Source organism: Streptomyces sp. NPDC044002 (assembly GCF_056434525.1).
This window is the reverse complement of sequence record NZ_JBWKEZ010000056.1, coordinates 1-55,426: the sequence shown is the minus strand read 5'-3', so window position 1 is coordinate 55,426 and position 55,426 is coordinate 1. Positions and strand designations below refer to the sequence as shown.

The window sequence follows — 55,426 nt, the reverse complement described above, 5'->3', positions numbered from 1 at the left end:
CCGGCGTTTGAGGCGCGGGGGTCTGGGGGCGGAGCCCCCAGGGGGTCCGGGCGCAGCCCGGGGAACGGTGGAAGGGCGGGTAGGGGACCGCTCCGCGCAGCGGCCCCCCCGTCCTGCTACTTGGCCGCCGCCCGCTTGGCCGGCTTGCCCGCCGGCTTCGCCGAGGAGCCCTTGCCGTCCGCCCCGGCGTCGCCGCCGGCACTCGCAGCGGCGCCGGCCTTGGCCCCGGCAGCGTCGCCGGCGGCCTGGGCCCCGGCGTCCGCACCGGCGTCAGCCTCGGCACCGGCGTCAGCCCCGGCACCGGCACCGGCACCGGCGCCAGCCGAGGCACCCGCACCCGCCCCGCCGCCGCCCTTCGGCTTCGCCTCGTCGGCCGCCGCCGCCAGGCGGGTGACGCCGAACTTCAGGGACGCCTCGTACGTGTTGTCCGGGTCCAGCCGGCGCAGTTCCTCCGCCAGCAGTTCCGCCGTGTCGCGGCGCTTGAGCGCCACCGCGCGGTCCGGCTGTCCCGGCATGCACAGCGTCGCCAGCGCGCCGTCCGCGCGGTCCAGGACGATCACGCCGTCCTTGGTCTCCAGGCGTACGGCGGTCAGCCCCGGCCCGTCCGACAGGGTCCGCTTGACCGGGACCCCGAGGCGGTCCGCCAGCCACATGGCCAGCAGCTCGCAGCTCGGGTTCTCGTCCTCGCCCTCGACGGTCGCGGAGACCACCGAGACCGTCTGCTGGTCGAGCGCGGCGGCCAGCATGGAGCGCCACGGGGTGATCCGGGTCCACGACAGGTCGGTGTCACCCGGCGCGTACGCCTCCGCCCGCAGGCCGAGGGCCCCGATGGGCTCCTCCGAGGAGTACGTGTCCGTGATCCGGCGCTGCCCCAGCGCGCCCAGCGGGTCGCCCGCCAGGTCCGCCGGAGCGCCCTCCGGCCACCAGACGACCACGGGGGCGTCCGGCAGGAGCAGCGGCAGCACGACCGACTGGGCGTGGTTGACCAGTTCACCGTGCAGTCGCAGGACGACCGTCTCCCCGGTGCCGGAGTCCGCGCCGACGCGGATCTCCGCGTCGAGGCGGGCGTCGCGGCGGCTGCGCGGGGAGCGGCTGACCCGCTTGACCACGACGACGATCCGCGAGGGGTGTTCGTGGGACGCGTCGTTCGCCGACTTGAGCGCGTCGTACGCGTTCTCTTCGTCGGTCACGATCACCAGCGTGAGGACCATGCCGATGGCCGGCGTGCCGATGTCCCGGCGCGCCTGCACCAACGCGGCGTTGATCTTGCTGGAGGTGGTCTCCGTGAGGTCGATCTTCATGGCCGGCGCCAGCTCCGTCCGTCTCGTGCGAGCATCTCGTCCGCCTCGACCGGCCCCCACGTGCCCGCCGCGTACTGCGCGGGCTTGCCGTGCTTGTCCCAGTACTCCTCGATCGGGTCGAGGATGTTCCAGGACAGCTCGACTTCCTGGTGACGCGGGAAGAGGTTCGCGTCGCCGAGGAGGACGTCGAGGATGAGCCGCTCGTAGGCCTCGGGGCTGGACTCCGTGAAGGACTCGCCGTAGGCGAAGTCCATCGTGACGTCCCGGACCTCCATGGAGGTGCCCGGCACCTTCGAGCCGAAGCGGACCGTCACGCCCTCGTCCGGCTGGACCCGGATGACCAGGGCGTTCTGCCCCAGCTCCTCGGTCGCGCCCGACTCGAAGGGCAGGTACGGGGCCCGCTTGAAGACCACCGCGATCTCGGTCACCCGGCGGCCCAGGCGCTTGCCCGTGCGCAGGTAGAACGGGACGCCCGCCCAGCGGCGGTTGTTGATCTCCAGGCGGATGGCCGCGTAGGTGTCGGTCTTCGACGCGGGGTCGATGCCGTCCTCTTCGAGGTACCCGACGACCTTCTCGCCGCCCTGCCACGCCGCCGAGTACTGGCCGCGCACGGTGTGCTTGCCGAGGTCCTCGGGGATCTCGACGGCGCTGAGCACCTTCAGCTTCTCCGCCACCAGGGCCTTGGGGTGGAAGGAGCCGGGCTCCTCCATCGCCGTCAGCGCCAGCAGCTGGAGCAGGTGGTTCTGGATGACGTCGCGGGCCGCGCCGATGCCGTCGTAGTAGCCGGCCCGGCCGCCGATGCCGATGTCCTCGGCCATGGTGATCTGGACGTGGTCGACGTACGACCGGTTCCAGATCGGCTCGAACATCGTGTTGGCGAAGCGGAGCGCCAGGATGTTCTGGACGGTCTCCTTGCCGAGGTAGTGGTCGATCCGGAAGACCTCGTCGCGCGGGAAGACCTCGTGGACGACCTGGTTGAGCTCTTCCGCGCTCTTCAGGTCGTGGCCGAAGGGCTTCTCGATGACGGCACGCCGCCAGGAGCCCTCCTTCTGCGCCAGCCCGTGGTTCTTGAGCTGCTGGACCACCTTGGGGAAGAACTTCGGCGGGACCGACAGGTAGAAGGCGAAGTTGCCGCCCGTGCCCTGGGCCTTGTCGAGTTCTTCTATGGTCGACTTGAGCGTCTCGAAGGCCGCGTCGTCGTCGAACTCGCCCTGGACGAACCGGCAGCCCTGCACCAGCTGCTGCCAGACCTCCTCACGGAAGGGGGTGCGCGAGTGCTCCTTGACGGCCTCGTACACCTCCTGGGCGAAGTCCTCGTCCTGCCACTCACGGCGGGCGAAACCGATCAGCGAGAAGCCCGGGGGCAGCAGGCCGCGGTTGGCGAGGTCGTAGACGGCGGGCATGAGCTTCTTGCGCGACAGGTCACCCGTAACGCCGAAAATGACCAGGCCGGACGGCCCCGCGATGCGCGGGAGCCGCCGGTCCTGTGCGTCACGAAGCGGGTTCGCTCCGTTTACCGACAAAATACTCAGTCCTCCGCGGGGGCGAGGCGCTTCAGCTCCGCCTCGGTCGACTTCAGCAGGTCGTTCCACGACGCCTCGAACTTCTCGACGCCTTCGTCTTCGAGCAGCTGCACCACATCGTCGTACGAGATGCCCAGCTTCGCGACCGCGTCCAGCTCGGCGCGCGCCTGCTCGTAGGTGCCGCGGATGGTGTCGCCGGAGACCTCGCCGTGGTCGGCGGTGGCCTCCAGGGTGGCCTCGGGCATGGTGTTGACGGTGCCCGGGGCGACCAGGTCCACCACGTAGAGGGTGTCCTTGTACGCCGGGTCCTTGACGCCGGTCGAGGCCCACAGCGGGCGCTGCTTGTTGGCCTGCGCCTTGTCCAGGGCCGCCCAGCGGTCGGAGGAGAAGACCTCCTCGTACGCCTCGTAGGCCAGACGGGCGTTGGCGAGGGCCGCCTTGCCCTTGAGGGCCTTGGCCTCGTCGGTGCCCACGCCGTCGAGGCGCTTGTCGATCTCGCTGTCCACGCGGGACACGAAGAAGGAGGCGACCGAGTGGATCTTGGAGAGGTCCAGGCCGGCGGCCTTCGCCTTCTCCAGGCCCGCCAGGTACGCGTCCATGACCGCGCGGTAGCGCTCCAGCGAGAAGATCAGCGTGACGTTGACGCTGATGCCCCTGCCGATGACCTCGGTGATCGCCGGCAGGCCGGCCTTGGTCGCCGGGATCTTGATGAGCGTGTTCGGGCGGTCCACCAGCCAGGCGAGCTGCTTGGCCTCGGCGATCGTCGCCACCGTGTCGTGCGCGAGGCGCGGGTCGACCTCGATGGACACGCGGCCGTCCTGGCCCTCGGTCGAGTCGAAGACCGGGCGCAGGATGTCGGCGGCGTCCCTGACATCCGCCGTCGTGATCATGCGGATGGCCTCGTCGACGGTGACCTTGCGGGCGGCGAGGTCGGCGAGCTGCTGCTCGTAGCCGTCACCGCTGCTGATGGCCTTCTGGAAGATCGACGGGTTGGTGGTGACACCGACCACGTGCTGCTGGTCGATGAGCTCGGCGAGGTTGCCGGACGTGATGCGCTTGCGGGACAGGTCGTCCAGCCAGATCGCCACGCCCTCGTCGGAGAGGCGCTTGAGTGCGTCTGCCATGGGAATTACATCTCCTACTGGTTCAGGTACCGGTCTTCAGCGCGCGGCGGCGATGGAGGCCTTGGCGGCTGCGGTCACGGCTTCGGCGGTCAGGCCGAACTCGCGGAACAGGACGGCGCCGTCGGCCGAGGCACCGAAGTGCTCCAGCGAGACGATCCGGCCCGCGTCCCCGACGTAACGGTGCCAGGTCAGGCCGATGCCGGCCTCGACCGCGACTCGCGCCTTCACCGACGGCGGCAGGACGCTGTCCTTGTACTCCTGGGTCTGCTCCTCGAACCACTCGACGGAGGGCATCGAGACCACGCGCGCCGGGACGCCCTCGGCCTGCAGCGCCTCGCGCGCGGCGACGGCGAGCTGCACCTCGGAGCCGGTGCCGATGAGGACGACCTGGGCGGGACCGCCCTCGGCCTCGAACAGCACGTAGCCGCCCTTGGCCGCGTTCTCGTTGCGCTCGTACGTGGGAACGCCCTGGCGGGTGAGGGCCAGGCCGTGCGGTGCGCCCTTGCCGTACACCTTGGTGTGGCGCTTGAGGATCTCGCGCCAGGCGACGGCGGTCTCGTTCGCGTCCGCCGGGCGGACGACGTTCAGACCCGGGATGGCGCGCAGCGAGGCGACGTGCTCGACCGGCTGGTGGGTCGGGCCGTCCTCGCCGAGGCCGATGGAGTCGTGCGTCCACACGTACGTCACCGGCAGGTGCATCAGCGCGGACAGGCGGACGGCGTTGCGCATGTAGTCGGAGAACACCAGGAAGGTGCCGCCGTAGATGCGGGTGTGGCCGTGCAGGGCGATGCCGTTCATCACGGCGGCCATCGCGTGCTCGCGGATGCCGTAGTGGATGGTGCGGCCGTACGGGTCGGCCTCCGGCAGCGGGTTGCCCACCGGCAGGAACGAGGAGTTCTTGTCGATGGTCGTGTTGTTGGAGCCGGCCAGGTCGGCCGAGCCGCCCCACAGCTCCGGGATGACCGCGCCGAGGGCTTCGAGGACCTTGCCGGAGGCGGCGCGGGTGGCGACGCCCTTGCCGGTCTCGAAGACGGGGAGCTTGTCCTCCCAGCCCTCGGGCAGCTCGTTGGCCTCGATGCGGTCGAAGGCGGCGGCGCGCTCGGGGTTGGCGGTGCGCCAGGCGGAGAAGTCCTTCTCCCAGGCGGCGCGGGCGTCACGGCCCCGGTCGAGCAGGCCGCGGGTGTGGCCGAGGACCGCGTCGGAGACCTCGAAGGTCTGCTCCGGGTCGAAGCCGAGCACGCGCTTGGTCGCGGCGACCTCGTCGTTGCCGAGGGCCGAGCCGTGGGAGGCCTCGGTGCCCTGGGCGTGCGGGGCGGGCCAGGCGATGATCGAGCGGGCCGCGATGAAGGACGGGCGGCCGGTCTCGGCCTTGGCGGCCTGGAGGGCGGCGAACAGGGCCTTCGGGTCGAGGTCGCCGTTCTCCTGCTGCTCGACGCGCTGGACGTGCCAGCCGTACGCCTCGTAGCGCTTCATGGTGTCCTCGGAGACGGCCGTCTCCGTGTCACCCTCGATGGAGATGTGGTTGTCGTCCCACAGCAGCACCAGGTTGCCGAGCTTCTGGTGGCCGGCCAGCGCGGACGCCTCGTGGGAGATGCCCTCCTGGAGGCAGCCGTCACCCGCGATCGCGTAGACCATGTGGTCGAACGGGGACGCGCCCTCGGCGGCCTCCGGGTCGAACAGGCCGCGCTCGTAGCGGGCGGCCATGGCCATGCCCACCGCGTTGGCGATGCCCTGGCCCAGCGGGCCGGTGGTGGTCTCCACGGCGGCCGTGTGGCCGTACTCCGGGTGGCCGGGGGTCTTGGAGCCCCAGGTGCGGAAGGCCTTGAGGTCCTCCAGCTCCAGGCCGAACCCGCCGAGGTAGAGCTGGGTGTAGAGCGTCAGGGACGAGTGCCCCGCGGAGAGCACGAAACGGTCACGCCCGACCCACTGCGGGTCCGAGGGGTCGTGCCGCATGACCTTCTGGAAAAGCGTGTACGCGGCGGGGGCCAGGCTCATCGCCGTACCGGGGTGTCCGTTCCCGACCTTCTGGACCGCGTCGGCGGCCAGGATGCGGGCGGTGTCGACGGCCCGCTGGTCCAGTTCGGTCCACTCGAGCTCTGGGGTGGTCGGCTTGGTGCTCACCGTTGGTCAGGGCTCCTCTCCACATGTTGTTTTGCCGGTGACGAACGGTGACACCGGCGCGATTCCGAGCCTACCCCCGCCAGGGCGTGCGGCTATTCGAGTGCACGCAGTGCGTCGCCGTCCCGGTGTCCGCCGTTCACCTGGGATCCGCCGTCGGTGATCTTGTCATCGGTCCGATCGGCTCAACACGAGGCGACCCCCGCGCGGGGCGAGGTAAGAGCTACGTCTACAGTGGCGTGGTACGCGCAAGCCTTTACCGAGCCTTCATTTACTGGAGGCATCGCTTCGGAAGCTTGCTGGATTCTCTCTCAGGGGTGTGCGTGACGGCCGTCGAATCCCGTCCAGCGGGGGTGCTCGGGACGAGCCCCGGTCACCGGCCGTTCGGGGCCCGGGTCATGGCTTTCGTGGCTTTGACCAAGCCGCGGATCATCGAACTTCTGCTGATCACCACAGTGCCGGTGATGTTCCTCGCGGAGCAGGGCGTGCCGTCGCTGTGGCTGGTGCTCGCCACCTGCTTCGGCGGCTACCTGTCCGCGGGCGGCGCCAACGCGCTGAACATGTACATCGACCGCGACATCGACGCGCTGATGGACCGCACGTCCCAGCGCCCGCTGGTGACCGGCATGGTGAGCCCGACCGAGTGCCTGGTCTTCGGCATCTCGCTCGGCGTCGTCTCGACGCTGTTCTTCGGGCTGCTGATCAACTGGCTCTCGGCCGCCCTCGCGCTCGGCGCGCTCCTCTTCTACGTGGTCATCTACACGATGCTGCTGAAGCGGCGCACCGCGCAGAACATCGTCTGGGGCGGGATCGCCGGCTGCATGCCGGTGCTCATCGGCTGGTCGGCGGTGAAGAACGAGGTCTCCTGGGCCGCCGTCATCCTCTTCCTGGTCATCTTCTTCTGGACGCCGCCGCACTACTGGCCGCTGTCCATGAAGGTCAAGGACGACTACGCGCGGGTCGGCGTGCCGATGCTGCCGGTGGTGGCGGGCAACAAGGCCGTGGCGCGCCAGATCGTCCTCTACAGCTGGGTGATGGTGGCGGTCTCGCTGCTGCTGACCCCGCTGGGGTACACGGGCTGGTTCTACACCTCGGTCGCGCTGCTGGCCGGCGGCTGGTGGCTGTGGGAGGCACACGCGCTGAGCGCCCGGGCCAAGGCCGGGGTGACGGGCGCGAAGCTCAAGGAGATGCGGCTGTTCCACTGGTCGATCACCTATGTGTCGCTCCTCTTCGTCGCCGTGGCCGTGGATCCCTTCCTCCGCTGATTACTCGCCGGTAGCATGCCGTCCATGGCAGAGACCGCAGACACCGCAGACACCCCCGGGGCCGCAGCGCCCGCGGACAAGAAGCACAGCCGCACGGCCGCGAAGCTGGCCCGGCAGATCGGCGCGTTCGCCAAGCAGCACGGCGGCGCCGAGGGCCAGCTCGCGCACATCGGCCAGGCCGGCACCCGGATCGTGCTCGTGGGCACCGACGGCGGCTGGGGCGACCTGGTGGCCCCGACGTACGCCGTGGCCCAGCTCGCCGCCGAACAGGCCGGGCTGACGCTCCACGAGGAGTTCGACGGGGAGTTCGCCGCCCGGGTGAAGACCGGCCCGTACGAGTGGACCCGGATGGCCGGTATCCAGATCGGCGGCCCCGCCAACCCGGCCGCCTGAACCCCCGGCCGCCCGGACCCCCGACCGCCCGGGTCCTCGAACGCCGGGTCCTCGAACGCCGGGGTCGGTCAACAGAGCGGGCAATACTTCACACCCCGCTCACCCGTTAGGACGTGTGGAAGCCGCTTCCCCACGTCCGCAACGGGATGACCGGATGATCGAAACGCCGCCGCTGGTGGACCAGCGCTGCCGCGGAGTGCTCCGCGCGGAGCTGGGCATCGCCACGTTCGAGGCCGAGCTGATCCGCTCGGCCGGCCCGCCCGCCCCGGGCACCACCTTCTTCGACACCCAGACCGGCTTCGCCGTGCGCCGCTGGTGCCCGCCCCTGCTCGGCCTGGAGCCGCACTGCCCGGCCGCCCGGTACCTGGCCCGGCGTCGCGAGCTCGGCACCGCGGAGAGCACCAGACGGCTGCTGCGGGGCTCGGGCACGGGCACGCACCTCGTCGACACCGGAGCCCCCGGGGACCTCACCGGGCCCAAGGAGCTGGCCCTCGCCGGGGACGCGGAGGCCTTCGAGGTGGCCCGGCTGGAGTTACTGGCCGAGCAGGCCGCCGACACCTCCGGGACCGTCGCCGCCTTCCTCGCCAACCTCGCCGGGGCCGTCCACCACGCAGCCGCCGGAGCCGTCGGCTTCGCCTGCGGGGCCCGCACCGGCTGTGCGGCCGCCCTGGCCGCCGCCCCGGAACCGCCCGGCCCCGGCGAGGTCCGGGCGGCGGCCGGACGATGGCTGGCCGGGCGCACCAGGGGAGGGGAACTGCGGGACCCCGTGCTCCTGCGGCACCTCGTGTGGAGCGCGGTGGCCTCCGGGCTGCCGCTCCAGCTGCACACCGGCGGGGCCGACCCGGAGCCGCTGGGCGGGTTCGCACGGGCCACGGCGGGGCTGGGCGCGCGGCTGGTGCTGGGCGGCGGATACCCGTACCACCGGCAGACGGCCCGCCTGGCCGCGGAGCACCCGCACGTCCACGCCGACCTCGGCCCGGCCCTCGCACGCACGGGGGCGCGGGCCGCAGCCGTACTGGCGGAGCTGCTGGAGGCCGCACCGTTCGGCAAGCTGCTCTACTCCAGCGGCGGGCGGAACCTGCCCGAGCTGCACGCGGTCGGCGCCCTGGTGTTCCGCGAGGCGCTCGGCCGGGTCCTGGGCGGCTGGGTCGCCGAGGGCGCCTGGTCCTGGCAGGACGCGCAGCGCGTCGCGGGAATGCTCGCGGCCGGCAACGCCCGGCGCGTCTACCGGCTCGACGAGCGCGGCTGACGGCGCCGGCCGTCACCGGCCGGGGGCGGTGCGTCAGACCGCCGAGAGCTGCTCCTCGTCCCGCGCCGGCGCCGCCGGCCGGTCCTCGGAGCGCTCGCGCAGGCTCAGGGTCAGCCGCAGCACCGAGATCCACACCAGGCAGGAGCCCAGCATGTGCACGGCGACCAGCACCTCGGGCAGCTTCGTGAAGAACTGGACGTAGCCGATCGCGCCCTGGGCGAGCAGCACGACCAGCAGGTCACGGGCGCGCGCCCGGGTGTCGACGGGGGCGTCGACCACGCGCAGCACCAGCCACATCGCGACGGCGAGCGCGCAGACCAGCCAGGCGGCGATCGCGTGCACGTGGGCGGTGGCCGCCCAGTCGAACGGCATGCGCGGGACCTCGCTGTTGTCGCCGGCGTGCGGCCCGGAGCCGGTCACGACGGTACCCGCCGCGATCAGCACGAGGGTGGCGGCGGTCATCGCCGAGGAGAGCTTGCGCACCGGCCCGGGCACCCGCGGCCTGGGCGCGTCATCGCCCTCGCGGGCCCGCTGCCAGGTGAGCGTGGTGACGGTGATCAGTGCGGTGGCCAGGAGGAAGTGCCCGGCCACGCTCCACGGGTTGAGCTTGGTGTGGACGGTGATCCCGCCGAGGACGGCGTTGCCGCAGACGATCCAGAACTGCGCCCAGCCGAGCCGCGTCAGCGACCGGCGCCACGGCTTGGCGCAGCGGGCGGCCAGGATGCACCAGCCGACGGCGGCGCTGACCACGTACGTCAGCATGCGGTTGCCGAATTCGACGGCGCCGTGGAAGCCCTGTGCCTGAGTGGCGATCAGGCTGTCGTCGGTGCACTTCGGCCAGGTGTCGCAGCCGAGTCCGGATCCGGTCAGCCGCACCGCACCGCCGGTGACGACGATGACGACGGTCATGATGAGCGCGGCGAGTGCGGCCCGCTGGACGATCCGGGGTGACGGGGTCCAGCGCGCGGCGAGGTAGGCGAAGGGGTTCAACACGGCGCCTATCGTATGCGGCGCCTTGTGCAAAGTTTCACGAGGGGGTACCGGCGGGAGCGTCGGGCCCGAGCGTCGAGCGGAACCTGGCCCCCGCCGGGTCCCCCTCCTCGTGCCACCACACCAGCACCCGCCACAGGCCGCCCTCGCCGGGGTGCAGCGGCGAGGCGGCGAACCCCCGCACCAGGTCGGCCCCCACCTCCTCGGCGGTCAGCCCCCGCACCTGCGCCGACCCCTGCCAGGGGTCCGGCTGCACGGTCCACAGCCCGTCGGCGCCCCGCACCTCGACCCGCCACACCGCGAGCCACGGGGTCACCTCCAGCATCGTGGCCACCTGCTCGGCGTCCAGCCCCAGCCGGCCCCCGATCACCGCCTCGGGCACGCCCTGGATCAGGGCCGCCACCACCGCCTGCGGCAGCAGCCGCTCGGGCAGCAGCCCGTCGGCCCGGAGCCCCGCCAGCGAGTCGAAGTCCAGGAAGCGCAGCCGCAGCTCCAGCTGGCGGCCGATGTGGTCCAGGGCCTCCCCGGCCTCCTGCGCCGCCTCGGGCCCGGGGTCCGCGAGCAGCAGCCGGCGGAACCCGGCCTCGGCGTCCACCGCCCAGGCGACCGCCTGGGCCGAGGAGCCCAGCTCCGCGAGCCGGTCCGCGAGGAACACCTTGGCCTGCGCGAGGCCCCGCCGGTTGACCGGGTCCTCCTGGTCCAGCCCGGCCCAGACCTCGACGGCGGCCCGCGTCACGTCACGGGCGCGCTCGCCGGCCGCCCGTTCCATCGGACCCGGGCCGCTCTCGCCGCCCGCGCCCAGCGGGTGCCGGGGGAGGCGGGCCCCGTCGCTCAGCGGCCACGCCAGCCAGACCCCCTGGTTGATGAGCCCCCGGGCGTACCAGCGGGCGTACTCCGGCGCGTGCGGCGCGGCCCGGCGCGCGTGGCCGAGCCCTTCCTCGACGGCGGCCAGTGCCCCGGCCCGGTCCCCGCCCCCGAACCGGCGTGCCGCGAGGTCGCCCAGGCGCAGCCCGAGCCGGGCGGCGCACTCGGGGTCGCGCTGCGCGGGCCCGCGCAGCGCGCCGATCAGCTCGCGCAGCAGCCGCTCGCTCTCGGCGGGCCCGGCCGGCTCGGCCCCCGACCGGATCCGCGCCCACTGTCCGTCCAGCCGCAGCGCGGCCTCCCGCTGCTCCATGCCGTGCCCCCCGGCGTTCCGATGTGCGGGAGGCTGGTCATCCTCCCGCGGGGCCAACGTCCAGGAGGGCCGATTCACTCCCGGCGCGGCGGCCCGCACGGGGTGGGCCGGATCACTCCCGCGGGCGCACGCCCGCGCTCACTCCCACGCTCATTCCCAGCGGAACCACTTCGCGGCGGCGCCGAGCCCCAGGACCGCCCAGACGCCCAGTACGGCCGCGTCGCCCCACGGCAGCGCGGCCCCGTCGCGGAGCACCTCGCGCAGCCCGTCGGACAGCGCCGAGATCGGCAGCAGGCCGAGCACGGACCGCACCGCTTCGGGGAACTTCTCCAGCGGCACGATCACCCCGCCGCCGACCAGCAGCAGCAGGAACACCAGGTTGGCCGCGGCCAGGGTCACCTCGGCCTTGAGGGTGCCCGCCATCAGGAGCCCGAGCCCGGAGAACGCGGCCGTGCCGAGCAGCAGCAGCACCGCGACGGACAGCGGGTTCCCGTGCGGGGACCAGCCCAGCGCGAGGGCGATCACCGTCAGCAGGGCCACCTGGAGCACCTCGGTGACCAGCACCGAGAGGGTCTTGGCGGCCATCAGGGCCCGGCGCGGCAGCGGGGAGGCCCCGAGCCGCTTGAGCACCCCGTAGCGGCGGTCGAAGCCGGTGGCGATGGCCTGGCCGGTGAAGGCGGTGGACATCACGGCGAGCGCGAGGACGCCCGGCGCCAGGAAGTCGACGGACTTCCCTTCTCCCGTGTCGACGATGTCGACGGCGGAGAAGAGGGTCAGCAGCAGCGCCGGGATGATCACGGTCAGCAGCAGCTGCTCGCCGTTGCGCAGCAGCATCCGGGTCTCCAGCGCGGTCTGCGCCCAGATCATCCGGGACACCGGCGCGGCCCCCGGCCGGGGGGTGAACGTACCGGCGCTCATGCGCGCAGCTCCTTACCGGTCAGTTCCAGGCTGTGCCTTCCCGGGGGGCAACCCCCGGACCCCCGGCAGGGGGCGGTCGTGGTGATCGGCGTCATGCGCGCAGCTCCCTACCGGTCAGCTCCAGAAAAACGTCTTCGAGGGTGTGCCGCTCCACGGAGAGGCTGTCGGGCATGACCCCGTGCTGGGCGCACCAGGAGGTGACGGTGGCCAGCAGCTGCGGGTCCACGTCGCCGGTGACCCGGTAGGCGCCGGGGGTGAGCTCGGCGGCCTGGGTGCCGTCGGGCAGGGCCTTGAGCAGGGAGGCGAGGTCGAGGGAGGGGCGGCCGGTGAAGCGCAGGGTGTTCTCGGCGCCGCCGCGGCACAGCTGCTCGGGGCTGCCGTGCGCGATGACCTTGCCGGCGTCCACGATGGCGACCTCGTCGGAGAGCTGTTCGGCCTCGTCCATGTGGTGGGTGGTGAGGACGACGGTGACGCCGTCGGCGCGCAGTTCGCGTACGAGGTCCCAGGTCGCGCGGCGGGCCTGCGGGTCGAGGCCGGCGGTGGGCTCGTCCAGGAAGACCAGCTCGGGGCGGCCGACGACGGCCATGGCCAGGGCGAGCCGCTGCTGCTGGCCGCCGGAGAGCCGGCGGTAGGCGGTGCGGCCGCAGCCGCCGAGGCCGAGGCGTTCCACGAGGGTGTCGACGTCGAGGGGGTCGGCGTACAGCTTCGCCATGTGCCGCAGCATCTCCACGGCGCGGGCGCCGGAGTAGACGCCGCCGGACTGGAGCATCACGCCGATGCGCGGGCGCAGCGGCCCGGCCTGGGCGACCGGGTCGAGGCCGAGGACGCGGACGGTGCCGGCGTCGGGGCGGTGGTAGCCCTCGCAGGTCTCCACCGTGGTGGTCTTGCCCGCGCCGTTGGGGCCGAGGACCGCGGTGACGGAGCCGCGCGGGACGGTGAGGTCCAGGCCGTCCACCGCCGTTTTGGGGCCGTACCGCTTCACCAGTCCGCGGATTTCCACGGCGGGGTCGTTGCTCATGGTGACTGAGTCTACGGAGCCGGGGAAGAGGGCCCGGGCCCCGGGGTGGACGGGGTGGGAAAGGCGGAATTGATTCGAACACCGTCCGGCGGGCACGGCTTCTTCCGGAGGAAATGGAAACGGAATTCCATCTACCGATTAACTCTCCGTAGACAAATAAGGTAACCCTTAGTGATGGACGCCACCGGGCGTGGCGTCCGTCACGGCTTGTCGGGGCTCGCTTAATTACGCAACAATGGCGTTGTGAAAAACGGCGAACGGATGAGCGAGGCCCCCCAGGGGGAACTCGCGACCGGGGAGCGGTCAACCCGCAACCGGGTCGCGAGGTCCATCCTGGACCACGGCCCCTCCACCGTCGCCGACCTCGCGCAGCGCCTAGGCCTCACCCAGGCCGCCGTCCGCCGCCACCTCGACACGCTCGTCGCCGACGACGTGGTCGCACCCCGTGAGCAGCGTGTGTACGGCACGCGCACCCGGGGCCGGCCCGCCAAGGTCTTCGCGCTGACCGACTGCGGCCGGGACGCCTTCGACCAGTCCTACGACACCCTCGCCGCGGACGCCCTGCGCTGGATCGCGCAGTCCGTCGGAGGGGGCGAGGAGGGCGAGGCGGCCGTGGCCGCCTTCGCGAGGGCGCGGATGGAGACGCAGGCGCGGAGCTACCGGGAAGCCGTGGAGGCGGCCGCCCCCGCGGCCCGCACCGAGGCCCTGGCCAAGGCGTTGACCGCGGACGGGTACGCTGCTACGGCGAAGAGCGCTCCCGGTCCGCACAGCGGTGAACAGCTCTGTCAGCACCACTGCCCGGTCGCACATGTCGCCGAGCAGTTCCCGCAGCTCTGCGAGGCGGAGACCGAGGTCTTCTCCCGCCTGCTCGGGACGCATGTGCAGCGCCTCGCCACGATCGCCCACGGCGACGGGGTGTGCACCACGTTCATCCCGCGAAGCGCCACACAGACCGACACATCAGCATCTGCAAGTACGGCCGGGAGGAACCCCGCATGACCACGGAGACTGCTCACCCTGAGCTCGAGGGTCTGGGCAACTACGAGTACGGCTGGGCCGACTCCGACGCGGCCGGTGCCGCTGCCAAGCGGGGTCTGTCCGAGGACGTCGTCCGCGACATCTCGGCGAAGAAGTCCGAGCCGGAGTGGATGCTGAACCTCCGCCTCAAGGGCCTCAAGCTGTTCGACAAGAAGCCCATGCCGATGTGGGGTTCCGACCTCTCCGGCATCGACTTCGACAACATCAAGTACTTCGTGCGTTCCACCGAGAAGCAGGCCGCTTCCTGGGAGGAACTGCCCGAGGACATCAAGAACACGTACGACAAGCTCGGCATCCCGGAGGCGGAGAAGCAGCGCCTCGTCGCCGGTGTCGCGGCCCAGTACGAGTCCGAGGTCGTCTACCACCAGATCCGCGAGGACCTGGAGGAGCAGGGCGTCATCTTCCTCGACACGGACACCGCGCTCAAGGAGCACCCGGAGCTCTTCCAGGAGTACTTCGGCACGGTCATCCCGGTCGGTGACAACAAGTTCGCCTCGCTGAACACCGCCGTGTGGTCGGGCGGCTCCTTCATCTACGTCCCCAAGGGTGTCCACGTGGACATCCCGCTCCAGGCCTACTTCCGCATCAACACGGAGAACATGGGCCAGTTCGAGCGGACGCTGATCATCGTCGACGAGGACGCCTACGTCCACTACGTCGAGGGCTGCACCGCCCCGATCTACTCCTCGGACTCGCTGCACAGCGCCGTCGTCGAGATCATCGTGAAGAAGGGCGGCCGCTGCCGCTACACGACCATCCAGAACTGGTCGAACAACGTCTACAACCTGGTCACCAAGCGCGCCGTGGCGTACGAGGGCGCGACCATGGAGTGGATCGACGGCAACATCGGTTCCAAGGTCACCATGAAGTACCCGGCCGTCTACCTGATGGGCGAGCACGCCAAGGGCGAGACCCTGTCCATCGCCTTCGCCGGCGAGGGCCAGCACCAGGACGCCGGTTCCAAGATGGTCCACATGGCGCCGAACACCTCCTCCAACATCGTCTCCAAGTCGGTGGCGCGAGGCGGCGGCCGCACCTCCTACCGCGGTCTGGTCGAGATCGGCGAGGGCGCCGCGGGCTCCAAGTCCAACGTGCTGTGCGACGCGCTCCTCGTCGACACCATCTCCCGCTCGGACACCTACCCCTACGTGGACGTCCGCGAGGACGACGTGACGATGGGCCACGAGGCCACCGTCTCCAAGGTCTCCGACGACCAGCTCTTCTACCTGATGCAGCGCGGGCTCACCGAGTTCGAGGCCATGGCCATGATCGTGCGCGGCTTCGTCGAGCCGATCGCGAAGGAGCTGCCGATGGAGTACGCGCTGGAGCTCAACCGGCTCATCGAGCTGCAGATGGAGGGCTCGGTCGGCTAGTCCCGACGGCGGCCGGCTCACCCCGGCCGCCCCCGCCCCGCAGCACATTCGTCACACGTATGGAAGAGAGCAAGACGACAGCCATGGCTGAGGCTCAGAACATTCCGGCGGGCTCCACCACCGCCGGCGCGATCGCGGTGGCCGCCGAGTCCACCGTCGCCACCCGGATGAGCGCGCCCCCGTCCTTCGACGTGGCCGACTTCCCCGTTCCGCACGGCCGCGAGGAGGAGTGGCGGTTCACCCCGCTGGCCCGCCTCAAGGGCCTGCACGACGGCACCGCGGTCGCCAACGGCACCATGAAGGCCCAGATCGACGCCCCCGAGGGCGTGACGGTCGAGTCCGTCGAGCGCGACGACGAGCGGATCGGCAAGGCCGGCACCCCCGTCGACCGCGTCGCCGCCCAGGCCTTCTCCTCGTTCGCCAAGGCCACGGTCGTCACCGTGCCCAAGGAGACCGTGCTCGCCGAGCCCATCCGGGTCGCGCTCCACGGTGAGGGCGGCACGACCTTCGGGCACACCGTCTTCGACATCAAGCCCTTCGCCGAGGCGATCATCGTGATCGACCACACCGGCGACGGCGTCCGCGCCGCCAACGTCGACATCCTCGTCGGCGACGGCGCCAAGGTGACCTTCGTGTCCGTCCAGGACTGGGACGACACCGCGGTCCACACCTCGCAGCACAACGCCCTCATCGGCCGCGACGCCAGCTTCAAGTCCGTCGTCGTGACCTTCGGCGGCGACCTGGTCCGCCTGCACCCGCGCGTCAGCTACGCGGGCCCCGGCGGCGAGGCCGAGATGCTCGGCGTCTACTTCACGGACGCGGGCCAGCACCAGGAGCACCGCCTCCTGGTCACCCACGACGCCCCGCACTGCAAGTCCAACGTGGTCTACAAGGGCGCGCTCCAGGGCCAGGACGCCCACGCCGTCTGGATCGGTGACGTGCTCATCGAGAAGACCGCCGAGGGCACCGACACCTACGAGATGAACCGCAACCTCGTCCTCACGGACGGCGCGCGCGTCGACTCGGTGCCGAACCTGGAGATCGAGACCGGCGAGATCGTCGGCGCCGGCCACGCCTCCGCGACCGGCCGCTTCGACGACGAGCAGCTCTTCTACCTCCAGGCCCGCGGCATCCCGGCCGACGAGGCCCGCCGCCTGGTCGTGCGCGGCTTCTTCGCCGAGCTCGTCCAGCAGATCGGTGTCGCGGACATCGAGGAGCGCCTCATCGCGAAGATCGAGGCCGAGCTGGCGGCGGCCGTCTGATGACGTACGTCAAGGCCTGTGCGCTGAGCGAGCTGGAGGAGAACACCCCCAAGCGGGTGGAACTCGACGGCACGCCGGTGTCCATCGTCTCCACCGAGGGGGAGGTGTTCGCGATCAACGACATCTGCTCGCACGCGAACGTCTCGCTCTCGGAGGGTGAGGTCGAGGACTGCATGATCGAGTGCTGGCTGCACGGGTCGGCCTTCGACCTGCGCACCGGCAAGCCCTCCGGTCTGCCCGCGACGCGCCCCGTCCCCGTTTACCCCGTCAAGATCGAAGGGGACGACGTGCTCGTCTCCCTCACCCAGGAGTCCTGAGGTACCCATGGCAACGCTTGAAATCCACGACCTGCACGTCTCCGTCGAGGCCGAGAACGGCGCCCGCGAGATCCTCAAGGGTGTCGACCTGACGGTCAAGCAGGGTGAGACGCACGCCATCATGGGCCCCAACGGCTCCGGCAAGTCCACCCTGGCGTACTCCCTCGCCGGTCACCCGAAGTACACCATCACCGGTGGCACCGTGACCCTCGACGGCGAAGACGTCCTGGAGATGTCCGTCGACGAGCGCGCCCGCGCCGGCGTCTTCCTCGCCATGCAGTACCCGGTCGAGGTCCCCGGCGTCTCGGTCTCCAACTTCCTGCGCACCTCCGCCACCGCCATCCGCGGCGAGGCCCCCAAGCTGCGCACCTGGGTGAAGGAGGTCAAGTCCGCGATGGAGCAGCTCCAGATGGACCCGGCCTTCGCCGAGCGCAACGTCAACGAGGGCTTCTCCGGCGGTGAGAAGAAGCGCCACGAGATCCTCCAGCTGGAGCTCCTCAAGCCGAAGATCGCGATCCTCGACGAGACCGACTCCGGCCTCGACGTCGACGCCCTGCGCATCGTCTCCGAGGGCGTCAACCGCGTCCGCGAGACCGGTGAGGTCGGCACCCTGCTGATCACCCACTACACGCGCATCCTGCGCTACATCAAGCCCGACTTCGTGCACGTGTTCGCGAACGGCCGCATCGCCGAGTCCGGCGGCGCCGAGCTCGCCGACCAGCTGGAGAACGAGGGCTACGACAAGTACGTGAAGGGTGGCGCGACCGCGTGACACAGCTGCCTGGCCTCCTCGACATCGAGGCGATCCGCAAGGACTTCCCCCTGCTGGATCGTGTGGTCCACGACGGGAAGAAGATCGTCTACCTGGACAACGCTGCGACCTCGCAGAAGCCGCGCCAGGTGCTCGACGCGCTGAACGCGTACTACGAGCGGCACAACGCCAACGTCCACCGCGGCGTGCACGTGCTCGCCGAGGAGGCCACGGCACTGTACGAGGGCGCCCGCGACAAGGTCGCCGCCTTCATCAACGCGCCGAGCCGCGACGAGGTGATCTTCACGAAGAACGCCTCGGAGTCGCTCAACCTGGTCGCGAACATGCTCGGCTGGGCCGACGAGCCCTACCGGGTCGACCGCGACACCGAGATCGCCATCACGGAGATGGAGCACCACTCCAACATCGTCCCGTGGCAGCTGCTCTCGCAGCGCACCGGCGCGAAGCTGAAGTGGTTCGGCCTCACCGACGACGGCCGCCTCGACCTGTCCAACATCGAAGAGGTCATCACGGAGAAGACGAAGATCGTCTCCTTCACGCTGGTCTCCAACATCCTGGGCACCGTCAACCCGGTCGAGGCGATCGTCCGCCGCGCCCAGGAGGTCGGCGCGCTGGTGCTGATCGACGCCTCGCAGGCCGCTCCGCACATGCCGCTGGACGTCCAGGCCCTCGGCGCCGACTTCGTGGCCTTCACCGGCCACAAGATGTGCGGCCCGACCGGCATCGGCGTCCTGTGGGGCCGCCAGGAGCTCCTGGAGGACCTGCCCCCGTTCCTCGGTGGCGGCGAGATGATCGAGACCGTCTCGATGCACTCCTCCACCTACGCCCCGGCGCCCCACAAGTTCGAGGCCGGCACGCCCCCGATCGCCCAGGCCGTCGGCCTCGGCGCGGCCGTGGACTACCTGACCTCGATCGGCATGGAGAACATCGCCGCGCACGAGCACGCGATCACCGAGTACGCGGTCAAGCGCCTCCTGGAGGTGCCCGACCTGCGGATCATCGGCCCGACCACGGCCGAGGACCGCGGCGCGGCGATCTCCTTCACGCTCGGCGACATCCACCCGCACGACGTGGGCCAGGTGCTGGACGAGCAGGGCATCGCGGTCCGCGTGGGACACCACTGCGCGCGCCCCGTGTGCCTCCGGTACGGAATTCCCGCGACCACGCGAGCGTCTTTCTACCTGTACTCCTCTCCCGCCGAGGTCGACGCGCTGATCGACGGGCTGGAGCACGTACGGAACTTCTTCGGCTGACGAAGGCGACGAGGACGAGGCTGTGAAGCTGGATTCGATGTACCAGGAACTGATCCTGGACCACTACAAGCACCCGCACGGGCGCGGCCTGCGCGACGGCGACGCCGAGGTGCACCACGTCAACCCGACGTGCGGCGACGAGATCACGCTCCGCGTGAAGTACGACGGGCAGACGCTCACCGACGTCTCCTACGAGGGCCAGGGCTGCTCCATCAGCCAGGCCAGCGCGTCCGTGCTGAACGAGCTGCTGGTCGGCAAGGAACTCTCCGAGGCGCAGAAGATCCAGGGCGTGTTCCTGGAGCTGATGCAGTCCAAGGGCAAGCTGGAGCCGGACGAGGAGATGGAGGAGGTGCTGGAGGACGCGGTCGCGTTCGCCGGCGTCTCCAAGTATCCGGCGCGCGTGAAGTGTGCTCTGCTGAGCTGGATGGCGTGGAAGGACGCGACCGCCCAGGTGCTGGGCGACGCGGAGAGGAAGACGGCATGACCGAGAACGCGACGCCCGAGGCGTCGATCAAGCCGGCCACCGAGGAGGAGGTCCGCGAGGCCCTCTACGACGTGGTCGACCCCGAGCTGGGCATCGACGTCGTCAACCTGGGCCTGATCTACGGCATCCACATCGACGACGCGAACATCGCCACCCTCGACATGACCCTGACCTCGGCGGCCTGCCCGCTGACGGACGTCATCGAGGACCAGGCGAAGTCGGCGACCGAGGGCATCGTCAACGAACTCCGGATCAACTGGGTCTGGATGCCCCCGTGGGGCCCGGACAAGATCACGGACGACGGCCGTGAGCAGCTGCGCGCGCTCGGCTTCAACGTCTGAGCGGCGCCTGCGCCTGAGGGCCCCCGGCACGGTCGTGCCGGGGGCCCTCCCTGTTCTCGGGGGTTGTCCGGGGTTCTCCGGGCCGACGCGTGACGTGCACCGGGAGTTGGCCGCCATGGCCGAATCTTCTCGACGGCCGTCACAGCGTGACGCCGTGAAGGAGAGGACGTCACCTTGAAGAAGCAGCTCGGCATCGCGGGCGCCGCGGGCACCGCCGCACTGATCACCGCCGCGACGGTCATGCCCGCGCACGCGGTCACGTACGGGACCCCGACCATCTCGCTGTCCGCCGGCTACCTGTCCGGCTCCGTGAACGGGGTCGGCGACCAGACCGTCGACGTGACCGTCGGGCAGAGCGGCGCCGACGTCTCCGCGCTGACCGTCAGCGCCTCCGCCTCCAGCAAGGCCTCCGTCGCCGGCACCGGGGACGTCACCGTCACCGGTGCCGGGGCCGTGCGGCAGCTCGCCGTCACCGCGCGCGGCCGCGGTTACACCAGCCTGACGATCAAGGTCACCGGGCTCGGCGGCAAGACCGCCACCAAGACCCTCTCCTACGCCGCGTCCGCCGCCGTCCAGAACCCGGCCGACGCCCGCTACTTCAGCGGCGCCTCCGACTCCTCGGCCGCCGTCGACGTCGGCGGCGGCTACACCGTCGTCGCCGACGACGAGAACAACGTGCTGCGCCTGTACGACCGTTCCCGCTCCGCCGCCCCCGTGCGCACCTGGGACTTCAGCTCCCAGCTCGGCGTCACCAAGGAGGTGGACATCGAGGGCGCCACCCGGATCGGGAACACCATCTACTGGACCGGCTCCCTCGGCAACAACAAGGACGGCGAGTACAAGGCGCCCCGCAACACGGTGTTCACCACCACGGTCAGCGGCTCCGGCCCGGGTACGCAGCTCGCGTACGGGCGCTCGTACAAGAAGCTCCGCGACGACCTCGTCGCCTGGGACACCGCGAACGGCAACCGGTACGGCTTCGCGGCGGGCACGGCGGCCGGCGAGGCGCCGAAGCAGATCGACGGGTTCAACGTGGAGGGCCTGGAGTTCGCGCCCGGCTCCACCACCACCGCCTACCTCGGCTTCCGCGCGCCGCTCGCCCCGGCCGTGCCGGGCGGCAAGGCCCTGCTCGTGCCGGTCACCAACTTCGACCAGGTGCTGGCGAGCGGTGCCAAGGCCGTCTTCGGCCCCGGCGTCGAGCTCGACCTCGGCGGGCTGTCGGTGCGGGACGTCAAGAAGAACGCCGCGGGCCAGTACCTGATCCTGGCGGGCTCCTGGGCGGCCGACGACAATTCCGACCCGTACGCCCTCTACCAGTGGGACGGCGTCCCGGGCCACGCCCCCGTCAAGCGGGCCGACCTGCCCACCACCGACCCCGGCGGCTGGGAGGCCATCGTGGAGGTGCCGGACCTGACCGCGCCCGGCGCCCGGGTCCAGGTCGTCACCGACAGCGGCTCCGCCGACCTGTACGGCGACGGCACCGAGGCCAAGGACCTCACGCACCCGGAGTGGAAGAAGGCCCGCGCGGCCTGGTTCACCCTGAACTGAACGCCCCGGCGCCGGGGTCCGTCGCGAGCGCCTCGGCGAGGTGCTCGCGGCGGATCAGCCGGTCCACGTAGAGCAGCCCGGCGGGCAGCTGCGGGAAGGCCGGCAGCAGCACCAGCGCCGACAGCGCCCCCGCCAGGCCGAACCAGGCCTGGAGCGCCCACCCGGCCGCGCAGGTGAACGCCACCGCCGGAGCCGTCACCCCGAGGGTCCGCCACCAGGCGCCCCGCACCAGGCGCGCCGAACGCCGCAGCGCGGCCACCGGCCGCAGCCCCTCGTACCCGGCGGCGGTGGGCGCCAGGGCGAACAGCACCCCGAGCCAGAGGGCCACCGGGAGCAGCGGCAGCAGTGCGAGCGCCGGCAGCCCGGCCGCCCCGGCCGCCACGACCGGGGCCGCCGCGGCGAGCAGCGCCAGCAGCTGAGCCCCGAGGACGGCCGGGGTCCGGGTGAGCGCCGCCCGCAGCAGCCCCGGCACGGTCACGGCACGGCCGAGCACCGCCGGGCGCAGCAGCACCGCGATCAGGGCGGTGGCCAGGGCGCAGGTGAACAGCAGGAACAGGGCCGCCGCCGGGAACAGGGTCCAGACGAAGACCCGGCTGCCGGAGCTGCGGCTGAGGGAGGCCAGGGTGGCCGCCCCGGCCGCCGCGGCGACCAGCAGGGCCCCCGCGAGCTGGCCGAGGAGCAGTGCGCCGCACAGCGTTCCGCCGTACCGGCGCAGGGTGGTGGCGGCACCGCCGAGGATCTCCCCGGGCCCCAGGGGCCGCAGCGGCACCACACCGGGCCGGGGCCGTCGCGGGGGCAGCCAGCCGCCGCCCGCATGGGTCCAATGCTGTGCCATGAGCGGCCCCCGTCCCCTGAGGGGGCCACCGTAGCTCCGATGGGCCCGGCTGTGACCGCCCGTGCGCGTGTACATGTGTACGCATCGATGTGTACTGTTGTACACATGCCTTACGTGCTGCTCGCCATGGCCATAGCCGCGGAGGTCGCCGGGACCACCGCCATGAAGTACAGCGACGGATTCACCCGGCTGTGGCCCTCGCTGGGCACCCTGCTGGGGTACGCCATCGCCTTCACCCTGCTCGCCCGGACGCTGAAGTCGATGTCGGTGGGCACGGCGTACGCGATCTGGGCCGGGGTCGGCACCGCCGCCATCGCCGCCATAGGGATGGTGTTCCTGGGGGAGACCGCCTCCGCCGCGAAGATCGCCGGGATCACGCTGGTCATCGGCGGCGTGGTGCTGCTGAACCTGGGCGGGGCGGCGCACTGATGGCCGCCGGAGCGCGCCGCCACGACCCCGGCCGCCGGCAGCGGATCATCGACGCCGCGATCCGGGTGGTGGGGGCCAAGGGGATCGCGGGGCTCAGCCACCGCAGCGCGGCGGCGGAGGCGGACGTGCCGCTGGGCTCGACGACGTACCACTTCAAGACCCTGGACGACCTGCTGATCGCCGCGCTGCGGCAGGCCAACGAGGCGTGGGCGCCCGTGCTGGAGGTGCGCGGGGGCGAGGACCTCGCCGGTGCGCTGGCGCGGCTGCTGGGGGAGGTCCTGGAGGCGGACCGGGGGCGGGCGGAGCTGGAGTACGAGCTCTACCTGGCCGCCCTGCGCCGGCCGGCGCTGCGGCCGGTCGCCGCGGAATGGTGCGAGGCGGTGACGGTGGCCCTGGCGGAGCACACGGACCCGCTCACGGCGCGGGCCCTGGTGGCCGTGATGGACGGCATCAGCCTCCAGGTCCTGCTGACGGGCACCCCGTACGAGGAGGGCTACGCCCGCGAGATCCTCGGCCGCGTCCTGCCGTAGCCTCCCGGCGGGGTCCTGGTGGGCTCGCCCCTCCCCGACCTTCGCCCGTTCCCCGGGGCTGCGCCCCGGACCCCCGCGCCTCAAACGCCGGCGGGGCTGGAAGAGCCGGGCGCTGCGCGCCCGGTGCGCTCAAACTCCCCCAGCTACCGCTGGGAGGTGCCCCCAGCGCGGGCTGGAATTTCGCTGCGCGAAATCCAGCCCCGCCGGCGCTCTCCGGCCCCAGCCGGCACATTCCAGCCTCGCCGGCGTTTGAGGCGCGGGGGTCCGGGGCGCAGCCCCCAGGGGGTCCGGGGCGCAGCCCGGGGAACGGTGGAAGGGCGGGTAGGGGAACCGGCCCCGCGCAGCGGCCACCTGCGCCGCCCCGGGCCCGCACCTGCGCCGCCCCGGGCCCGCACCCGCGCCGCCCCGCACCCGCTAACCCGCGGAACGTACCGACGCCAGCGCCGCCGCCACGCTCGCCTCGATGTCGGTCACCGGGTAGAACACCTCCCGCACCACCCGCTCCCGGTCCACGACCAGCGTCAGCCGCTTGATCCGGCTCACCCCCGCCGCGCGGAACGTCGGCAGCCGGAGCGCCGTCACCAGGTCCAGCCCGGCGTCCGACAGCAGCGGGAAGCGCAGCCGCTCCTGCTCGGCGAACTCCCGCTGCTCGTCCGGCCGCTGGGTGGAGACGCCGTGCACGGTGGCGCCGGCGGCGGTGAACTCCGCCAACTGGTCGCGGAACGTGCACGATTCGAGCGTGCAGCCCTTCGCGCCCGGGATCCCGGCCCACCCGGGCGGGTAGGACTCGGCCCGGGCGTAGGCGCCGGGGAAGCAGTACAGGACGGTGAACGGGGTGTCCGCCACGGGGTCGCGGAGCTCGCCGAAACGGTCCGGCAGCAGCAGCTCCGGCAGCCGGGTGCCGCGCAGCGCGTGGACGCGTACGGCTTCCTTCGAGGACTCTTCGGTCGTCGCCGTCATCTCTCCCTCTCCCAGGACCCAGGTGTCTCCCCAGTCCTGGAGGGCCACCAGGACCGGCAGCAGCCCCCGCCCGCGCGGGGTCAGCCGGTACTCGTGCCGCACCGGGCGTTCCTGGTACGGCTCGCGCGTCAGCACCCCGGCCTCGACCAGCAGCTTCAGCCGCTCGGCGAGCACCTTCCGGGACACCCCCAGCTCGCGCTGGAGCTCGTCGAAGCGGTACAGGCCGCGCGCGGTGTCCCGCACGATCAGCAGCGTCCACCAGTCGCCCACGACGTCGAGGGCCTGGGCGATGGAGCAGTCCGCGTCGCCGAGGTGCGTGCGCTGGGCCATGGGAACTCCTTTGTCCGTTGACCCAAGGCTGTCATGCTGACATAGTCCGTTCCCAAAAGGAACTCACTACGGCGGATACGGGGGACACGGCGTGCTGCAGGGTGTGCAGGGGTTCAAGGACGTACCGAGGGTCGTGTGGCTGCTGGCTGCGGGGGTCTTCGTCAACGCCGTCGTCAGCTTCACCTTCGTCTTCGTCTTCCTCTACCTGACCGGCCCCCGCGGCCTCGGCGCCGCCCAGGCGGGCCTGGCCACCGGCATCGGCGGCATCGGACTCGTCGCCGGCAACTTCACGGGCGGCTGGTACGGCGACCGCTTCGGCCACCGCCGGGTGCTGCTCGCCGCCTCCGCCCTCGGCGGGCTCGCCCTGATGTCCTTCCCGGTGCTGCCCACCCCCCTGCTGTACGCCGCCCTGACGGTGGCCCAGTACGCCTCGGGCGTCGTCCGCGCGGCGAACTCCGCCCTGGTCGCCGTCACCGTCCCCGAGGGGGCCCGCCGCCAGGCCTTCGCCGTCGTCCGCTGCGTCTCCAACGGCGGCTTCACCCTCGGCCCGCCGCTGGGCGCCCTGCTCGCCTCCGGGCTCTCGTACGACTGGCTCTTCCTCGCCGACGGCCTCGGCACCCTCTTCTTCGCCGCCTGGACCGCCCGCGTCGTCCCGGCGCGCGGCGCCGCCCGCACACCCTCCGCGGCCCCGGACGGGGGTCTGGGCCGCGGCGGGGTGTGGGCCGCCCTGCGGGCGCGGCCCGGCGTGCTGGTGCTGCTCGGCGCGATCCTCGTCGTGGACGTGGTCTACCGCCAGCAGTACTCCCTCTTCCCCGTCTACCTCGCCGACCACGGCCTCGACGTACGGGCCTTCGGGCTGATCGTCGCCCTCAACGGCGCCGTCATCCTGCTGCTGGAACTGCCCGCCGCCGTCGCCCTGCGCGACCGGCCGCCGCTGGCGGTCATCGGAAGCGGACTGGTACTGGTCGGCGCCGGGTACGCGGCGCTGCTCCTCGGCGCCGGCGTGGCGACCGCCGTCACCATGATGGTGCTGCTCAGCCTCGGCGAGATCCTCTACAAGACCACCGCCACCGCCTACGTCGCCGACCAGGCGCCCGAGCACGCCGTCGGCCGCTTCCAGAGCCTGTACGCCGGGGTCTCGGTCAGCGGGACCGTCCTCGCCCCGCCCGCCGGCGGAGCCCTGTACGCGGCCGCCCCCGGCCTGCTGTGGCCGCTGTGCGCGGCCCTGGCGGCGGGCGCCGGCGCGGTCGTCCTGGCCCGGCACCGCACCGAGGCGCGCGCCGCCCGGCGGCGCGCGGAGCGACACGCCGCACGCCCGGCACATGAGACCGGTTCGCGACCGCGGCCCGTCGCCGGTTAGGTTTCTGGCATGACTGCTACGCGTACCACCGGCGCCGTCGCCGCCGGACTTGCCACCATCACCGCCGACGGCACCGTCCTCGACACCTGGTTCCCCGCCCCCGAGCTGGCCGACGCGCCCGGCCCGGCCGGCACCGAGCGCCTCACCGCCGAGCAGGCCGTGGAGCTCCTCGGCGCCGCCGCGGCCAAGGCCGTCCGCTCGGACGCGGTCCGCGGGGTCGAGGTCGTAGCCGTCCGCACCGTCATCGCCTCCCTGGAGGACAAGCCGCTGGACGCGCACGACGCGTACCTGCGCCTGCACCTGCTGAGCCACCGCCTGGTCAAGCCGCACGGCCAGAACCTGGACGGCGTCTTCGGCCTGCTCACCAACGTCGCCTGGACCTCGCTCGGCCCCGTCGCCGTCGACCAGGTCGAGACCGTCCGGCTGAACGCGCGCGCCGAGGGCCTGCACCTCCAGGTCACCTCGATCGACAAGTTCCCGCGCATGACCGACTACGTCGCCCCCAAGGGCGTGCGCATCGCCGACGCCGACCGCGTCCGCCTCGGCGCGCACCTCGCCGAGGGCACCACCGTCATGCACGAGGGCTTCGTCAACTTCAACGCCGGCACCCTGGGCACCTCCATGGTCGAGGGCCGCATCTCCGCGGGCGTCGTCGTCGGCGACGGCTCCGACATCGGCGGCGGCGCCTCCACCATGGGCACCCTCTCGGGCGGCGGCAAGCAGATCATCTCGATCGGCGAGCGCACCCTGGTCGGCGCCGAGGCGGGCATCGGCATCGCGCTCGGCAACGAGTGCGTCGTCGAGGCCGGCCTCTACGTCACCGCGGGCACCCGGGTGACCCTGCCGGACGGCCAGATCGTCAAGGCCCTGGAGCTCTCCGGCGCCGACAACATCCTCTTCCGCCGCAACTCGGTCACCGGCGCCGTCGAGGCCCGCCCGTACAAGGCGAACTGGGGCGGCCTCAACGAGGTCCTGCACAGCAACGACTGACGCCTCGGGCAGCGCCCGCCCCCGCGTCACCACCGAGTGCCCTCCCGCCGTACGCGGGAGGGCACTCGCCGTTCGGGCGGGCGGGACGCTCAGCCCACCAGGCGCAGGAACCAGCGGCGCGAGGGGTGGCTGTCGCAGTCGAACTGGACGAGCGGGTGGGCGCGTGAACGGCCCCGCAACCGAAGCCGGCGCCGCCGCCCGGACGCGCCGGAACGCCCCTCGCGCCGCGAGGGCGAGGGGCGTTCCGGGAGGTTCCAGGGGGGCGGGCGCGCCCGGTCAGTTCAGGGCGATCGTGCGGATCAGGCCCGCGAAGGCCCGCTCCTCCGCCTCGGTCAGCTCCACCGACTCCATCGGGTGCGTGGCCGCGGTGCGCTGGGACGGGATCACCGGCAGGCCCTCGTAGGCACCTGGCTCCGGGTGGTGGAAGCGGCTGTCCCACAGCATGTGGCCGAGACCGACGACCCACACGATGACGGCCACGGTGAGGACGGCGAGGCCGATTTCCTGGGCGAGGGACATGGACGGGAACACGCGGTCCTCCCGGGAGTGCGGGGGTACAAGGAGGGCAAGTTCGGGCGTGGGGACACTCAACACCACAACCGGAAGATTTTGGCCCCTGTGTGTCCAGCGTCACGCCAGGGCCGAAGGTCCCGACCTGTGCCGGACTACGGTTCGAGGACCAGCTTGAAGCCCTCGTGGCTGCGCGCGAAGCCCAGGCGCTCGTAGAACCGGTGGGCCGCGCCGCGCCGCTTGTTGCTGGTCAGCTGGACCAGTCCGCAGCCGCGTTCGCGGGCCCGCTCGACCGCGAGGCGCATCAGCTCCGCGCCCAGGCCGCCGCCGCGCCGGTCCGCGCGGATCCGTACGGCTTCCACCAGGGCCCGCTCGCGGCCGCCCTGGCCGAGGCCCGGGACGTACGTCAGCTGGAGGCAGCCCACGACCGTCTCCCCGTCCGCCCCGCCGCGGTCCGTCAGGACCAGCACCTCGTTGCGCGGGTCCTCCGCGATGGCGGCGAAGGCCCGCTCGTGCTCCGCGCCGACGGTGACCGAGGCCGGGTCCAGGACCCGGTCCTCGTCGGCCAGCAGGGCGAGCACGGCGGGCAGGTCCCGGCGGGTGGCGATGCGGAAGATCATGGCCGGATTGTGGCAGGGGCCCGGCCGGGTACGGCGGCAGGGCCCCTGCGGCCCGGGTTACGGGCGGAAGCGCAGCACCTGCGGGTCGTGGTCGCTGTTCTGCGCGGAGAACTCGGCGTTGATGTGCACGCTGTCGTACGCGAAGTTCTTGATCGACGGGCTGGTCAGGATCTGGTCCAGCACCTGGGCGTTGCCCTGGTAGACGTAAGAGTAACGTTCCGCCTTCGGCAGCGACTTGATCGCCGAGTACAGCGCGCCGCCGTCCTCCAGCGCCTTCGTCGTGCCGGAGAACTCGAAGTCGTTGATGTCGCCGACCGCGAGCACGGCCGCGTTCTTGTCGACCGCCAGCAGCTGCTTCACGAACCCGTTGACGGCCTGCGCCTGCAGGAGCCGCTTCTCCTCCGACTTGCGCACCGGCGGCTGGTGGTGCGAGGTCAGGCCCTCGTCGCCGCCCTTCGAGCCGAAGTGGTTGGCGATCACGAAGACCGTGCGGCCGCGGAAGAGGAACTCGCCGGCCAGCGGCTTGCGGCTGTCGGCCCACGCCGGGTTCGCCGGGTCGATCCGGCCGGGGGAGTGGGTCAGGGCGGCCTTGCCGCGCTCCGTCGTCACACCGGTCGCCGTCACCGCGTCGCCCGCGGCGCGGTCGGTGAAGGAGACCCGCGCCGGGTTGAACAGGAACACCTGGCGGATGTTGCCGCCGGGCTCGCCGCCGTCCTTGTTGTTCTCGGGGGTGATGGAGCGCCACTGGTAGGCCGGGCCGCCCGCCGCCTTGATCGCCTCGGTGAACTTCGTCAGCGTCTGCTCGGCCGAGACGGTGCCGTCGTTCTTGGCGCCGTTGTCGTCCTGGATCTCCTCCAGGGCCACGATGTCGGGCGAGGCCAGGTTGGTCACGACCGCCTTCGCGAGGTTGTCGAACTTCTCCTGCGGGTCGGTCGGGTCGAGGTTCTCCACGTTGTACGTGGCCACCGCGAGCTCGCCGGGCGACTGGGCCTTGGTCTTCTCCGGGGCCAGGGTGCCCGCCTTGACCGTGCCGAGGGTGCGCGCCACCAGCGTGTAGCCGCCGAACTGGTTGAAGTCCAGGGGGCCCTCGGTGGTGCCGGTCAGCTTGTCGCCGACGTTGGCCACCGGGAAGGGCTGCTGCGCGAGCGGCGCGAGCTGCTGGACCTGGAGGCGGCCGGTGTTCTGGGACTCGTACGAGCCGTAGACGGTGCCGCCGCGCTTGGCGGCGTTCTCCCAGCCCTTGACCGTGACCCACAGCTCGCCGTGCGCGTCGGTGGCGCCGACCACGCGCGAGGTGCCGATCCTGACGTTCATGCCCTCCAGGGACTCGTAGAAGTCCAGGGCGTAGCGGGAGGGCTCCAGGGCCAGGCCGTTGATGCTGCCGGCGGCCGCAGGGTCGCCCGCGGGGGCGTACTCCGCGGGGACGGAGTACTCGGTGACCGCGGTGGCCGCGGGCAGGGCGTTGCCCGAGGAGAGCACCGTCACCGTGGGCTTGGAGATCTGGGTGACGGACTGGTTGCCGGAGTTCGCGCCTCCCGGGACGTACTCGCCGACCGTGCCGGAGACCTTCACGGCGTCGCCGACGGCGACGGTCGGGACGGAGCTGGTGAAGACGAAGACGCCCTCGCTGGTGGCCGGGTTGTCGTCGGCGTCCGGGTCCTGGATCCAGAAGCCGCGCGAGCCGTAGGTGCGCACGCCCGTGACGATGCCGTGGACGTCGGCGACCTGCTTGCCGTTCAGGGGGGAGATCCGGGTGGTGCCCTGGATGTCGTGGATGCGTATCGGATCGGCGGACACGGCGCCTTCGGCCGCGTCGGCGGTGCCCGCGAGCAGGCCGGTGGCCAGGGCGGTGGCGACGAGGGCCGCGACGGCGGCGGAACGGGGATGCGAGGAGCGCATGGGCGGGAACTCCGGTGTGTGGAGGAGAAGGTGCGGGCTCTTGACGGCCCGTGTACATCTACGCGCGTCAATTTCCTGTGTGACCAGGGACGTTGTCAAGGCCTCCAGGGGATACGGAGGCTGACTGTGGGATGAACCAAAGGTGATGGCCGCCGGGCGCACCCCGATTGCGTCTACGCTGGGTCGCCGCAACGGGCCTGACGGTCCGTCCGCATGTGTTTTCGGCCACACGGCCGGACGGCATCGGATCCCGCCGCCCGGACGACGCCGGCCCGCCCGACCCACCGCTCAGCCGACCCACCGCTCAGCCGATCCACCGCTCAGCCGATCCACCGCTCAGCCGATCCACCGCTCAGCCGATCCACCGCTCAGCCGATCCACCGCTCAGCCGATCCACCGCTCAGCCGCCACTGCCCCGTGCGTCCCGTCCGAGGAGAACCACCCCATGTCCGCAGAGCCGCACCCCACGCTGCCGCCGGTACGGCTGCACTCCGATGCGGAGCTGGCCCGCGACGCCCTCGTCGCCCCGCTGTTCGCCCGCGCCGTACGCCTCGCCCGCTGGGCCGGCCCCGACACCCGCGTGGACGTCGGCGGCGAACTCGCCCCCGACCAGCTGCCGGAGGCCGTCACCGTCCTCGGCCTCGACGCCGCCGACGAGGACTCGCCCGTGTACGCGAGCCAGGCCTGGCGGGTCGCCGTGGACACCGGCCTCGTCGACGTCACCGAGCCGGAGGAGGACAGCGGCGACGGCGCCGAGGCGGGCGAGCCCGAGTACGGCACCGCCACCCCCGGCGAGGACCTCGCACTGCTCGCCGGCGGAGCGCCCGGCGACGTGCTCGACCTGTGGCTCGCCGCCCTGGACACCGTCCTCGCGGACGCCGCCGTACCCGACCTGGACGACCTCGTCGACGCCCTCGACGCGGGCGGCGAGATCGACTTCGACCGCCTCGACTGGAACCCCCAGCGGGAAGCGGACTTCCTCGACGGGGTCCTCGCCAACCTCTACCTGCTCACCGTCACCGAGGGCGGCGCCGGCGAGGGCCCGGTTCCGCTGCCCGTGCTCGCCGCCTCGATGATCGTGCCCGACGAGATGGGCGACCCCACCGACGCCGTCCTGGAGCAGGTCTCGGACGCGATGATGCGCCTCGACGACCAGTTCCGGCAGCTGGAGCCCATCGGGCTCGTCGAGTACCGCCCCGTGGACGAGGCGCTGCTCGCCGAGGCGGACGAACCCGCTCCCGGCGAGGCGGGGCAGGGTGCCGCGGCGGGCCCGGAGGACGACGAGGACGTGTCCCGGTACGGGATGGTACGGCTGACCCCGCTCGGCCTGTACGGCGTCCGCGCCCGGATGCTCGAAGCCGGGGTCGAGGCCCCCGCAGTCGGGGAACTGGCCGACAAGGGCGCCGACGCGCTGCTCGACGCCGTCTCCTACTACCCGGAGGGCGCCGCCCAGGCCGAGATCGAGCAGTGGCTGGCCGGCCGCGAACTGCCGGACGCCGTCGCCGGACTGCTGGCCGCCGCACGCGGTGACGACGAAGGCGCCCCGCTGCGCCGGCTGCGCTGCCAGCAGGCCCTCGCCCCGGCCGGGCCGGAGGCCGAGCCGGCGGTGCGGGCCGTCCTGGACGACCCGGAGCTCGGCGGGCTCGCCCGGGTCTGGCTCGCCGAACACGGGGTGGCCGACGTACCGGCGCCGGACGAGACGATGGTGTTCTGGCTGACGGTGGACACCATCGCGGCGCAGCTCGTGGCGGACGGGGAGACCGAGGAGCTGCCGCTGCTGATGCGGAGCCTGACGGAGCACCACGCCGGGTTCTTCGAGCAGGCCTGGCGGGTGGAGCACCCCGCCACCGCGTACGTCCTGGAGGCCATGGGCCGGCTGCACCCGGACAAGAAGGCCTCGAAGGAGGCGCGGAAGGCCGCGTTCAAGGCCCGCTCCCGGCAGCCCTGACCGGCACGGCGGCCCGCGCGGCGCCCGTCGGTTGGCGGCGGGCGCTCGGACGGGTGCTCCCTGACGGGTGCTCCCGGCGGGTGCTCCCGGCGGGGGAGCGGCGGTGCGGAAGGGGCACCGGGGGAGGTTCCGGCGAGGGTGCACAACAGGCCGATTCCGGGGCCGGAGCTCGCCATTCCGGCGACCGGCAAGGACTCGGCCCGCATTCGCGGGTAGTTCAGCCGCCGTTCACGTACGGGCGGGAGCGTGTGCGCCTGCGACCGTACGCCAGGCGCACCACCTCCCCACCCCTGGAGACCCGATGCCCCTCAGCCGCAGAGACTTCAACGCCCGCACCGTCATCGCCGGTGCGGGCGTGGCACTGACCGGGACGGTCGGCGCCCTCGCCACCGCCCCCGGGGCACTCGCCGCGGACGACCCCCGGCCCGACGCGCTCGACGCCCACGGCCGCCCGCACGCCCCCGGCTACGGGCCGCTCCTCCCCGACCCCGCCGGACTGCTCGCCCTGCCCGCCGGGTTCACCTACCGCGTGATCACCCGCAGCGGTGTCACCACCCTCGAATCCGGGGAGAGCACCCCGTCCAACCACGACGGGACCGCCGCCTTCGAGGGGCACCGCGGAGTCACCCTCCTCGTCAACAACCACGAGCTGAAGGGCCCGCGCAGCGGCTGGGCGCACCCCGTACCGCTCGCGGAGGGCCTCGTCTACGACCCGGCCGCGTCCGGCGGCTGCACCGTCGTGGAGGTCCGGCGCGGCGGCGAGGTAGCCGAATGGGTGGGCGTCGCCGGCACGTCGACCAACTGCGCGGGCGGATCCACCCCCTGGGGCACCTGGCTGACCTGCGAGGAGACCGAGGACCTGGCCGGCAAGAACGGCATGACCAAGGACCACGGCTACGTCTTCGAGGTCGACCCGCACGACCGCCGGGCCAACCGCGACCCGCAGCCCGTCAAGGCGTTCGGAAGGTACGCCCACGAGGCCGTCGTCATCGACCCGCGCCAGGGCCACGCCTACCTGACCGAGGACGCCTCCGGCCCCAACGGGCTGCTCTACCGCTGGACCCCGCCGCACGGCTTCCGGCACGGGCGCGGCCGGCTGCGCACCCTCGCCCCCGACGCCGGGGTGCTCGCCGCCGCCAAGTGCTTCGACAGCCAGGGCCGTTTCGTGGACGACCTCTCGCGGGCCACGAAGACCGGCACCGTGTACGGGGTCGACTGGGTGGAGGTGACCGACCGGGACGCGCGCAGCCTCTCGGTGCGCAAGCAGTTCGCGGCCGGTGCCGTGACCCGGGCGCGCAAGCTGGAGGGCATGTGGTGGGCCGACGGGGGCGCCTACTTCGTCTCCTCCTACGCGCGCGAGGAGAGCCCGGGCGCCGCGCACGACGGCCAGGTGTGGTTCTACGACCCCAAGCGGCGCACGATCCGGCTCGTCGTCCTGATCGGCGTCAACCGGGACCCGGGCGCGGAGGGCGGCTACGACGGCCCCGACAACATCACGGTGTCGCCGTACGGCGGCCTGGTCATCGCCGAGGACGGCGAGGGCCTGCAACACCTGCTCGGCGCCACGGAGTCGGGCCGCGTCTACCCGCTGGCGCGCAACGAACTCAACATCGGTACGGCCGACAAGCCGGAGTACTCGGAATTCACCGGGGTCTGTTTCTCCCCGGACGGGCGCACCCTGTACGCCAGCATCCAGGACCCGGGCATCATGCTGGCCGTCACCGGCCCCTGGCGGCGCTCCCCGCGCTGACGCGGGACGCGGGCACCGGGCAGGCGGTCCCGGGGCACCCCTGTGCCCCGGGACCGCCTGCTACCGGGCGGCGGCTACTGGACGGCGGCCAGCTCCTCGGCGCGGGAGGCCACTGCCCACTCTTCGAGCAGGAACTCGTACGCCTCCGAGGGCCACTCCCCGTCCCAGGTCTCGACGAGGTGCCGTATCGCCTCGTTCGCCTCGGCGGCGGACGGGCGCGCGGGACCCGCGGGCTGGAGTGTGTTCTGCATGGGTCCAAGGCTACGGGCGGGCACTGACAGCCACCTCCGGATTACGCGTGGCATCCATCACCCGGACGGCCGCCCGTCGGCTCCACGGTGTCGGCATATGCCCGCCCACCTGCTCAGAGTGCCTGCGAGGCGGGCTTGACCATGCCGCGCACTGTGCGGGACTTCACAAACTCGCCCATGGCCGTCATCTCCCATTCGCCGGAGAACTGCTTGATGAGCTTGGCCATCATGACCCCGGTCTGCGGCTCGGCACTGGTGAGGTCGAAGCGGACCAGCTCCTCCCCGCTCGCCGCGTCGATCAGCCGGCAGTAGGCCTTGGCGACCTCGGTGAACTTCTGGCCGGAGAAGGAGTTCACCGTGAAGACCAGGCCGGTGGCCTCGGCGGGCAGCCGGCCCAGGTCCACGACGATCACCTCGTCGTCCCCGGCGCCGTCACCCGTGAGGTTGTCGCCCGAGTGCTTGATCGCTCCGCCGAGGATCGACAGCTTGCCGAAGTAGCAGCTGTCGATGAAGTTGCGCTGCGGGCCGTAGGCGATGACGGAGGCGTCGAGGTCGATGTCGCGGCCGCCGTAGGCCGGCTCCCAGCCCAGGCCCATCTTGACCTGTGAGAGCAGCGGGCGGCCGCCCTTGACCAGGGACACGGTCTGGTTCTTCTGGAGGCTGACCCGGCCCTTGTCGAGGTTGATCTTCCCGCCGCCACCGCCGACGGGGGCGGAGGCGGGTGCCGGCGGCGCGGCGGGTGCCGGCGGGGCGACCGGGGCGGCGACCGGAGCGGCCGGGGTGACCGGGGTGACCGGGGCGGCGGCCGCCGCCGGCGGGGCCGGCTCCTCGTCCACGGAGACCCCGAAGTCGGTGGCGATGCCCGCGAGGCCGTTGGCGTACCCCTGGCCGACGGCGCGCACCTTCCAGACGCCGCCGCGCTGGTAGATCTCCACGACCACGAGCGCGGTCTCCGGGCCGAGCTGCGGCGGGGTGAAGGTGGCGATCACCGCGCCGCCGGCCGCGTCCCGCACGGTGGCGGTGGGCTCGATGCCCTGGAAGCTCTGCCCTGCGGCGTCGGGACTGGCCGTGACCACGATCCGCTCGATGCCGGGCGGCAGCGCGCCGGTGTCCACGGTGATGGAGTCCGGCGCCGAACCGCCGCCGGACCGGTAGCTGACACCGGGCCCGGAGGGCTGGTTGTAGAAGATGAAGTCGGCGTCGGAGCGCACCTTGCCGTCCGCCGCGAGCAGGAGCCCCGACACGTCGAGACGCACCGGGGCAGCCACGTCCACCGTCACGCGGACGGTGTCGAGCGGCAGGTTGGAACCAGGGGTCATAGCGGTCATGCCCGGAGAACGACCGGAGCGGCTTTGCCGTTCCCTTACCCTCGGCGGGATTTTCAGCGACGGTTGCGGGGGTGGTCGCGGGCGGCGCGCTCGTTGCCGAACTTGTAGGAGCCGGTCCAGCGGGCCATCACCAGCTGCGCGTCACCGGACTCGACCTCGGCGAGGAACTTGTCGGCGCGGGCGCCCCGGAGGGTGCCCGCGGCGCGGCCCCGGTGCGTGATGCGGACGGTGCGGTCGCTGTGCACCTCGTACGTGAACCCCTGCGGCTTCGGCATGGGGCGCAGCCTGCCCCGCCGGCGGGCGGGGCGGCAACGCAATTACGCGGTGCCGGTCACGCGGCGCGGCAGGCCCAGCGGGTTGGCCTCGCGCAGCTCCGGCGGGAGCAGCGCGTCGGGCACCGACTGGTAGGCCACCGGGCGCAGCCACCGCTCGATGGCGGTGCCGCCGACGGAGGTGGAGTGCGAGGTGGCCGCCGGGTACGGGCCGCCGTGGTGCTGGGCCGGGGCCACCGCGACGCCGGTCGGCCAGCCGTTCACCACGATCCGCCCGGCCACCCCCGTGACCTGCGCGATCAGCGCGGCGGCCGGGCCGGGCGCGCCCTCGGTCTCGGCCCGCGAGAGCTGCAGGGTGGCGCTCAGGTTCCCGCCGAGCCGGTCCAGGACCGCGGCGGCCTCGTCCTGGGCGGCGTACCGGACGACGACGGTGACGGGCCCGAAGCACTCCTCCAGGAGCACCCCGTGGGCGCCGCCCTCCAGCAGGGTGGCCGCGGGCACGCTCAGGAAGCCGGCGCCGACGGTGTGCTCGCCGCCCGGACCGGGGGTGACGGGCGCGGTGACCCCGGGGAGGGCGGCCCGTTCGCGGACGCCGGACAGGAAGTTCTCCCGCATCCGGTGGTCGAGCAGGACCCCGGGGCCGCTCTCGCCGAGGGACTTGGCGAGAGCGCCGGTGAGCCGGTCGCCGTCGGGTCCCTCGGGGACCAGGACCAGGCCGGGCTTGACGCAGAACTGGCCCACGCCGAGGGTGACCGAGCCCGCGAGCCCGGAGCCGATCTCCTCGGCGCGCTCGGCGGCGGCCGCCGGGGTGACCACGACGGGGTTGAGGGAGCCGAGCTCGCCGTGGAAGGGGATCGGCACCGGCCGCGCGGCGGCCGCGTCGAAGAGCGCCCTCCCGCCCCGGATGGAACCGGTGAACCCGGCGGCGGACACCAGGGGGTGGCGGACCAGTTCCACCCCGGCGTCGAAGCCGTGCAGGACGGTGACCAGTTCCGTCGGCAGCCCGCACGCCACCGCGGCCCGGCGCAGCAGCGAGGCGCACAGCTCGGAGGTGGCCGGGTGGTCGGGGTGGGCCTTGACCACCACCGGGCAGCCCGCGGCCAGCGCGCTCGCCGTGTCGCCGCCGGGTACGGAGAAGGCCAGCGGGAAGTTGGAGGCGGCGTAGACGGCTACCACGCCCAGCGGCACCTTGTAGCGGCGCAGTTCGGGGCGCGGCGGGCTGAGGGAGGGGTCGGCCCGGTCGATCCGGATGTCGAGGTGGGATCCCTCCTCGACGGCGTCGGCGAAGGCGCGCAGCTGGCCGGTGGTGCGGGCCAGCTCGCCGGTGAGGCGGGCGGAGCCCAGTGCGGTCTCGGCGTCGGCGGCCTCCACCACGGCCTGCCCGGCCCCGTCGAGGAGCTCGGCGGCGGTGCGCAGGAAACGGGCCCGCAGGGCCGCGTCCGCCAGGGCCGCGCGGGCGTCGTGGGCCGCGCGCACCGCCCGGTCCACGTCCTCGGGTGTGGCTTCCGCCGCAACCTCCTCGCGCGGCTTCCCGGTGCGGGGGTCCACACTCCAGACTGGTGTCCCTGCCATGGCCCGCTACCTCCTGGACCGTTCAGTATTCTGAACGCCGTTCCGGTGGATGAATGATCACTTCTGCTGCGGACTCTATTTCCGCGTCCACCGGGTGACAAGAGGCGATCAGAGCCGACCAGAGGGGAAGAGGCGTATGACGACAGCGGAGACGGCCGGACCGGCCGAGCCGGGGGTCCCCGTGCCGGCGGCGCCGGTGAAGTCGGCGGTGCGTACCGTCCTGCTGCTGGAGCACTTCGCGGCACGGCCCGGCCTGCACAGCCTCGCCGACATCCAGAACGACCTCGCCCTGCCCAAGTCCAGCCTCTACATGCTGCTGCGCACGCTGGTGAACCTGGGCTGGGTGGAGACCGACGCCACCGGCACGCGGTACGGCATCGGCGTACGGGCCCTGCTGGTCGGGAGCTCGTACATCGACGGCGACGAGGTCGTCGCGGCGGCCCGGCCCACCCTGGACCGGCTCTCCGACGACACCACCGAGACCATCCACCTGGCACGGCTCGACGGGACGAGCGTGGTCTACCTCGCCACCCGCCAGTCCCAGCACTACCTGCGGCCCTTCACCCGCGTGGGGCGCAGGCTCCCCGTCCACTCCACCGCGCTCGGCAAGGCGCTGCTGGCCTCGCACACCGACGAGGAGGTGCGCGCGCTGCTGCCGAAGCGGCTGGAGGCGGTCACGGAACACACCATCACCGACCGGGAGCAGCTGATGGAGGAGCTCGCGCTGGTCCGGGAGCAGGGGTACGCGGTGGACCGGGAGGAGAACACGCTCGGCCTGCGCTGCTTCGGCGTGGCCATCCCGTACCGGACGCCGGCCCGCGACGCGGTGAGCTGCTCGGTGCCGGTGGCGCGGCTGACGGAGGACCACGAACGGGCCATCAAGGCGGCACTGTTCGAGGCGCGGGACCGGCTGTCGGTCGTGACCCGGCGCATGTGACGACCCCGCCGGGGACCGCCTCCCCCGTGCGGGGGAGGCGGTTCACCATCGCGGGGGAGGCGGCGGGGGGCCGGTGGGGGCGACCGTGGGGACATGACGACGACACAAGCAGTCCGCGCGAGCCGCCCGACCGACACCACTGACCACGCCACCGACACCACCGGCACCACCTCCCCCCGCCTCGGGACCGGGCGGCGGGTCCTGCGGGCCGTCGCGCTGGCGGCCACCGTCCCCTACCTGACCCTCAAGACGGCCTGGCTGGCCGGGAGCCACATCGGGATACCCGACGGAAGCCTGCTGCTGGAAGGCGGCGTCGCGGTCACCGTCGCCAACGCGGTGACCCTGGCCATGGACGCCACCGTCATCGTGCTCGCACTGGCGCTCACCAGACCCTGGGGCAGACGGCTGCCCGGATGGCTCCTCGCCGTTCCGGCGTACGTGGCCACCGGCCTGCTCGCCCCGATCGTCCTGGGGTTCCCCGCCCAAGCCCTCGTCAAGGCCGTGGGCTCGGGCGCCGGGGAAGCGGCGAAGGCGGCCCACGCACCCTTCCTGGAGTCCTGGGTGTTCGTCGTCGTCTACACCGGGTTCATCATCCAGGGGATCGCCCTGGCCGGGCTGTTCGTCTCCTATGCGCGGGAGCGCTGGGGCGGGCGCCGGCTGGGTGCGCCGGGCCGGCGGCTCCCGTCTCCCACGGGGGTGGTGGCGGGAGCCGCGGCACTGGCGGGCACCGTGCTGGGCGCGGCGCATCTGTACTGGGCCTTCGGCGGGAGCGCCGGGCTGTCCGCCCAGCGGGCGGCGGCGTACTCGGCGGAGACGGGCGTGGTGTCCGGGGCCTACGCGGCGTGCGCGTTCGCCGCGGCGGCCGGGGCACTGCTGCTGGCCCGGGGCGGTGCCCGCCCGGCGCGGTGGCCGCTGGCCCTCACCTGGGCCGGCTCGGCGGCGATGCTGAACTGGGGGGCCTGGATGCTGGCCGCTTCCCTCGGGGTGGACTTCGGGATGGTCGGACGGACCACCACCGTCGACCACCTGACCTACGCTGGCCAGATGATCACCGGGCTGCTCGCGGGGACGGTCCTCATACGCCACCTCCGCTCCCGCCGGGCGCACTGAGCCCGGCCGGGCCACCGCACGGGGCGGCCGGAGAGCGGGCGGCGGGGGACCACGAGCGGTGGCACGGGCACTGGACGAAAGGGGCGGGGGACGTGAGGGGGACGGGGCCGGTGCGCCGGCTGACCGGGGCGGCGCTGGGGGCACGGGCCCGGCTGCGCTGGGTGCACCTGATACTCGGCGGCGCCCTGCTGATGCCGTACTTCCTGCTCAGCCAGGTGTGCGTCGGGGGCGCGGCCGGCCAGGGGAACGTCCTGGCCTCCCTGCCGCTGACCCTCGCCTCCTACGCCGCAGCCCTGCCGCTGGCCGCCGTGACCGGGCTGTTCGGCCTGGTGCGGCCGCTGTCGGTGACGGCCGTGCGGGCCTTGGGCGGGGTCCCGGGGGGCCTGCTGGCCGACGGGCCCGCCCGCTCGTGGGGCTCCCGGTGGCGGGCCGCCGCCTGGTGGACCCTGCACCTGGGCGTCGGCGCGGTGATCAGCGGGATGACCCTCGCGGCCACGCCCATGGCGCTGGTGCTGATCCTCGTACCGTTCTCCGCCACCCTGCGCCGGGCACCCCTCGGAACGGGCTGGTTCAGCAGCGCGGCGAACCCGTACGTCGCCCCCTTCCTCGGGGTGGGGCTGCTGGTCCTGGTCGTCGTGAGCTCCGCGGCGGCGGGGGCGCTGCTGGCCCGGCTGGCACCCGTCCTCCTCGGGCCGACCGCGGCGGACCGGCTGGCCGCCGCCGAGGAACGGGCCGCCGACCTCGCCGTCCGCAACCGGCTGGCGCGGGAGCTGCACGACGCCGTGGGACACGCCCTGAGCGCCGTCACCCTCCAGGCGGGCGCGGCCCGGCGGGTGCTCGACCGGGACCCGGAGTTCGTGCGGGAGGCGCTCGCCGCGATCGAGGAGACCACCCGGCGCACGGTCGGCGAGCTCGACACGGTCCTCGGCCTGCTGCGCGACGGGGACCCCGCCCGGGCCGACGCCGCGCCGGCCCCGACCCTCGCCGCCGACCTCGACGGCCTGCTGGCCCGCACCCGGGCCGGCGGCACCACCATCACCGCCCGCCAGGACCCCGGCCCGGCCGGGGACTGGGAGCAGCTCCCGGCCATCGCCTCCCGCGAGGCCTACCGGATCGTCCAGGAGGGCCTGAGCAACGCCCTGCGCCACGGCCTGGGCCCCATCGCCCTGCACATCCGCGTCCACACACCCGACGGCCACCGCGAACTGGAGATCACCATGACCAACCCGCCCGCCCAGGCCCCGCCCGCCCCCGACGGCGAGCGGCGCCGCACCACCGGGGGCCGCGGACTGCGCGGCACCGCCGAGCGGGCCGCCCTGCTCGGCGGCCACGTCGAGGCCGGCCCGCACGAGGGCCGGTGGCGGCTGCGCGCGGTCCTCCCGCTCGGCTCCGCGGCCACCCCCTCCGGCGCGGCCGGCGGAGCCGGGCGATGAGCCGGCCGCCGCTGCGCGTCGTCGTCGCCGACGACGAGCGGATGGTCCGCACCGCACTGCGGGTCATCCTCGACGCGGAACCCGACATGGAGGTCGTCGGAGAGGCGGCCACGGGCGCCGAGGCCGTCTCCCTGGTCCGCTCGCTGACCCCCGACGTGGTGCTGATGGACGTCCGCATGCCGGAGATCGACGGCATCGCGGCCACCGGGCAGATCCTGCGCTCCATGCCCGCCCCGCCCCGGATCGTGGTCGTCACCACCTTCGAGAACGACTCCTACGTCTACGACGCGCTGCGCGCGGGCGCCTCCGGGTTCCTCCTCAAGCGGTCCGACCCCGACGAGCTGATCGGCGCGGTCCGCCTCGTCGCCCGGGGGGACTCGCTGCTCTTCCCCGCGGCCGTCCGTGCCCTGGCAGCCGCCCACACGGCGGCCGCCCCGCCCGCCTCGCCCCCCTGGGCGGCGCGGCTCACCGACCGGGAGGCCGACGTCCTGCGCCTGATGGCCACCGGACTGTCCAACCAGGAAATGAGCGAGCACCTCGGCGTGGGCCCGCAGACGGTCAAGACCCATGTGGCCGCGGTCCTCTCCAAAACCGGCTCCCGAGACCGCACCCAGGCCGTCATCGCCGCCTACGAAGGGGGCTTCATCATGAAGAAAGGCTGAGAACCCGGCCACAATCGGGGCAGAGCGGAACGGCCCGGGCCGCTGGGACGTCCTTCTGGGGGATGAACAAGACGATCAGGCGTGCGTCGGTCTTCTGTCTGCTTCTGGTGCTGGCCCTCATGGTGCGGGTCACCTGGGTGCAGGCGTACCAAGGCCAGGCCCTCGCAGACGACAAGAACAACCGGCGCAACCTCATCGGGCAGTACGAGAACCCGTTGGGGAACATCATCGTGGGCGGTGAGTCGATCACCGGCTCCACGAAGACGGGCGGCAAGGACTTCGGGTACAAGCGGACCTACGTGGACGGCCCGCTCTACGCCCCGATCACCGGCTACAGCTCCCAGGCCTACGGCACGACGATGCTGGAGGGCGTCTACAAGAACGTCCTCAACGGCTCGGACACCCGGCTGAAGACGGTGATGGACATGCTCACCAACAAGCGGGCCGACCCGGGCAACGTCCTCACCACCATCGACAAGGGCGTGCAGAAGGCCGCCTACGACGCCCTGAACGGCAAGCAGGGCGCGGCCGTGGCCATCGACCCGGCGACGGGCCAGATCCTCGCCGTGGTCAACAACCCGTCCTACGACCCGGGCCGGATCACCGGCGCCAACGACAAGGCCGCCTGGGACGAGCTGTCCGCCGACAAGGGCAAGGCCATGGAGAACGTGGCACTGCGCAAGCCGCAGGCGCCCGGCTCCACGTTCAAGCTGGTCACCCTCGCCGCGGCCATCGAGAACGGCCTCGTGACCAGCATCGACACCCCGACCGGCGTGCAGGGCGCGTACACGATCCCGGGTACCCGTACGCCGCTGCCCAGCGAGGCGGGCAACGAGGCCTGCAACAACGTCTCGGCCCGCACCGCCCTGAAGCTGTCCTGCAACAACGTCTTCGCGGACCTCGCCTCCAAGCTCGGCCAGGACAAGATGCGGGCGATGGCGGAGAAGCTCGGCTTCAACACGCAGATCGACACCCCGGTCCGCACCAACCCGCCGAGCAAGTACCCCACGAAGAAGATGTCGGTCGACCAGGTCGCACAGACGGGTATCGGCCAGTTCGACGTGCAGGCCACCCCGCTCCAGATGGCCATGGTCACCGCCGCGATCGAGAACGGCGGCAAGCTCGTCGCCCCGCACATGGTCTCCGAGGTGACCGACGCCGACGGCAACGTGCTGGAGGACTTCAAGGACCCGAAGACCGAGCAGGTGATGAGCCCGAAGACGGCCTCCATGCTCCAGGACGCCATGCGCACGGTGGCCACCGAGGGCGGCGGCAAGCCCGCCCAGGTCGCGGGCGCCGAGGTGGGCGGCAAGACCGGTACGGCCCAGCGCGGCGTCAACAACAACATCCCGCCGCTGGCCTGGTTCACCTCGTACGCCAAGGCGGGCGGCAAGCAGATCGCCGTCGCCGTGATGATCGAGAACTCGGACACCGACCGTTCCGAGATCGGCGGCGGCAAGCTGGCCGCGCCGATCGCCCAGAAGATGATGGCGGCGTGGCTGAAGAAGTAGCCGCCGCGCACCGCGGGCCGACGCCCCGGGAACCGACACGGTTCCCGGGGCGTTCCCCATCCCGTGATCCGGACCGCGCTCACCAGCGACCTCGATGCCATCGCCGCCCTGCACACCAGGGCCAGGGCCACCTACTACCGGGGCCGCGTCCCCGAGGAGGCCTACGCGGGTGAGACCGAGGCGGCACGGGCCCGCGAGGGCTGGGAGCGGGCGGTGGCCCGCCCGGCGGCGCAGGGCCAGGTGCTGTGCGCCGAGCGGGACGGACGGGTCACCGGTGTGGCGGCCTTCCTCACGGCCGACGGCGTGACCACCCTCACCCAGCTCCACGTGGACCCCGACCACTGGCGCCGGGGCACCGGAGCCGCCCTGCACGCGGCCTGCCTCGCCGCCTGGCGGCGGGCCGGGATCGAGCGGGTCCGCCTGGAGGTCTACGAGCACAACCTGCGCGCCCAGGCCTTCTACGCCTCCCAGGGCTGGCGCCCCGACCCGGCCGGCACCCCCGCGGGCTCCCACCGCACGCTCTGGCTGGAGGTCGGCAGGGCGTCCGGGGAATGAGACGGGACCCCGGATGGTTGAACCGGAAACCGTTCAGACATCCCCGGAGAGAAGAAGGAACATGCGCGTCGAGATCTGGTCCGATATCGCCTGCCCCTGGTGCTATATCGGAAAGGCCCGGTTCGCCAAGGGCCTGGCCGAGTTCGCGCACCGCGACGAGGTGGAGGTCGTCTTCCGGTCCTTCGAACTCGACCCGGGCGGCCCCAAGGGCGTGACCGCCCCCGTCCTGGAGATGCTCGCCCGCAAGTACGGACGCACCCTCGACGAGGCCCGCGCGATGGAGGAGCACGTCGCCGCTAGCGCCCGCGCGGAGGGACTGGAGTACCGCACCGACGGCCGTGACCACGGCAACACCTTCGACATCCACCGCCTGCTGCACCTGGCCGCCGCCCGCGGCCGGCAGGAGCAGCTCCTCGACCTCGCCTTCCGGGCCAACTTCGCCGAGGAGCGGTCCGTCTTCGACCCCGCGGTGCTGCTCGCCCTGGCCGTCGAGGCCGGACTGGACGAGGCCGAGGCCCGCGAGGTGCTCGCCGACGACTCCGCCTACGCGGACCAGGTGCGGGCCGACGAGCGCGAGGCGGCCGAACTGGGCGCCAACGCCGTGCCGTTCTTCGTCCTCGACCGCCGCTACGGCATCTCCGGCGGCCAGCCCGCCGAGGTCTTCACCCGGGCCCTGGAACAGGCCTGGGCCGGGCGCGAGGCCGTGGAGACGGCCCCCGGCGCCGAGGCCTGCGAGCCCGACGGCGCCTGCGCCGTCCCCCAGGGCTGAACCGCCGCGACCGTCCCCGGGGCGCCCGCGTACTCCGGTACCGGGCGCCCCGGCGCACGTCCCGCCACCGCCGGGCCGCTCGGCGCGCCCGCCCGGAGGCCCGGCCGTAGGCTGGACGTACACGCACACGACGCAGGCCCCGCCCTGCCCGCGCTGCTTCAATTCGCTTCGGTTTCAACCAACTCGGGGACCCGCTCCTTTGCGGAAGGAGACCCCGATGACCGCCAAGACCACCCTGGAGGCGCCGTCCAGCGTCTCGCGGGAAGCCCTGACCGGGTACGACCCGGGCTTCCTCGCCGTACCCGTCGGCACGCCGTCGCTCAACCCGTCGATCAAGGACACCGCGGTGCGGCTCGACGGCTCCGAGGTGATTGCGTACACCCACTTCTCACTGGCGCTGAGCAAGCCGCGGCGCTTCGCGATCTGGGTGGCCTGGAACGTGGACGGCGGCGCGCTCAAGAAGCTCGACCGCCCGAGGGACTTCAAGACGGACCCGCGCCTGCCCGCCGGCGTCCAGGTCGACAACGAGCTCTACAAGGACAAGGGCGGCAAGACCAACCGCCTCGACCGGGGCCACATAGCGCGCCGCGCGGACCTCTGCTGGGGCCCGCTGCCCGAGGCGCAGCGGGCCAACAAGGACTCGTTCTTCTACACCAACATCGCCCCGCAGATGGACGACTTCAACCAGAGCCTGCGCGGCGGCATCTGGGGAAAGCTGGAGGACGCGGTCTTCGAGGACGTCGAGGTCGACGACCTCAGGGTCAGCGTGTTCGGCGGGCCGGTCTTCCAGGACGACGACCGGGAATTCCGCGACGTGCGGATCCCGCGCGCTTTCTGGAAGGTCATCGCCTACTCCGCGCACGGCGCGTTCAAGGCCAAGGCCTTCCTGCTGGCGCAGGACCTCGTGCTGCGGGAAGCCCTGGAACTGGACGAGTTCCGGGTGTTCCAAGTCAAGCTCACCGACGTTGAGAAGCAGGCCCACATCGACTTCCCCGCCGTCATGACGGACGCGGACGACCTGGTGGTACCGGAATCCCTGCGGGAACGGGCCCCGCTGGAGAGCCAGGAGGACATCGACTGGAGCTGAGCGCCCGAACGCCATCCATAAGCGTGCCTTTGGGTGCGTGCGCAAAACTAACCAATGGACTTTTGGTTGGCGGCCGCGCAGAGTGGGCGGTATGGATCTTCCGCTCTCCCACGTGTCCCGCGTGTGCGCCGCCGAGTTCGCGCACTCCACCACCTACCTCAACACCGCCGGCGCCGGAGTGCTCCCGAAGGCCTCCGTCGCCGCGGTGCGGGAGCTGGCCGAGGCGGCGGGCGCCGGACTGCCCGCCGGATCGGGCGACTTCGACGTCGTCGAGCGCGTGCGGGCCGCATTCGCCCGCCTGGTCTCGACCGACCCGCGGCGCGTCGCCATCGGCTCCTCCGTCGCCGTCCACGTGGGGCTGATCGCGGCCTCCCTGCCCGCCGGCGCCGAAATCCTGGTGCCCGAACGGGACTTCGCCTCCGTCATGAACCCCTTCGTGCTCCGCGGCGACCTGAAGGTCCGCTTCGCCCCGCTGGAATCCCTCGCCGAAGCCGTCCGCCCCGACACCGCCCTCGTCGCCCTCAGCGCCGTCCAGTCCGCCGACGGCCGGACCGCGGACCTCGCCGCCGTCCGTACGGCGGCCACCGCGCACGGGGCGCGGATGCTCGTGGACGCCACCCAGGCCGCCGGCTGGCTGCCCTTCGACGCCTCGCCGTACGAGTACACCGTCACCGGCGGCTACAAGTGGCTGCTCGGCGGCCGCGGCGCCTCCTACCTGACGGTCTCGGAGGAGGCCCAGCCCGGACTGACCCCGCTGCACGCCGGCTGGGTGGCCGCCGAGTCCAAGTGGGACGCCGTCTACGGCCCCATGCGGCAACTGGCCGGGGACGCCCGCCGCTTCGACGAGTCCGCGGCCTTCCTCCCGTACTACGCCGCCGAGCCCTCCCTGGCGCTGCTGGAGCGCGTCGGCATCGACGCCGTCCACGCCCACGACACCGCCCTCGCCACCCGCTACCGGGAAGGGCTCGCCCGCCTCGGCCACGAGCCCGTCCCCGGCGAAACCCCCATCGTCTCGGTGCCGGGCCTGGCCCACCGGCAGCCCGGCCTGGCGGCCGCCGGGATCCACACCTCCGCCCGCGACGGCGCCCTGCGGGCCTCCTTCCACCTCTACAACACCGAGGCGGACGTGGACCGGCTGCTGGACGCGCTGGCAGGCTGACCGGCGGCCCCGGAGCTACGCCCAGGCCTACGCCCAGACCTACGCCCAGGCCGCCGAAGCCGCGGCCAGTGCCGGCGCCGGATCGGTGTCCAGGGCCCGGGCCAGCGCCCCCAGCGCGGCCCCGACCGCCTCTGGCGACGCGTCCGGGCCGTAGTGGTTGACCCGGACCATCTCCCCGGCCAGCGCCCCGCCGCCCGCCGCGAGCGGGGCCGCCGGATCCGCCGCCACCGCCTTCGCCACCACCAGCGAGGCGTCCGCGACCCGCAGCGTGGTCGCCACCGGAGCGGCCTGCGCGGGGTCGCCCACCCACGGGGCGACACCGAGTGCCGCCGCGCCCGCCCGGGTGGCCCGGGCGGCCGCGGCGTGCCGGCCCAGCACACCCGCCGGCCCCTCGGCCCCGATCCGGTCCAGGCACGCCTCCAGCGCCAGCATCTCCAGCTGCGCGGGCGCGTGCAGCAGCGCCTTGCGGCCGCCGTCGATCCAGCGCTCCTTCCAGTCCAGCAGCGACAGGTACGAGCGGCGCGGCGCCGCCGGGTTGGCCGCGAACCGCTCCCAGGCCCGGTCGCTCACCGACACCGCCGACACCCCCGCCGGGCCGCCCATCGCCTTCTGCGCGCCGATCACGCACAGGTCCACGCCCCACGCGTCCGGCAGCAGCGGCTCGGCACCCACCGAGGCCACCGCGTCCAGCATGAACAGAGCCCCGTGCGCCCGTACCGCCTCACCGATCTCCGCGACCGGATTGGTGTTCCCGGTGGCCGCCTCCGCGTGCACCAGCGACACGAAGTCGATCTCCGGGTGCTCCGCCAGCGCACGGGCCACCTGCTCGCCGCTGACCGCCGTGTCGAAGGGCACCGCCAGGTCCACCACGTTCGCCCCGGCGTCCCGCAGCCAGTTGCCGAAGGTGGTCCCGTACGGCCCGGTGACGACGTTCAGCGCCGTCGAACCCGGCCGCGCCCCCGAGCGGATGCACCCCTCCAGCGGGAGCAGCGCCTCGCCCTGGGTGACCACCACGTCGTGCCGGGTGCCCAGCAGCCGCGCCACCTCCCGCTCGATCGACGCGAAGCGCTCGGCGGTCAGCGGCGGCAGGTCCAGCAGGGGGTGGGTCACGTCGGTGCTCTCTTCGTCCGGGGTTACCGGCCGAGCCTACCCAGGGCGCACGTACAGTGCGGACATGAGTGATCACAACGGTGTGCTCCATGTGAAGGGACGCGTACTCGTCGGGCCCCACGAGGTGCGCGACGAACTGTGGGTCGTCGGCGGACGGATCTCCTACGAGCGGCCGACCGCCGCCCGCGAGGTCACCACGGTCACCGGATGGGCCCTGCCCGGCCTGGTCGACGCGCACTGCCACGTGGGCCTCGACGCCCACGGCCCGGTCGACGCCCCCACGGCCGAGGCGCAGGCCCTCACCGACCGGGACGCCGGCACCCTCCTCGTCCGCGATGCCGGATCCCCCTCCGACACCCGCTGGATCGACGACCGCGACGACCTCCCGAAGATCATCCGGGCGGGCCGGCACATCGCCCGCACCCGCCGCTACATCCGCAACTACGCCCACGAGATCGAGCCCCCGCAGCTCGTCGAGTACGTCGCCCGGGAGGCGCGGCGCGGCGACGGCTGGGTCAAGCTCGTCGGCGACTGGATCGACCGCGACGCCGGCGACCTGACGGCCTGCTGGCCGCGCGCCGAGGTCGAGGCGGCCATCGCCGAGGCGCACCGCCTCGGCGCCCGGGTCACCGCGCACTGCTTCGCGGAGGACTCGCTGCGGGACCTCGTCGAGGCGGGCATCGACTGCATCGAGCACGCCACCGGGCTCACCGAGGACACCATCCCGCTCTTCGCGGAGCGCGGCGTGGCGATCGTCCCGACCCTCGTCAACATCGCCACGTTCCCGAAGCTGGCGGCGGGCGGCGAGGCCAAGTTCCCCCGCTGGTCGGCGCACATGCGCCGGCTCCACGAGCGGCGCTACGACACCGTCCGGGCGGCCTGGGACGCGGGCGTCCAGGTGTACGTCGGCACGGACGCAGGCGGCTCCCTGCCGCACGGCCTGGTCGCCGCCGAGGTCGCGGAGCTCGTGAAGGCCGGCATCCCGCCGCTGGACGCCCTCTCGGCCACGGCCTGGGCGGCCCGCGAATGGCTCGGCCGCCCCGGCCTCACCGAGGGCGCCCCGGCCGACCTCGTCGTCTACGCCGCCGACCCGCGCGCCGACGTACGGGCGCTGGCGCAGCCGGACCGGGTCATCGTCAACGGGGTCGTCCGGGCTTAGCGGCGGCGGCTGCTCTGGATGGGACTCCTGAGAGCTCCTGAGACGGATGGTGCGTCACAAATCGAAAACACGCGTGGAATCCACCCTTTGGGGTGAACTCACCTCGGGTCGCTGACCGTTCACTCCCCGTGCGTAAGGATTTCGAACGTCGAAGCCGTCGGCGCGCGCGATGTCCCCCATTGGCCCCCCGGCGGCACCCAACTCCCCGGGGGTTCCACCATCTTGAACAGCAACACCTTCCGCATGCCCGCGGCCGTTCTGCTCGCCACGGGGGCGGTAGCCCTGCTCGCCGCGCCGCCCGCCCTCGCCACGGGCGGCGGCGCCGGGAGCGAGGGAACGTCCGGAGCCGTCGTCCTGCGGGCCGGACTGGACGTGGGCCTGCTCAACAAGGCCGTCCACGTCCCGCTGAAGACCACCCTCAACGAGGTCACCGCCCCCGCCACCGCCGAGAAGACGGCCCTCACCGTCACCCTCGACGGCGCCGAACAGGGACGCCCCGTCAGCGTCCTGAAGGCCGACGTCGCCACCGCCAAGGCCACCGCCGACAAGAACACCGCCCAGGCCGAAGCGAACCTCGCCCACGCCAAGGTCCACGTCCCCGGCCTGCCCAGGCTCTCCCTCATCGAGGTCGAGAAGGTCACCTCCAAGGCCGTCTGTGAAGCGGGCAAGAAGCCCGTCGCCACCTCGAACGTCCTCGGCACCGTCACCGCCCTCGGCAAGAAGGTCACCGTCACCGCCGGCGGCCCCGCCACCAAGATCGACGTCCCCGGCGTCGGAGCCGTCTCCCTGGAGCTCTCCGGTACGCAGACCACCTCCACCACCGCCGCGGCGGCCGCGCTGCGCCTGAAGGTGACGGTCAACCCGCTCGACCTGAACGTGGCCCAGGTCGACGGCGAGGTCGTACTGGCCGAAGCCCACTGCGAAGCCCCCAAGGGAGCCAAGCCGGAGGCCAAGCCCGACGCGAAGCCCGACGCGAAGCCCGACGTCAAGCCGCAGACGGCGGCGCAGGGCACGAGCACGAGCACGAAGCAGACCCCCGCGCAGGCCAACCTCGCCGAGACCGGCGCCGGTTCGGTCACCCCGTACGTCGCGGGCGGCTCCATCCTCCTGCTCGCCGTCGGCGCGGGCGCCCTCGTCGTGACCCGGCGCGGCAGGACCCAGTAAGCCGCCGCCCGCCCCCTCAGCGGGTGGCGCGCTCCAGCCCCTGGCCGGCGGCCCCGCGGGAGGTGACGGCCGCCGTGACCTCCTTGTCGACCTTGGCGTAGTCGGCACGGTCCGGCGTACAGGAGGCGCAGACGACCCGGAACGGCGGCTTCATGTCCGAGAACTGCGTCAGGTACTCGGCCTTCACCACCTCCCAGCGGCCACCGTTCTTCGCCGACGGGGAGAAGGTGAACCGGGGGATCGAGGACATGTTGCCCCGCGCCTTCTCCGGCTCGTAGAAGCTCGCGACCTGATCGCCCATCCCGAACACCACCCAGGTGCCGTTGATCTTCTCGTAGGGCTGCGGCACGTGGTTGTGCGTACCGAGGATCAGATCGATGTCGGGCAGGCCGTCCGCCCCGCGCGAGGCGGTCAGCGCCTGCGCCAGGTCCTTCTGCTGCTGGTCGGGTGCCGTCTGCCACTCGGTGCCCCAGTGGATGCTGAGGAGCACGACGTTCGCGCCGGCCGCCCGGGCCGCGCGGGCGTCGGCGACGATCCGGGCCTGGTCGATCAGGTTGACGGCCCAGGGCTTGCCCGCCGGGACCGGTATGCCGTTCGTCCCGTACGTGTAGTCCAACTGGGCGACCTTCGCGCCGCCGGCCGAGAGCAGCGCCGGCGCCTTGGCCTCCTCGGCGCTGCGCGCCGAGCCGACGTGCTTCAGGCCGACCCGGTCGAGGTGTTCGAGGGTGCGGGTGAGGCCGTCGTAGCCGTCGTCGAGGGTGTGGTTCGAAGCGGTGGAACAGCTGTCGTACCCGGCGTCCTTGAGGGCGTCGGCCAGCTGGTGCGGGGCCTTGAAAGCGGGATATCCGGTGTAGGGGCCGCCGGGCCGGCCGTACGGTATCTCGTGGTGGCATATCGCCAGGTCGGCGGCGGACACGATGGGCTTGACGCCCGCGAGTATCTTCCGGAAGTCGTACTCGCCGGCCTTGCCGCCGGCGTCGTCCGCCGCGCGCTGGATGATCGACGGGTACGGGATGATGTCCCCGGTCGCCACCAGCGTGAACGGCGTCCCGGCCGGCGCGGCCTTGCCGGTCCCCGGCTTCCCCGCGAGCCGCTGCTCGGCGGCGCCCTCCACCCCGTCCCCGACCAGCCGCGGAACGGCGTAAACACCCCCGCCGACCAGCGCCAGCACGGCCACCCCGATCCCTACGCGCGCCGCCGTCCTCATGCCCTGCCCCCTGTGTCTCGTCCGCTCCGGCCATGCTAGGCGCGCCGGGGGCGCGCTGCGCCCGGGGGGCGGGGGCGGGGCGTTACGTGGTCTGCGGCGCGGGCGCGCTATCTCCCCCTCGACCCCGTGGGGCGGGGCGGCGGTTGCCCACCCGCCCCCGGGTGCGGGTGGGTGGGTACGTGGCACCGTGCTGCGGGGTGGGTGACCTCCGCTGTGTGGGCCCGGGGCGGTATCCGGCCGCCTGCGGGCCGGGGGGCGGGGCGCGCGCGGCATCGCGGCGGGGCAGGCCGGGTGGCACGGGCGCGAGCGTGCTTCGGTTGCGGAGCGAGGGCCGGGGGAGCGGGATCCCCTCGGACGGCCTCAGGGCTGGTTGGGGGCTTCCCGTCAGTCCCATCGTCCTTCCGTGTCGTGCCGGCCTGTCAAGGGCGCTCCCTTCGGTCGCGTCGCTACGCGATCGCCTTCGGCGACCCTTGACAGACCGGCCCGCCCCGGAAAGCCGAAAGACTGCCGGGAAACCCCCAAGGAAACGGCACGGTCCAGAGGAGGAGGGACGGGCGTCTCAGGGACCAGGCGAGGGGCCGGGGGTCGGCCCGCCGGGCATCCGGGCCCCCAAGAGTCGCGATTCCGGGCCGGGGAGGCGGCTACCGGCACGAGAGGTTGATTTGGGCGACCTGGGAAGCACCCAAGCGCGATAGATCGCTACGCGCTCCTCCTTTCTCAGCGTCCGGCGACCGCCTTGGGCCGATACCTGCACCAGAGGACGAACAGAGCAGCCCAGGCAGCGGACGGGCGCGTCAGATCGCTACGCGCTTCTCTGGTCTCGGCGGCCGGCGGCCGGCGGCCGGTTTTCGGTTACTGGCAGATGAGGATGCCGCCCAGGCAAGTGATGCGGAACGCGCCTTCTTCATGGATGACCTCGTTGACCCGGTCTCTTGCCCGCTCGATCGTCTCCTTGAAGGGGACGCCCATCTGGTCGGCCCAGGCCTCGTAGGAGGCCAGGTGGGCGATGACGGGTTCGGCGTCGGTCACCTCGATCACCCCGGGCAGGGGGATTGTGTGGATGTCTCCGAAGACTGTGCCGAGGACCGCCGGGGCGTCCTCCAAGGTGAATCGGGCGGAGAGCTGCACGCGGGCCGGGCCTTGCTCGGTACCCAGGACGTCGCCTGCGGCTCGACGCCAGAGGTCTTCCAGTTCTCGTTTGTCGCTGCCGCTGTTGGTGGAGACGATTGCGATGCCGTCAGGTGAGAGGACGCGCCCGAGTTCCCGAACTGCGCGGGGCTGGTTTTCGACGTGGTACAGCATGTGCAGGGCGAGGACGGCCCCGAGGGTGCCGTCTGCGATGGGAAGTTGTTGGACGTCTGCGACGATGGCTCCCTGGATCGCGGTGAGGATGCCGTGGGAGACGTCCATGGGGAGCACGGTCAGGTCGGGACGCTCCTGCCGAATTCGGCCGACGAACTTGCCGTTCCCGCAGCCCACGTCAGCGACCGCGCCTCGTGCGTCCCTCAGTTGGTTCACGACGATGCCCGGCAGATCGTGGCGTGGGGTCTGCCACTGGTACAGGGACTGGCGGGCGGACAGGTGCTTCCCCGTGCCGTAAGCCTTGGTGGACAGAAGGCTGCGGTCGGTGACCGAATGATCGTGTGCGGGCTGGGCGGTCATCGGGCCTCCAGGCGGTTGCTGGCGTGAGAGCGCCGGCCGGTGACCTCGTGGATCTGCGCGCGGAGATCGACGGCCGGTTGGGCGTCACGGTACGGCGCGCTGCCGAGCAGCGTGCCCAGATTGCGCAGCCTGATGGTGATGCTGGCGGTGTGGGTTTTGGAGGCGAACACCCCTGAGAGCCTTGCTCCGGCCTCTTCGAGTTCGCCGCTGGATACGTAAGCCGTTGCCAGGTCGAGGTGCGCGGCTTGCAGGTCGCCGGGGGAGAGGTCTTCTTCCGGTCCGGCCTGGTACATCTCCAGCGCACGGTTCGAGGCGGAAATGGCCCGCCGGATTTGTTCACCACCTCCGATGGTCAAGAGGGTCGTGCCGGAGTACGTCCACTGCTTGGCCTCGGGAAACGAGAAGATCCCGGGTAGTTCGTCCGGCTTCGCAGCCACCCGTGCCTCCCGGGCGAGATCAAGGGCTCGCAGGGCGGTGCGGTGGTCGCCTTCGGCAGCGCGGGCCCGTGCCTCAAGGCTCAGCAGCCGTGCCTTGATGGTTCCCGAGCCGGGGGCTCGCCCGTCGTTGAGGCCGGCTTGGGCAAGGTCTCCTGCCCGCCGGTAGTCCCCCGCCCAGTAGGCGGCGAGGGACTGGAAAGACCGTGCCCAAGCGCGAAGTTGTGGGTGCTCGGCGATCTCCGCGCACTGGACAACGGTGCGAGCGTGCGTGGCGGCGGCAGATCGGTCGCCGAGGTCGAGCGACACATGCGCCGCGAGGCCGGACAGCCAGCCTGCGACCACGTAGAGGCGGAGGGTGTAGGTGGGCGGCTGGCGGCCTTCCAGTAAGCGGGACACCTCGGCGCGGACGGTGCGGATTTCCGGAATCAGGAGGGTCAGGGGACGGCTGACGAAGTCTCGGGAGAGTCGCTCGACATCCGCCTCGAACTGCTCCAGAACGAGGGAGTTGACGTTGGTGTCCGCTGCGCACCGGGCAAGTCGGCTGGACAGCTCCGTATCAGCGGCGCGGCTCCGGACGTCATCAGACGGGGCCGGAGTTTCTGTGCCCTTCAGAGCCGCCCCCTTCGGGTACAGACCGAGGTCCGCATCGCCAGCCACCTGGAACACCTTGCACAGAGCAGATCTGTACTGCCTGGCAGGCCAGGTGATGGCCCCACGCTCAAGGCGAGAAATCCAGTTCGCGTCGAGCTCGGGATCCCGCCCGGTGGCTGCCCGGACCTCAGCGGATACAAGCTCCGCAGTCTGGGCCTGAGTCCAGCGGTGAGCATGTCTGTGCCTGCGAAGCGCCTCGTTCATCCCGCCATCCTCTGGTCGAGTTGGGCGCCGGAAAGAGTAGCGGCATCTGCCTGCTGGATGCCTACAACTTGCCCGGCGAAATGCCCTGTTAGAGGCATTGCCAGCGGAGTTGACTGAGAACGGCTACCCAGAGACGCGGCCTGCACCTGCTGCCGCACCAGCACGACACCGAGGAGAGGTGCCATGTCCTCTGAAGCGCGCAAGCGTGAGAACACAGCCGATGGTGAAAGCACCCGCAGCCTTCCCACTTGGACGCTGCAGGTCACGTCCTCACTCAGCCAAGAACTGCTCGACCGCGCACACCGTGGCTGGGAGCGCTTCCTCTGCGAGGGGTCGTGCCATGAGTGACTGCTACGAGTACGTCCCCCACCGTCTCCTCCGCCGCCGTGTCCGCGACATCGCCTCCGGCGTCGAAGGCGTGCTGATGGCGGTGATCAACGAGAACGTCTCCGACACCGGCATCGAGCACTGGATGGAGCTCGCCTACATCCGCAACTCCACGGGCCGCGAGTTCACCACCGCCGTCACCAACATCGTGCCGACTGCCCAAACACCTTGAGGAGAGGCATGTCTTTCCCGCCACCGCCACCGCCGCCATGCAGTACCAAGCCCCCCACCCCGCCGACGCCCGCCCTGGACGACACACAGTTTCAGGCGGTCCGTGCCACCGTCCTGGACGACAACCCGGGCATGGAACCCGAGCTGGCGACCCGGATCGTCACCGAGGCCCTGAAGTTCGTCGCCACGGCCGCCCAGGTCGCCGACGACATGGCGCCCTCGCCGCTCGTGGACAAGGGCTGGCACGCCCTGATCCTCCACACTGCCCTCTACAAGCAGCTGTGCGCGCACGCGGGCGGCTTCGTCGACCACTACCCCAGCCCCCAGGGCACGGAAGGCGACCTGGACGCGTTCGACCGGACCATCAGGTCGATCGAACGGGCCGGATTCTCCGTGGACCGACAACTGTGGGACTGCGTCCGGTGATCTCCACCGAGTTCACGACCACCACAACCGACGTCGTGACCTGCGAGGCCTGCTGGCGTACCCCCGTTCAGGCCGCCCGCACCACCACCCACACCACCCGCCGCGACCTGCTCTGCGTCCCCTGCGCCCAGCAGAACAGCCCCATCCGCGTCGACCTCTTCCCACCCCTGGGCATCTACAAGCTCACCTGGAGGAACACCACCATGGGAAAGCACCGAAACCCCGGCTACCCCGAACAGCCCCCCAACCCCGGCCCGCCACTCCCGTCACCCCCGCCCACCCCCACACCCGGCCGCCCCCCGGTCTAGACAGGGGTATCAGCCCAAGACGGCCGCCGGACGCTGAGAAATGAGGAGCGCGTAGCGATCTGACGCGCCTGTCGGCTGCCCGGACAGCTCTGAGCAACCTCTCGTGCAGGTATCCGCGCCCCCAGCCCGGAATCGCAGATGTGGGAGCCCGGATGCCCGGTGGGCCGGCGCCCGGCGCCTCGCCTCATCGCTGAGAGACCCGTCCCTCCAACCATCGACCGTGCCGTTTCTTTGGGGGTTTCCCGGCAGTCTTTCGGCTTTCCGGGGCGGGT

The 55,426-nt window shown here is 72.4% G+C and carries 53 protein-coding genes; 32 read left to right on the top strand and 21 right to left on the bottom strand.

Going from position 1 to position 55,426, the window contains the following annotated elements; all coding sequences use genetic code 11:
• Positions 1-116 precede the first annotated feature (116 nt).
• Genes opcA through tkt form a run of 4 tightly spaced genes read right to left on the bottom strand, consistent with a single transcriptional unit; the run spans position 117 to position 6,069 of the window.
• Positions 117-1,301: a glucose-6-phosphate dehydrogenase assembly protein OpcA gene (opcA, locus tag AC07A6_RS31705; protein ID WP_478779433.1), complete on the bottom strand. Its 1,185-nt coding sequence runs from the start codon at positions 1,299-1,301 to the stop codon at positions 117-119.
• Positions 1,298-2,827, bottom strand: a complete 1,530-nt coding sequence (gene zwf / locus AC07A6_RS31700) for a glucose-6-phosphate dehydrogenase (RefSeq protein WP_362468582.1) — start codon at positions 2,825-2,827, stop codon at positions 1,298-1,300. The genes opcA and zwf overlap by 4 nt, the downstream gene beginning before the upstream one ends.
• A gap of 2 nt (positions 2,828-2,829) precedes the next feature.
• The gene (gene tal, locus AC07A6_RS31695) at positions 2,830-3,948 is read right to left on the bottom strand and encodes a transaldolase (protein WP_362468550.1); all 1,119 of its coding nucleotides are present in this window, start codon (positions 3,946-3,948) and stop codon (positions 2,830-2,832) included.
• 36 nt (positions 3,949-3,984) lie between these two features.
• The gene (tkt, locus tag AC07A6_RS31690) at positions 3,985-6,069 is read right to left on the bottom strand and encodes a transketolase (RefSeq protein WP_478779432.1); all 2,085 of its coding nucleotides are present in this window, start codon (positions 6,067-6,069) and stop codon (positions 3,985-3,987) included.
• 320 nt (positions 6,070-6,389) lie between these two features.
• On the opposite strand from tkt, the gene AC07A6_RS31685 reads away from it, so the two are divergent.
• The 3 genes from AC07A6_RS31685 to AC07A6_RS31675 all read left to right on the top strand — a co-directional run bounded on the left by AC07A6_RS31685 (position 6,390) and on the right by AC07A6_RS31675 (position 8,973).
• Positions 6,390-7,331: a heme o synthase gene (locus AC07A6_RS31685; protein WP_478779431.1), complete on the top strand. Its 942-nt coding sequence runs from the start codon at positions 6,390-6,392 to the stop codon at positions 7,329-7,331.
• 24 nt (positions 7,332-7,355) lie between these two features.
• Positions 7,356-7,724 carry a hypothetical protein gene (locus AC07A6_RS31680; RefSeq protein WP_386275277.1) on the top strand — a complete coding sequence of 123 codons (369 nt, stop codon included), beginning with the start codon at positions 7,356-7,358 and terminating at the stop codon, positions 7,722-7,724.
• Positions 7,725-7,878: 154 nt separating this feature from the next.
• Positions 7,879-8,973: an amidohydrolase family protein gene (locus AC07A6_RS31675; RefSeq protein WP_478779430.1), complete on the top strand. Its 1,095-nt coding sequence runs from the start codon at positions 7,879-7,881 to the stop codon at positions 8,971-8,973.
• Positions 8,974-9,006: 33 nt separating this feature from the next.
• Here AC07A6_RS31675 and AC07A6_RS31670 read toward each other — a convergent pair whose 3' ends face one another.
• The 4 genes from AC07A6_RS31670 to AC07A6_RS31655 all read right to left on the bottom strand — a co-directional run bounded on the left by AC07A6_RS31670 (position 9,007) and on the right by AC07A6_RS31655 (position 13,073).
• The gene (locus tag AC07A6_RS31670; RefSeq protein ID WP_478779429.1) at positions 9,007-9,996 is read right to left on the bottom strand and encodes a COX15/CtaA family protein; all 990 of its coding nucleotides are present in this window, start codon (positions 9,994-9,996) and stop codon (positions 9,007-9,009) included.
• A 4-nt stretch (positions 9,997-10,000) separates the two neighbouring features.
• On the bottom strand, positions 10,001-11,137 hold the full coding sequence (locus AC07A6_RS31665) for a hypothetical protein (protein WP_478779428.1): 1,137 nt from the start codon (positions 11,135-11,137) through the stop codon (positions 10,001-10,003).
• 150 nt (positions 11,138-11,287) lie between these two features.
• Entirely contained in the window at positions 11,288-12,055 is a 768-nt protein-coding gene (locus AC07A6_RS31660; RefSeq protein WP_125817111.1) for an ABC transporter permease, read from the bottom strand.
• Between the two features lie 91 nt (positions 12,056-12,146).
• Positions 12,147-13,073, bottom strand: coding sequence for an ABC transporter ATP-binding protein (locus AC07A6_RS31655; RefSeq protein ID WP_478779427.1), 927 nt, complete (start codon positions 13,071-13,073; stop codon positions 12,147-12,149).
• Positions 13,074-13,334: 261 nt separating this feature from the next.
• Here AC07A6_RS31655 and AC07A6_RS31650 point away from each other — a divergent pair, with 261 nt between their 5' ends.
• The 9 genes from AC07A6_RS31650 to AC07A6_RS31610 all read left to right on the top strand — a co-directional run bounded on the left by AC07A6_RS31650 (position 13,335) and on the right by AC07A6_RS31610 (position 21,461).
• Positions 13,335-14,072 carry a helix-turn-helix transcriptional regulator gene (locus AC07A6_RS31650; RefSeq protein ID WP_362468584.1) on the top strand — a complete coding sequence of 246 codons (738 nt, stop codon included), beginning with the start codon at positions 13,335-13,337 and terminating at the stop codon, positions 14,070-14,072.
• On the top strand, positions 14,069-15,484 hold the full coding sequence (sufB, locus tag AC07A6_RS31645; protein ID WP_362468563.1) for a Fe-S cluster assembly protein SufB: 1,416 nt from the start codon (positions 14,069-14,071) through the stop codon (positions 15,482-15,484). The genes AC07A6_RS31650 and sufB overlap by 4 nt, the downstream gene beginning before the upstream one ends.
• 83 nt (positions 15,485-15,567) lie before the next feature.
• A complete protein-coding gene (gene sufD / locus AC07A6_RS31640; RefSeq protein WP_362468565.1) occupies positions 15,568-16,746 on the top strand; it encodes a Fe-S cluster assembly protein SufD in 1,179 nt (392 codons plus the stop codon).
• Entirely contained in the window at positions 16,746-17,063 is a 318-nt protein-coding gene (locus tag AC07A6_RS31635; RefSeq protein WP_042820167.1) for a bifunctional 3-phenylpropionate/cinnamic acid dioxygenase ferredoxin subunit, read from the top strand. The genes sufD and AC07A6_RS31635 overlap by 1 nt, the downstream gene beginning before the upstream one ends.
• A gap of 7 nt (positions 17,064-17,070) precedes the next feature.
• Positions 17,071-17,835, top strand: coding sequence for a Fe-S cluster assembly ATPase SufC (gene sufC / locus AC07A6_RS31630; protein WP_030846240.1), 765 nt, complete (start codon positions 17,071-17,073; stop codon positions 17,833-17,835).
• Positions 17,832-19,088: a cysteine desulfurase gene (locus AC07A6_RS31625; RefSeq protein WP_362468568.1), complete on the top strand. Its 1,257-nt coding sequence runs from the start codon at positions 17,832-17,834 to the stop codon at positions 19,086-19,088. The genes sufC and AC07A6_RS31625 overlap by 4 nt, the downstream gene beginning before the upstream one ends.
• A 22-nt stretch (positions 19,089-19,110) precedes the next feature.
• Positions 19,111-19,572 carry a Fe-S cluster assembly sulfur transfer protein SufU gene (sufU, locus tag AC07A6_RS31620; RefSeq protein ID WP_362468570.1) on the top strand — a complete coding sequence of 154 codons (462 nt, stop codon included), beginning with the start codon at positions 19,111-19,113 and terminating at the stop codon, positions 19,570-19,572.
• Entirely contained in the window at positions 19,569-19,913 is a 345-nt protein-coding gene (locus AC07A6_RS31615; RefSeq protein ID WP_007263433.1) for a metal-sulfur cluster assembly factor, read from the top strand. The genes sufU and AC07A6_RS31615 overlap by 4 nt, the downstream gene beginning before the upstream one ends.
• A gap of 240 nt (positions 19,914-20,153) precedes the next feature.
• Positions 20,154-21,461 carry a hypothetical protein gene (locus AC07A6_RS31610; RefSeq protein ID WP_478779435.1) on the top strand — a complete coding sequence of 436 codons (1,308 nt, stop codon included), beginning with the start codon at positions 20,154-20,156 and terminating at the stop codon, positions 21,459-21,461.
• Here the strand turns inward: AC07A6_RS31610 and AC07A6_RS31605 are convergent.
• Positions 21,448-22,296 (bottom strand): hypothetical protein, encoded by an 849-nt coding sequence (locus AC07A6_RS31605; protein WP_478779426.1) that lies wholly within the window; start codon positions 22,294-22,296, stop codon positions 21,448-21,450. The genes AC07A6_RS31610 and AC07A6_RS31605 overlap by 14 nt on opposite strands.
• Before the next feature lie 105 nt (positions 22,297-22,401).
• Between AC07A6_RS31605 and AC07A6_RS31600 the strand changes: the two genes are divergently transcribed.
• On the top strand, positions 22,402-22,725 hold the full coding sequence (locus tag AC07A6_RS31600; RefSeq protein ID WP_478779425.1) for a DMT family transporter: 324 nt from the start codon (positions 22,402-22,404) through the stop codon (positions 22,723-22,725).
• Positions 22,725-23,255: a TetR/AcrR family transcriptional regulator gene (locus tag AC07A6_RS31595; protein ID WP_478779424.1), complete on the top strand. Its 531-nt coding sequence runs from the start codon at positions 22,725-22,727 to the stop codon at positions 23,253-23,255. Before AC07A6_RS31600 ends, AC07A6_RS31595 begins: the two co-directional genes overlap by 1 nt.
• A gap of 414 nt (positions 23,256-23,669) precedes the next feature.
• Here the strand turns inward: AC07A6_RS31595 and AC07A6_RS31590 are convergent, their stop codons facing one another.
• The gene (locus tag AC07A6_RS31590) at positions 23,670-24,545 is read right to left on the bottom strand and encodes a winged helix-turn-helix transcriptional regulator (RefSeq protein WP_478779423.1); all 876 of its coding nucleotides are present in this window, start codon (positions 24,543-24,545) and stop codon (positions 23,670-23,672) included.
• Positions 24,546-24,639: 94 nt separating this feature from the next.
• Between AC07A6_RS31590 and AC07A6_RS31585 the strand changes: the two genes are divergently transcribed.
• Together AC07A6_RS31585 and dapD are read left to right on the top strand one after the other, a co-directional pair.
• Entirely contained in the window at positions 24,640-25,905 is a 1,266-nt protein-coding gene (locus AC07A6_RS31585; RefSeq protein ID WP_478779434.1) for an MFS transporter, read from the top strand.
• 9 nt (positions 25,906-25,914) lie between these two features.
• The gene (gene dapD, locus AC07A6_RS31580) at positions 25,915-26,895 is read left to right on the top strand and encodes a 2,3,4,5-tetrahydropyridine-2,6-dicarboxylate N-succinyltransferase (RefSeq protein WP_125818925.1); all 981 of its coding nucleotides are present in this window, start codon (positions 25,915-25,917) and stop codon (positions 26,893-26,895) included.
• Between the two features lie 276 nt (positions 26,896-27,171).
• Here dapD and AC07A6_RS31575 read toward each other — a convergent pair whose 3' ends face one another.
• From AC07A6_RS31575 to AC07A6_RS31565, 3 genes are all read right to left on the bottom strand, one after another.
• Complete coding sequence (locus AC07A6_RS31575) at positions 27,172-27,426, bottom strand: hypothetical protein (RefSeq protein WP_478779422.1); 255 nt, start codon at positions 27,424-27,426, stop codon at positions 27,172-27,174.
• 134 nt (positions 27,427-27,560) lie between these two features.
• Entirely contained in the window at positions 27,561-28,025 is a 465-nt protein-coding gene (locus tag AC07A6_RS31570) for a GNAT family N-acetyltransferase (protein WP_362470615.1), read from the bottom strand.
• Between the two features lie 57 nt (positions 28,026-28,082).
• The gene (locus AC07A6_RS31565) at positions 28,083-29,924 is read right to left on the bottom strand and encodes an endonuclease/exonuclease/phosphatase family protein (protein WP_478779421.1); all 1,842 of its coding nucleotides are present in this window, start codon (positions 29,922-29,924) and stop codon (positions 28,083-28,085) included.
• A gap of 445 nt (positions 29,925-30,369) precedes the next feature.
• Here AC07A6_RS31565 and AC07A6_RS31560 point away from each other — a divergent pair, with 445 nt between their 5' ends.
• A complete protein-coding gene (locus tag AC07A6_RS31560) occupies positions 30,370-31,872 on the top strand; it encodes a hypothetical protein (protein ID WP_362470620.1) in 1,503 nt (500 codons plus the stop codon).
• Positions 31,873-32,173: 301 nt separating this feature from the next.
• On the top strand, positions 32,174-33,622 hold the full coding sequence (locus AC07A6_RS31555) for an alkaline phosphatase PhoX (RefSeq protein WP_478779420.1): 1,449 nt from the start codon (positions 32,174-32,176) through the stop codon (positions 33,620-33,622).
• A 74-nt stretch (positions 33,623-33,696) separates the two neighbouring features.
• Here the strand turns inward: AC07A6_RS31555 and AC07A6_RS31550 are convergent, their stop codons facing one another.
• From AC07A6_RS31550 to AC07A6_RS31535, 4 genes are all read right to left on the bottom strand, one after another.
• Complete coding sequence (locus AC07A6_RS31550) at positions 33,697-33,873, bottom strand: hypothetical protein (RefSeq protein ID WP_185911353.1); 177 nt, start codon at positions 33,871-33,873, stop codon at positions 33,697-33,699.
• A gap of 113 nt (positions 33,874-33,986) precedes the next feature.
• On the bottom strand, positions 33,987-35,201 hold the full coding sequence (locus AC07A6_RS31545) for a TerD family protein (RefSeq protein WP_478779419.1): 1,215 nt from the start codon (positions 35,199-35,201) through the stop codon (positions 33,987-33,989).
• A gap of 53 nt (positions 35,202-35,254) precedes the next feature.
• Positions 35,255-35,476: a hypothetical protein gene (locus AC07A6_RS31540; protein ID WP_478779418.1), complete on the bottom strand. Its 222-nt coding sequence runs from the start codon at positions 35,474-35,476 to the stop codon at positions 35,255-35,257.
• Positions 35,477-35,518: 42 nt separating this feature from the next.
• Entirely contained in the window at positions 35,519-37,045 is a 1,527-nt protein-coding gene (locus AC07A6_RS31535) for an aldehyde dehydrogenase (NADP(+)) (RefSeq protein WP_478779417.1), read from the bottom strand.
• Positions 37,046-37,181: 136 nt separating this feature from the next.
• Here AC07A6_RS31535 and AC07A6_RS31530 point away from each other — a divergent pair, with 136 nt between their 5' ends.
• The 9 genes from AC07A6_RS31530 (at position 37,182) to AC07A6_RS31490 (ending at position 46,268) form a co-directional block, all read left to right on the top strand.
• Positions 37,182-37,982: an IclR family transcriptional regulator gene (locus AC07A6_RS31530; RefSeq protein WP_386273312.1), complete on the top strand. Its 801-nt coding sequence runs from the start codon at positions 37,182-37,184 to the stop codon at positions 37,980-37,982.
• Positions 37,983-38,075: 93 nt separating this feature from the next.
• Positions 38,076-39,092, top strand: coding sequence for a hypothetical protein (locus AC07A6_RS31525; protein ID WP_478779416.1), 1,017 nt, complete (start codon positions 38,076-38,078; stop codon positions 39,090-39,092).
• A 92-nt stretch (positions 39,093-39,184) separates the two neighbouring features.
• Positions 39,185-40,525 (top strand): sensor histidine kinase, encoded by a 1,341-nt coding sequence (locus AC07A6_RS31520; protein WP_386273314.1) that lies wholly within the window; start codon positions 39,185-39,187, stop codon positions 40,523-40,525.
• Positions 40,522-41,187, top strand: a complete 666-nt coding sequence (locus tag AC07A6_RS31515) for a response regulator (RefSeq protein WP_478779415.1) — start codon at positions 40,522-40,524, stop codon at positions 41,185-41,187. The genes AC07A6_RS31520 and AC07A6_RS31515 overlap by 4 nt, the downstream gene beginning before the upstream one ends.
• A 62-nt stretch (positions 41,188-41,249) precedes the next feature.
• Positions 41,250-42,698, top strand: coding sequence for a peptidoglycan D,D-transpeptidase FtsI family protein (locus AC07A6_RS31510; RefSeq protein WP_362470642.1), 1,449 nt, complete (start codon positions 41,250-41,252; stop codon positions 42,696-42,698).
• Positions 42,699-42,761: 63 nt separating this feature from the next.
• Entirely contained in the window at positions 42,762-43,253 is a 492-nt protein-coding gene (locus AC07A6_RS31505; RefSeq protein ID WP_478779414.1) for an N-acetyltransferase family protein, read from the top strand.
• A 61-nt stretch (positions 43,254-43,314) separates the two neighbouring features.
• Positions 43,315-44,022: a DsbA family oxidoreductase gene (locus AC07A6_RS31500; RefSeq protein ID WP_478779413.1), complete on the top strand. Its 708-nt coding sequence runs from the start codon at positions 43,315-43,317 to the stop codon at positions 44,020-44,022.
• A gap of 217 nt (positions 44,023-44,239) precedes the next feature.
• Positions 44,240-45,109, top strand: coding sequence for a DNA/RNA non-specific endonuclease (locus tag AC07A6_RS31495; RefSeq protein ID WP_478779412.1), 870 nt, complete (start codon positions 44,240-44,242; stop codon positions 45,107-45,109).
• A gap of 91 nt (positions 45,110-45,200) precedes the next feature.
• On the top strand, positions 45,201-46,268 hold the full coding sequence (locus AC07A6_RS31490; RefSeq protein WP_478779411.1) for an aminotransferase class V-fold PLP-dependent enzyme: 1,068 nt from the start codon (positions 45,201-45,203) through the stop codon (positions 46,266-46,268).
• A gap of 39 nt (positions 46,269-46,307) precedes the next feature.
• Here AC07A6_RS31490 and AC07A6_RS31485 read toward each other — a convergent pair whose 3' ends face one another.
• Positions 46,308-47,378: a pyridoxal-phosphate-dependent aminotransferase family protein gene (locus AC07A6_RS31485; RefSeq protein WP_478779410.1), complete on the bottom strand. Its 1,071-nt coding sequence runs from the start codon at positions 47,376-47,378 to the stop codon at positions 46,308-46,310.
• A gap of 64 nt (positions 47,379-47,442) precedes the next feature.
• Here AC07A6_RS31485 and AC07A6_RS31480 point away from each other — a divergent pair, with 64 nt between their 5' ends.
• Both AC07A6_RS31480 and AC07A6_RS31475 read left to right on the top strand, forming a co-directional pair.
• Positions 47,443-48,537: an amidohydrolase family protein gene (locus AC07A6_RS31480; RefSeq protein WP_362470658.1), complete on the top strand. Its 1,095-nt coding sequence runs from the start codon at positions 47,443-47,445 to the stop codon at positions 48,535-48,537.
• 222 nt (positions 48,538-48,759) lie between these two features.
• Positions 48,760-49,701, top strand: coding sequence for an SCO1860 family LAETG-anchored protein (locus AC07A6_RS31475; RefSeq protein WP_478779409.1), 942 nt, complete (start codon positions 48,760-48,762; stop codon positions 49,699-49,701).
• Positions 49,702-49,717: 16 nt separating this feature from the next.
• Here the strand turns inward: AC07A6_RS31475 and AC07A6_RS31470 are convergent, their stop codons facing one another.
• The 3 genes from AC07A6_RS31470 to AC07A6_RS31460 form a co-directional block, all read right to left on the bottom strand.
• Positions 49,718-50,908 (bottom strand): CapA family protein, encoded by a 1,191-nt coding sequence (locus tag AC07A6_RS31470; RefSeq protein WP_478779408.1) that lies wholly within the window; start codon positions 50,906-50,908, stop codon positions 49,718-49,720.
• An 852-nt stretch (positions 50,909-51,760) separates the two neighbouring features.
• Positions 51,761-52,570, bottom strand: coding sequence for a class I SAM-dependent methyltransferase (locus tag AC07A6_RS31465; RefSeq protein ID WP_478779407.1), 810 nt, complete (start codon positions 52,568-52,570; stop codon positions 51,761-51,763).
• Complete coding sequence (locus tag AC07A6_RS31460; RefSeq protein ID WP_478779406.1) at positions 52,567-53,862, bottom strand: XRE family transcriptional regulator; 1,296 nt, start codon at positions 53,860-53,862, stop codon at positions 52,567-52,569. The genes AC07A6_RS31465 and AC07A6_RS31460 overlap by 4 nt, the downstream gene beginning before the upstream one ends.
• Positions 53,863-54,202: 340 nt before the next feature.
• Between AC07A6_RS31460 and AC07A6_RS31455 the strand changes: the two genes are divergently transcribed.
• From AC07A6_RS31455 to AC07A6_RS31445, 3 genes are all read left to right on the top strand, one after another.
• On the top strand, positions 54,203-54,421 hold the full coding sequence (locus AC07A6_RS31455; protein ID WP_478779405.1) for a hypothetical protein: 219 nt from the start codon (positions 54,203-54,205) through the stop codon (positions 54,419-54,421).
• A gap of 131 nt (positions 54,422-54,552) precedes the next feature.
• Positions 54,553-54,846 (top strand): glycine-rich domain-containing protein, encoded by a 294-nt coding sequence (locus AC07A6_RS31450; protein ID WP_478779404.1) that lies wholly within the window; start codon positions 54,553-54,555, stop codon positions 54,844-54,846.
• A complete protein-coding gene (locus AC07A6_RS31445) occupies positions 54,843-55,154 on the top strand; it encodes a hypothetical protein (protein ID WP_478779403.1) in 312 nt (103 codons plus the stop codon). Before AC07A6_RS31450 ends, AC07A6_RS31445 begins: the two co-directional genes overlap by 4 nt.
• Positions 55,155-55,426 lie beyond the last annotated feature (272 nt).

What these genes read in the sequence shown, in the direction of transcription:
- opcA (WP_478779433.1), bottom strand. Translation starts at nt 1,301, where the DNA reads ATGAAGATCGACCTCACGGAGACCACCTCCAGCAAGATCAACGCCGCG.
- tal (WP_362468550.1), bottom strand. Translation starts at nt 3,948, where the DNA reads ATGGCAGACGCACTCAAGCGCCTCTCCGACGAGGGCGTGGCGATCTGG.
- AC07A6_RS31680 (WP_386275277.1), top strand. Translation starts at nt 7,356, where the DNA reads ATGGCAGAGACCGCAGACACCGCAGACACCCCCGGGGCCGCAGCGCCC.
- AC07A6_RS31675 (WP_478779430.1), top strand. Translation starts at nt 7,879, where the DNA reads ATGATCGAAACGCCGCCGCTGGTGGACCAGCGCTGCCGCGGAGTGCTC.
- AC07A6_RS31665 (WP_478779428.1), bottom strand. Translation starts at nt 11,137, where the DNA reads ATGGAGCAGCGGGAGGCCGCGCTGCGGCTGGACGGACAGTGGGCGCGG.
- AC07A6_RS31660 (WP_125817111.1), bottom strand. Translation starts at nt 12,055, where the DNA reads ATGAGCGCCGGTACGTTCACCCCCCGGCCGGGGGCCGCGCCGGTGTCC.
- AC07A6_RS31655 (WP_478779427.1), bottom strand. Translation starts at nt 13,073, where the DNA reads ATGAGCAACGACCCCGCCGTGGAAATCCGCGGACTGGTGAAGCGGTAC.
- AC07A6_RS31650 (WP_362468584.1), top strand. Translation starts at nt 13,335, where the DNA reads ATGAGCGAGGCCCCCCAGGGGGAACTCGCGACCGGGGAGCGGTCAACC.
- sufB (WP_362468563.1), top strand. Translation starts at nt 14,069, where the DNA reads ATGACCACGGAGACTGCTCACCCTGAGCTCGAGGGTCTGGGCAACTAC.
- sufD (WP_362468565.1), top strand. Translation starts at nt 15,568, where the DNA reads ATGGCTGAGGCTCAGAACATTCCGGCGGGCTCCACCACCGCCGGCGCG.
- AC07A6_RS31635 (WP_042820167.1), top strand. Translation starts at nt 16,746, where the DNA reads ATGACGTACGTCAAGGCCTGTGCGCTGAGCGAGCTGGAGGAGAACACC.
- sufC (WP_030846240.1), top strand. Translation starts at nt 17,071, where the DNA reads ATGGCAACGCTTGAAATCCACGACCTGCACGTCTCCGTCGAGGCCGAG.
- AC07A6_RS31615 (WP_007263433.1), top strand. Translation starts at nt 19,569, where the DNA reads ATGACCGAGAACGCGACGCCCGAGGCGTCGATCAAGCCGGCCACCGAG.
- AC07A6_RS31610 (WP_478779435.1), top strand. Translation starts at nt 20,154, where the DNA reads ATGCCCGCGCACGCGGTCACGTACGGGACCCCGACCATCTCGCTGTCC.
- AC07A6_RS31605 (WP_478779426.1), bottom strand. Translation starts at nt 22,296, where the DNA reads ATGGCACAGCATTGGACCCATGCGGGCGGCGGCTGGCTGCCCCCGCGA.
- AC07A6_RS31600 (WP_478779425.1), top strand. Translation starts at nt 22,402, where the DNA reads ATGCCTTACGTGCTGCTCGCCATGGCCATAGCCGCGGAGGTCGCCGGG.
- AC07A6_RS31595 (WP_478779424.1), top strand. Translation starts at nt 22,725, where the DNA reads ATGGCCGCCGGAGCGCGCCGCCACGACCCCGGCCGCCGGCAGCGGATC.
- AC07A6_RS31590 (WP_478779423.1), bottom strand. Translation starts at nt 24,545, where the DNA reads ATGGCCCAGCGCACGCACCTCGGCGACGCGGACTGCTCCATCGCCCAG.
- dapD (WP_125818925.1), top strand. Translation starts at nt 25,915, where the DNA reads ATGACTGCTACGCGTACCACCGGCGCCGTCGCCGCCGGACTTGCCACC.
- AC07A6_RS31570 (WP_362470615.1), bottom strand. Translation starts at nt 28,025, where the DNA reads ATGATCTTCCGCATCGCCACCCGCCGGGACCTGCCCGCCGTGCTCGCC.
- AC07A6_RS31565 (WP_478779421.1), bottom strand. Translation starts at nt 29,924, where the DNA reads ATGCGCTCCTCGCATCCCCGTTCCGCCGCCGTCGCGGCCCTCGTCGCC.
- AC07A6_RS31560 (WP_362470620.1), top strand. Translation starts at nt 30,370, where the DNA reads ATGTCCGCAGAGCCGCACCCCACGCTGCCGCCGGTACGGCTGCACTCC.
- AC07A6_RS31555 (WP_478779420.1), top strand. Translation starts at nt 32,174, where the DNA reads ATGCCCCTCAGCCGCAGAGACTTCAACGCCCGCACCGTCATCGCCGGT.
- AC07A6_RS31550 (WP_185911353.1), bottom strand. Translation starts at nt 33,873, where the DNA reads ATGCAGAACACACTCCAGCCCGCGGGTCCCGCGCGCCCGTCCGCCGCC.
- AC07A6_RS31545 (WP_478779419.1), bottom strand. Translation starts at nt 35,201, where the DNA reads ATGACCGCTATGACCCCTGGTTCCAACCTGCCGCTCGACACCGTCCGC.
- AC07A6_RS31540 (WP_478779418.1), bottom strand. Translation starts at nt 35,476, where the DNA reads ATGCCGAAGCCGCAGGGGTTCACGTACGAGGTGCACAGCGACCGCACC.
- AC07A6_RS31535 (WP_478779417.1), bottom strand. Translation starts at nt 37,045, where the DNA reads ATGGCAGGGACACCAGTCTGGAGTGTGGACCCCCGCACCGGGAAGCCG.
- AC07A6_RS31530 (WP_386273312.1), top strand. Translation starts at nt 37,182, where the DNA reads ATGACGACAGCGGAGACGGCCGGACCGGCCGAGCCGGGGGTCCCCGTG.
- AC07A6_RS31525 (WP_478779416.1), top strand. Translation starts at nt 38,076, where the DNA reads ATGACGACGACACAAGCAGTCCGCGCGAGCCGCCCGACCGACACCACT.
- AC07A6_RS31515 (WP_478779415.1), top strand. Translation starts at nt 40,522, where the DNA reads ATGAGCCGGCCGCCGCTGCGCGTCGTCGTCGCCGACGACGAGCGGATG.
- AC07A6_RS31510 (WP_362470642.1), top strand. Translation starts at nt 41,250, where the DNA reads ATGAACAAGACGATCAGGCGTGCGTCGGTCTTCTGTCTGCTTCTGGTG.
- AC07A6_RS31500 (WP_478779413.1), top strand. Translation starts at nt 43,315, where the DNA reads ATGCGCGTCGAGATCTGGTCCGATATCGCCTGCCCCTGGTGCTATATC.
- AC07A6_RS31495 (WP_478779412.1), top strand. Translation starts at nt 44,240, where the DNA reads ATGACCGCCAAGACCACCCTGGAGGCGCCGTCCAGCGTCTCGCGGGAA.
- AC07A6_RS31490 (WP_478779411.1), top strand. Translation starts at nt 45,201, where the DNA reads ATGGATCTTCCGCTCTCCCACGTGTCCCGCGTGTGCGCCGCCGAGTTC.
- AC07A6_RS31480 (WP_362470658.1), top strand. Translation starts at nt 47,443, where the DNA reads ATGAGTGATCACAACGGTGTGCTCCATGTGAAGGGACGCGTACTCGTC.
- AC07A6_RS31470 (WP_478779408.1), bottom strand. Translation starts at nt 50,908, where the DNA reads ATGAGGACGGCGGCGCGCGTAGGGATCGGGGTGGCCGTGCTGGCGCTG.
- AC07A6_RS31465 (WP_478779407.1), bottom strand. Translation starts at nt 52,570, where the DNA reads ATGACCGCCCAGCCCGCACACGATCATTCGGTCACCGACCGCAGCCTT.
- AC07A6_RS31460 (WP_478779406.1), bottom strand. Translation starts at nt 53,862, where the DNA reads ATGAACGAGGCGCTTCGCAGGCACAGACATGCTCACCGCTGGACTCAG.
- AC07A6_RS31455 (WP_478779405.1), top strand. Translation starts at nt 54,203, where the DNA reads ATGAGTGACTGCTACGAGTACGTCCCCCACCGTCTCCTCCGCCGCCGT.
- AC07A6_RS31450 (WP_478779404.1), top strand. Translation starts at nt 54,553, where the DNA reads ATGGAACCCGAGCTGGCGACCCGGATCGTCACCGAGGCCCTGAAGTTC.